Here is a 53,319-nt window from a genome sequence, read left to right as displayed (position 1 = left end):
ATTTATGCGGCAAAGCTGCTATCCCGGGGCCGCTCTGCGGCCCTATCGCGACACAAGGCCGCTCCCACAGGGGACCGCGCCAGATTCTGGATATTGTGTAAGCCTGGGGGCTTATTCGTGAGTCAGCTCCAGCACCCGGTCCACCAGCTTGTAGATCCCGCCAGCCGCTTCGCTGATCGACTTGGCTTCCATGTACGCCGGGGTAGTCACCAGCTTGCGCTGGGTATCTTCGACAATATCGTGCACATCGCACTGTTCATGGGTGCCACCCATCTTCACCACGGCCGCCGCGGTGCCCGCGTCAGTACCAATCGTGCAGACCACGCCCGGCCCGTAGATCTTCGCCGCCAGCGCTGGCGAGATGCAGATCAGGCCTACCGGCTTGCAGGCGTCGGCAAAGGCTTCGGCCAAGGCCAGCACGTCCGGGTGGACGCTGCAGTTGGCGCCTTCCACGGCAAAGTTGGACAGGTTCTTCGCCGCCCCGAAGCCACCCGGCACGATCAATGCGTCGAAGTCTTCGGCCTTGGCCTCGCGGATGTCCTTGACCTCGCCGCGGGCAATACGCGCCGATTCCACCAGCACATTGCGCGACTCGGGCATCTCCTCGCCGGTCAGGTGGTTGATGACATGCATCTGCGCAATGTTCGGCGCGAAGCACTGCACCTGCGCACCGCGCTGGTCGAGGCGCAGCAGGGTGATCACGCTTTCGTGGATTTCGGCGCCGTCATATACGCCACAGCCGGAAAGAATCACCGCTACTTTTTTTGTCATGCTTTTTACTCCAGTGTCGAGGCGCTAAATGTCCTCTAGTTTGGCAGATGTCGCCATAGGGATTCCTGCGAGTGCGTCCTAATCTTGGCAAGTAGCCCCTGAGATCGTGCCCATGGACCTGATACTGCTGGCTGTGCCGTTCTTCTTCGTGCTGATCGCCGTCGAGCTGGTGGCCGACCGTGTGCGTGGCCAGCGCAACTTCACCCTGGCCGACTCGATCAACAGCCTGAGCACCGGCGCGTTGTCGACCAGTACCGGGTTGCTGACCAAAGGCGTGGGGCTGGTCAGCTATGCGCTGGCCTTCGAGCACCTGGCGCTTGTGCGCCTGCCGGCACACGCGTGGTGGGTGTGGCTGTTGGCCTTTGTCCTGTACGACTTCTGCTATTACTGGCTGCACCGCCTCGGCCATGAGCGCAACGTGCTGTGGGCTGCGCATTCGGTGCATCACCAAAGCGAGGAGTACAACCTCACCACCGCGTTGCGCCAGACCAGTAGCGGCTTCATCTTCTCGTGGCTCTTCTACCTGCCACTGGCGTTGGTCGGCGTGCCACCACTGGTGTTCATCACCGTGGCCTCGCTCAACCTGCTGTACCAGTTCTGGGTGCATACCCGGCACATTCCCAAGCTCGGTTGGCTCGAGTGGGTGTTGATCACGCCATCCAACCATCGCGTCCACCATGCGCAAAACCCTGCTTACTTGGATCGCAATTACGGCGGCGTGTTCATTCTCTGGGACCGCCTGTTCGGCACCTTCAAGGAGGAAGACCCGGCTGTGCCGGTAGTGTTCGGGGTGACCACGCCGCTGGCCAGCTGGAACCCGCTGTGGGCCAACCTGCAGTTCTATGCCCAGCTCTGGCACGATGCCCGGCACACCGCCAGCCTGTGGGACAAGCTGCGTATCTGGTTCATGCCTACCGGCTGGCGCCCGGCCGATGTGGCTGCGCGCTACCCGCAGGCCAAGCAGGACTTGGCGCTGTTTCGCAAGTTCGAGGTTGCCCTGGGCCGCGCGCAGCAGGCCTACGTGGCGGCGCAATTCGTGGTTTACGTGGCCTTGGGCAGCTATTTGATGGACGTGGTCGAGCAGGTGCCGGCTGCCGCGCTGGTGCTCGGCTGGTCGCTGATGGCGTTTGGCTTGTTCGTGCTGGGCGCGCTGCTGGAGAACCGGCCCTGGGCGGTGCGCCTGGAGCTGGTGCGGCTGTTGTTGAATGCGCCGGCGCTGTACCTGGCCGGCGCCTTGGGCTTAGCGGTGGTCGCGCCGCTGGCGTGGTTCCTGTTCGTGGCTTACAGCCTGCTCAGCCTCTGGGGCCTGGGCCTCGCCCGCCGCCTTGCGCTCCGCACGCAGGGTGCGGAAGCGCCGGCGCAGCCACAGCAGGCCGCCCAGCGCCAACAGGCCGCCGAGCACCCATAGCTCGTAGCGCTTCACGTTGCCCAGCAGGCCTTCGAGGATGGCGCCGAAGTGATAGGCAGCCGCACCCAGGGCAATTGCCCAGATCGCTGCACCAATGCCGTTCAGCAGCAGGTAGCGGCGTGGCGGGTAGCCCGACAGGCCAATCGCCACCGGCATGACCGTGCGCAGGCCATAGACAAAGCGGAAACTCAGCACCCAGATGTCGGGGTGGCGGCGGATGTGATCCAGCGCCCGGTCACCCATCGCCTGCCAGCGCGGCTTGCGCGCCAAAATCCTGCGCCCGTGGCGACGGCCCATGAAGTACCACAACTGGTCGCCGGCGTAGCTGCCGAAGAACGCCACCAGGCACACCAGCTTGATGTCCATGTAACCGCGGAATGCAAGGAATCCCGCAAGCACCAGGATGGTCTCGCCTTCAAAGAAGGTGCCTAGAAAAAGGGCGAAGTAGCCGAAATCCTGCAGGAATTGTTGAAGCATTTTCTGAGGTGCTGGCGAAATGAACGCGCAGCCTACCCCTTCGCGCGCATTCGTGAAAGTGTCCAAATGTGTCTCGACGTGAACAATTCCTACACGGACAATGCCGGGAGCCACGCGCCATGGCTTGCACTGGCGTGTAACACAGGCGTCATAATGGGCGCTTATCTTGCCGCTCAATAGATGATAGGGCGTTAACGTCCTCAGGAACGCCAGATGAATAATGAAGTGCTAAGCCCTGTCGCGATCAAGGATGCTCAGGAGCTCCCCGAAGAGATGGTGCAAACCCCGCCAGACCTGCCGCCTCCGGCCCCGGAAGCTGTTGCGGAGCCTGCAGTGGAACTGGTGGCCGAGCCTGTAGCTCCGGCCCCGGCACCTGCCCCGGCCATCAACGTTCCAGGTCTCGACGACAGCAGCCTGTACATTCATCGCGAACTCTCGCAGCTGCAGTTCAACATCCGCGTGCTGGAACAGGCGCTGGACGAGAACTACCCGTTGCTCGAACGCCTCAAGTTCCTGTTGATCTTCTCCAGCAACCTCGACGAGTTCTTCGAAATCCGCGTCGCAGGCCTGAAGAAGCAGATCAATTTCGCCCGTGAACAGGCCGGTGCCGACGGTCTGCAGCCGCACCAGGCGCTGGCACGCATCAGCGAGCTGGTGCACTTCGAGGTGGAGCGCCAGTACGCGATCCTCAACGATGTGCTGCTGCCGGAGCTGGAAAAGCACCAGATCCGCTTCATCCGCCGCCGTTACTGGACGCCCAAGCTCAAGACCTGGGTACGCCGCTACTTCCGCGACGAAATTGCCCCGATCATCACCCCGATCGGCCTCGACCCGACTCACCCGTTCCCATTGCTGGTGAACAAGAGCCTCAACTTCATCGTCGAGCTTGAAGGTGTCGACGCCTTCGGCCGCGATTCGGGCCTTGCGATCATCCCGGCCCCGCGCCTGCTGCCGCGGGTCATCCGCGTGCCGGAAGAGGTAGGTGGCCCGGGCGCCAACTACGTGTTCCTGTCGTCGATGATCCACGCGCACGCCGACGACCTGTTCCAGGGCATGAAGGTAAAGGGCTGCTATCAGTTCCGCCTGACCCGCAACGCCGACCTGGCGCTGGACTCCGAAGAGGTCGACGACCTGGCCCGCGCCTTGCGTGGCGAGCTGTTCTCGCGCCGCTACGGCGACGCCGTGCGCCTGGAAGTGGCCGATACTTGCCCGAAACACCTGTCGGACTACCTGCTCAAGCAGTTCAGCCTCAGCGAAAGCGAGCTGTACCAGGTCAACGGCCCGGTCAACCTCACCCGCCTGTTCAGCATCACCGGCCTGGACAGCCACCCTGAGCTGCAGTACACGCCGTTCACCCCGGCGATCCCCAAGCTGCTGCAAAACGCCGACAACATCTTCAGTGTGATCAGTAAGCAGGACATCCTGCTGATGCACCCGTTCGAGTCCTTCACCCCGGTTGTAGACCTGCTGCGCCAAGCCGCCAAGGACCCGCACGTGCTCGCCGTGCGCCAGACCCTGTACCGCTCCGGGGCCAACTCGGAAATCGTCGACGCCCTGGTGGACGCGGCGCGTAACGGCAAGGAGGTCACTGCGGTGATCGAGTTGCGTGCGCGTTTCGACGAAGAGTCCAACCTGCAGATGGCCAGCCGCCTGCAAGCGGCGGGTGCGGTGGTGATCTACGGCGTGGTCGGTTTCAAGACCCACGCCAAGATGATGCTGATCTTGCGCCGCGAGCAGGGCGAGATCGTGCGTTATGCGCACCTGGGTACCGGTAACTACCACGCCGGCAACGCCCGCCTGTACACCGACTACAGCCTGCTGACCTCAGACGACGCCCTTACCGAGGACGTCGGCAAGCTGTTCAGCCAGCTGATCGGCATGGGCAAGACCCTGCGCATGAAGAAGCTGCTGCACGCGCCGTTCACCCTGAAAAAGGGCATGCTCGACATGATCGCGCGGGAAACCCAGTTTGCCCTCGAAGGCAAGCCGGCGCACATCATCGCCAAGTTCAACTCGCTGACCGACGCCAAGGTCATCAAGGCGCTGTACAAGGCCAGCCAGTCGGGCGTGAAGATCGACCTGGTGGTGCGTGGCATGTGCTGCCTGCGCCCAGGCATTCCGGGGGTTTCGCACAACATCCAGGTGCGCTCGATCATCGGCCGCTTCCTTGAGCACACGCGGGTGTTCTACTTCCTCAATGGCGGCGAAGAGCAGATCTACCTGTCCAGTGCCGACTGGATGGAGCGCAACCTCGACAAGCGCGTCGAAACTTGCTTCCCGGTGGAGGGCAAGAAGCTGTTGCTGCGGGTGAAGAAGGAGCTGGAAGGCTACCTGACCGACAACACCCACGCCTGGACCTTGCAGCCAGACGGGCGCTACGTGCGCAGCACCCCGACCGGCAACCAGAACCCGCGCAGTGCCCAGGCGACCCTGCTGGAGCGCCTGAGCAACCCGGTCCTCAACGTACGCTGAGGACGAAGCCGACCCGGGCCAGCCACTCCGCCTCGTTGGCGAAGTCGGCCTGGGTCAGCTGGTTCTGCTCCAGCCAGCCTTCAGGGAAGGCTACATCCAGGCTGTCATCGGCAGCTTTCAGTTCTACCTTCGGCATCTGCTGGTTGCCACGGATGTGGTGGAACAGGATGGCGAAGCGCAGCAACACGCACAGGCGCAGCAGCTTGATGCCTTCTTCACCCAGTTCGGCGAACTTGTCCTTGGGGATGTTGCGGCGGTGGCCGCGCACCAGCAAGGCCATCATCTGCTGGTCCTCGCGGGAGAAGCCCGACAGGTCGGAGTGCTCGATCAGGTAGGCGCCATGCTTGTGGTAGTGGTAGTGGGCGATATCCATGCCGATTTCGTGCACTTTCGCCGCCCAGCCCAGCAGATCGCGCCAGTTTCCATCTTTAAGCTGCCAGGTCTCGGCCACTTGGTCGAAGGCGTGCAGGGCCTTGCGCTCGACGCGCGCGGCCTGCCCCTGATCGACGTGGTAGCGCTCCATCAGCGAGTTCAGGGTACGTTCGCGCACGTCTTCGTGGTGGTGGCGGCCCAGCAGGTCGAACAGCACGCCTTCACGCAGGGCGCCGTCGCAGTGGTCCATGCGTTGCAGTTCCAGGGCGTCGAAGATCGCTTCGAGAATCGCCAGGCCCGCCGGGAAGATGGTACGGCGGTCCGGTTTGACCCCGTCGAAGTCGATCTTGTCGACCTCACCCAGCTTGAACAGCTTGCGCTTGACCCAGTTCAGGCCTTCGGCGTTGACCTCGCCATTGCCCAGGCCACCGGCCTTGATGGCGGCGCCGATGGCGCGGATGGTGCCGGACGAGCCGATGGCCTCGTCCCAGGTCAGGCGGTGCAGGGCATTCTCGATGCTCATCAGCTCCAGGCGTGCGGCGGTATAGGCCTGGGCGTAGCGGGCCGGGGTGATCTTGCCGTCGCGGAAATAGCGTTGGGTGAAGCTGACGCAGCCCATCTGCAGGCTTTCGCGCAGCAGCGGCTCGAAGCGCTGGCCGATGATGAACTCGGTACTGCCGCCGCCGATGTCGGCGACCAGGCGCTTGCCGGGGGTGTCGGCCAGGGTGTGCGACACGCCCAGGTAGATCAGGCGCGCTTCTTCACGGCCGGAGATGACCTCGACCGGGTGGCCGAGGATGGCTTCGGCGCGCTGGATGAATTCGTTGCGGTTGCGCGCTTCGCGCAATGCGTTGGTACCGACGATGCGCACGGAGCCTGCCGGCATGCCGTTGATCAGTTGAGAAAAGCGCTTGAGGCAATCCAGGCCTCGCTCCATTGCCTCTTCACTGAGTTTGCGTTCTTCGTCGATGCCAGCGGCCAGCTGAACCTTCTCCCCAAGCCGCTCGAGAATGCGGATTTCGGTATGGTGGGCCTTGGCCACGACCATGTGGAAACTGTTGGAGCCAAGGTCGATGGCGGCGATCAGGGACAGGTTCTTCGCGATGGTATGCGGCATGATCTGGAGGTTCTCGGTCGTTTACCTGGCAATCGTGCCACGATAGCAGGCTGTCGCCAACGCGTGGCACGCAAGCCATTGAGCTGGCCTTGATACAAGGCAATGTGCCATTCGATGCTATGACACTTGTGTGACAGTTTCGATTCGCGGCCTCTTGCACAACTATAGTTACACTCAATCGTCGGCGGCTTCCTGTAGAGGGCGGGGGCGGCTATGATGGGCAACGTTTTTTATTGCTTACGACCTTGGAGATTTCCATGAGCGACAAAATCAAACACGTCACCGACGCCAGCTTCGAAGCCGACGTACTGCAGGCTCAAGGCCCGGTGCTGGTCGACTACTGGGCTGAATGGTGTGGCCCATGCAAGATGATCGCTCCGGTCCTGGACGACATCGCTGCCACCTACGAGGGCAAACTGACCGTCGCCAAGCTGAACATCGACGAGAACCAGGAAACCCCGGCCAAGCACGGCGTGCGTGGCATCCCGACGCTGATGCTGTTCAAGAACGGCAACGTCGAAGCGACCAAGGTTGGCGCACTGTCGAAATCGCAGCTGGCCGCGTTCCTCGACGCCCACCTGTGATGTAAAAAGCCCCGCAAATGCGGGGCTTTTTTTTGCCCGAAGGGCCTGTGGGAGCGGGTTTGCCCGCGAATTCGATATTGAACCCACTGCAGCCTTCGCGGGTAAACCCGCTCCCACAGGGCACGATTTACCCGGCCAAAACCACTAGACGTCGAAAAAAGCAAGTGTTACATTCGGCCTCGCACTGCTTCTCCAGTGCCCTCTACACGCCGTCGCCGAAGCATCCCTAATTCGAATCAGTACGCGATCTTGTCGCCATCTAGCGGCGCGGCCTCATTAAGCCAGTAGCTTAATTCTCCCTTCTTACATGATTACGTCACTCCCCTTATGAACCTGACTGAACTCAAGCAAAAGCCGATTACCGATCTTTTGGAAATGGCCGAACAGATGGGCATCGAAAACATGGCCCGTTCGCGCAAACAGGACGTGATTTTCGCCCTGCTGAAGAAGCACGCGAAAAGCGGCGAAGAGATCTCGGGTGACGGCGTGCTGGAGATTCTCCAGGATGGTTTCGGTTTCCTGCGTTCGGCTGATGCGTCCTACCTGGCCGGCCCTGACGATATCTACGTCTCGCCTAGCCAGATCCGCCGCTTCAACCTGCGTACCGGCGACACCATCGTCGGCAAGATCCGCCCGCCGAAGGAAGGGGAGCGTTACTTCGCCCTGCTGAAGGTCGACACCATCAACTTCGACCGCCCGGAAAACGCGAAGAACAAGATCCTCTTCGAAAACCTGACGCCGCTGTTCCCGAACAAGCGCCTGAAGATGGAGGCCGGTAACGGCTCCACCGAAGACTTGACCGGCCGCGTCATCGACCTGTGCGCCCCGATCGGCAAAGGCCAGCGTGGCCTGATCGTCGCTCCGCCGAAAGCCGGTAAGACGATCATGCTGCAGAACATCGCGGCCAACATCACCCGCAACAACCCCGAGTGCCACCTGATCGTCCTGCTGATCGACGAGCGCCCGGAAGAAGTGACCGAAATGCAGCGCACCGTGCGCGGCGAAGTGGTTGCCTCCACCTTCGACGAGCCGCCAACCCGCCACGTGCAGGTTGCCGAGATGGTGATCGAGAAGGCCAAGCGCCTGGTCGAGCACAAGAAGGACGTGGTCATCCTGCTGGACTCCATCACCCGTCTGGCGCGTGCCTACAACACCGTCATCCCAAGCTCCGGCAAGGTGCTGACCGGTGGTGTCGACGCCCACGCCCTGGAGAAGCCGAAACGCTTCTTCGGTGCCGCGCGTAACATCGAGGAAGGCGGTTCGCTGACCATCATCGCCACCGCGCTGGTCGAAACCGGCTCGAAGATGGACGAAGTGATCTACGAAGAGTTCAAGGGCACCGGCAACATGGAGCTGCCGCTGGACCGCCGCATCGCCGAGAAGCGTGTGTTCCCGGCCATCAACATCAACCGTTCCGGTACCCGCCGCGAAGAGCTGCTGACCGCCGACGACGAACTGCAGCGCATGTGGATCCTGCGCAAGCTGCTGCACCCGATGGACGAAATCGCCGCCATCGAGTTCCTGGTCGACAAGCTCAAGCAGACCAAGACCAACGACGAGTTCTTCCTGTCGATGAAGCGCAAGTAAGCTTCGATCGATCAAGCAAAAAGCCGGGGAAACCCGGCTTTTTGCTGTTTGTCACAAAAGACTGTTCGCCAGCACCCTGAATGCAGGCCACCATGCTGCCTGCGGGTTGCCATGCCTCCCAAGGCACTTTGCCTCCCTCCAAGAGCCAGCTCGCATAGCCGGCTGGCTAAAAAGCCGACACGGAATTGTCTCTTTTAAGGTACATTATGGATGTACGCAGTTCATCACGTTCTATCCGCCAATGGCGTGGATCTCTACCAGGCATGGTTGGACACCATTCGCGACACAAGGGTTAAGGCACGAATCACTACAAGGCTCGACCGGGCAGCGCAGGGCCATTTTGGCCTAACCGAGCCAGTGGGTGATGGCGTGTTCGAGATGAAACTGGACTTCGGGCCAGGCTACCGCATCTATTACGCCACCGTTGGGCGGAGGATTATTTTCCTGCTCGGTGGTGGTTCGAAAGACCGGCAGCAGGCCGATATTGATCAAGCCAGATCACTTTGGCGCAGGCACAAGGTAAAGCTATGACCGGCACACGTCCCCATGAAGAAAGTGTTCTCGAAATGCTCCGCAACGACGAATCCTTCGCCATCGATTATCTCGCCGTGGCGCTTGAGGAGATCGATGAGCCTGGTGGCGCTGCAGGGTTTCTGACGGCGGTTCGGCGTGTGGCTGAAGCGCGCGGCGGCATGGGCAACCTTTCTCAGGCTACCGGGCTTGCTCGTCCCAACCTTTATCGGGCGTTGGCAGCGGACGGCGACCCAAAGTTGTCGACTGTGCTGAAGGTGCTGCAAGCGCTTGGCATCGGGCTGTCGAAGGTGGTTTCACATAATCGGTGAAGCGCAAGCAAGCCTCTACATCAGGTAATGATTGGGGCTGCTTCGCAGCCCATCGCCGGCAAGCCAGCTCCCACAGGTACTGCATAGCTTTCGAGGCTTGTGTCGAACCTGTGGGAGCTGGCTTGCCGGCGATGGAGCGCGAAGCGGCCCCAAGTCATATTTGGCCATTGGGCACCGAACGGCGCTACACTCTGCACCCCCGACCGATACGGCCAACACGAGGCTCCTGCATGCAGTATCGCGACTTGCGCGACTTCATCCGTGGCCTGGAACAGCGCGGCGAGCTCAAGCGCATCCAGGTTCCGATCTCCCCCGTTCTGGAAATGACCGAGGTCTGCGACCGCACCTTGCGTGCCAAAGGCCCGGCATTGCTGTTCGAAAAGCCCACCGGCTTTGACATCCCGGTGCTCGGCAACCTGTTCGGCACCCCGGAGCGCGTGGCCATGGGCATGGGCGCGGAGTCGGTCGATGAACTGCGCGAAATCGGCAAGCTGCTGGCCTTCCTCAAGGAACCCGAGCCGCCGAAGGGCCTGAAGGATGCCTGGTCGAAGCTGCCGATCTTCAAGAAAGTCGTGTCGATGGCGCCAAAAGTGGTCAAGGACGCGGTGTGCCAGGAAGTGGTGGTCGAGGGTGACGATGTCGACCTCGGCGCACTGCCGATCCAGCACTGCTGGCCGGGCGACGTGGCGCCGCTGATCACCTGGGGCCTTACCGTGACTCGCGGCCCGAACAAGGACCGCCAGAACCTGGGCATCTACCGCCAGCAGGTAATCGGCCGCAACAAGGTCATCATGCGTTGGCTCAGCCACCGTGGCGGTGCCCTCGACTACCGCGAGTGGTGCGAGAAGAACCCCGGCCAGCCGTTCCCGGTAGCCGTGGCCCTGGGCGCCGACCCAGCGACCATCCTGGGTGCCGTGACCCCGGTACCGGATACCCTCTCCGAATACGCCTTTGCCGGCCTGCTGCGTGGCAACCGTACCGAGCTGGTCAAGTGCCGTGGCAGCAACCTGCAGGTGCCTGCCACCGCCGAAATCATCCTGGAAGGCGTGATCCACCCGGGCGAAATGGCCCCGGAAGGCCCGTACGGCGACCACACCGGCTATTACAACGAAGTGGACAGCTTCCCGGTGTTCACCGTCGAGCGCATCACCCACCGGCAAAAGCCGATCTACCACAGCACCTACACCGGCCGCCCGCCAGATGAGCCGGCCATTCTCGGTGTGGCGCTGAACGAAGTGTTCGTGCCGATCCTGCAGAAGCAGTTCCCGGAAATCACCGACTTCTACCTGCCGCCAGAAGGCTGCTCGTACCGCATGGCAGTGGTAACCATGAAGAAGCAGTACCCAGGCCACGCCAAGCGTGTGATGCTGGGTGTGTGGTCGTTCCTGCGACAGTTCATGTACACCAAGTTCGTTATTGTTACCGACGACGATATCAACGCCCGCGACTGGAACGATGTGATCTGGGCCATTACCACGCGCATGGACCCCAAGCGTGATACGGTGATGATCGACAACACCCCGATCGACTACCTCGACTTCGCGTCGCCGGTATCAGGGCTGGGGTCGAAGATGGGCCTGGATGCCACGCACAAGTGGCCGGGCGAGACTACACGCGAATGGGGACGGGTCATCGTCAAGGACGAAGCCGTCACCCGCCGTATCGATGAGCTGTGGGATCAGTTGGGAATAGATTGATGCAGGTAACGTTGCAGCCGTCCGGGGCGGTGCTGGCGCTCGAACCCGGGGAGCGGATCCTGGATGGAGCGCGGCGGTTGGGCTATGACTGCCCGAACAGCTGCCGCAATGGCAATTGCCATGTTTGCGCCGCGTTGTTGGTCGAAGGCCGGGTACGCCAGGGTGGTGAAGTCCGCGACCATGGCGAGTTGTTTACCTGTATTGCCGAACCGCTGGAGGACTGCGTGTTGCTCTGGGATGGTGTGCTCGCCCTGGGCGAGCTGCCGGTGCGCAAGCTGGCGTGCAGTGTCAGTGAGTGCGTCGAGGTCGGTGGCGACGTCTGGCGCGTGCGTTTGCGCGCGCCTGCCGGCAAGCCGCTGCGCTACCACGCCGGGCAATACCTGATGATCGAGCGTGAGGGCGGCAAGCAGGCGGCCTTCTCGCTGGCCTCCGCGCCGCATGCCGGACGCGAGCTGGAGCTGCATGTACTGGCGCGTGAGCCCAGTGCGCTGCAACTGATCGCGCAACTGCAGCGAGACCGCCTGGCGCGTATCGAAATGCCGTTTGGCGACACCCACCTGGCCGAGCTGCCCGACGGGCCGCTGGTGCTGATTGCCGCTGGCACCGGCATGGGCCAGATGCACAGCCTGGTCGAGCACTGTCGGGCTCAGGGTTTCAAGTACCCGGTACACCTGTACTGGGGCGTGCGCCGGCCCGAAGATTTCTACCAGATCGAACACTGGGACGAATGGCAGCGCCTGCCCAACCTGTTCCTGCACCAGGTGGTCAGCGACCTGTGCGGCTGGGAAGGCCGTTTCGGCATGCTGCATGAGGCGGTCTGTGAAGACATCGCCGACCTGAATACCGTGCATGTATATGCCAGCGGCTCGCCGAACATGATCTATGCCACCCTCGACGCCCTGGTCGAAGCGGGTATGGATGCGCACCGCATGCGTGCCGATGTATTTGCCTACGCCCCACGCGGCTAATAACCGAAGTTTGCAAACACGGGTATAAGGCGGTAATTGTTACCGCCTTGGCTAATAACTTTCACAGTTGCCGAAACAGTATTTCCCAATCGTCGGGACCGCGCATGAAACTCTGGTGCGAGGGCTTGAGTATTCCTGCAATTCTGTCCTATGGTTACTGCAAGCGCCCTTGGCGCAGCGGCCTTGGGCCGCACTGTAATCGAATTTCGCTACATCCGTAGTTTACAGGGATAATGGCGGCAGCTTATGTCGGCACTTGAAAGTATGTCCTGGGAAGTTTCATATCCTCCGGCACTCGACTTCGGTCAGCAACATACCCGCGAACAGTTGTTCAACTCCATGAAGACGACCATGTCTCGCCATCAGGGCGGGCCGGTGTGGCTGTTCGCCTATGGTTCGTTGATCTGGCGCCCGGAGTGCAATTCGGTGGAACGCCAGCGCGCGCGGGTACATGGTTATCACCGCGGCTTGTACTTGTGGTCACACGAGCACCGCGGCACCCCGGAAACCCCCGGGCTGGTGTTTGGCCTGGACCGCGGTGGATCCTGCAGTGGCTTTGCCTATCGGCTGGATGAAAGCAACCTGGACGATTCGCTGATGGCCCTTTGGCAACGCGAGATGCCATACCCGGCGTACCGGCCGCACTGGCTCAGCTGCCGGTTGGGCGATGGCAGCAAGGTGCAAGCCTTGGGCTTTGTGCTGGAGCGGCATTTGCCGTGCTATGCCGGCAACCTGCCGGATACCTTGCTCAGCCAGATCCTGGCCAGTGCCAAAGGGCGCTATGGCACCACGCGCGACTATGTCGAGCAGACCTTGCATGCCCTGCGCAGCCACCAGATGCCTGATCGCAACCTGGAGGCGCGGTTCAGGCGTTGCCATAACCTGCGTGAGGTTTGAGTTTTTGGGGCCGCTTTGCGGCCCCCAAATCAACGGGCCAGCACCACCAACTTACCCACAGCCTTCCGCTGCCCCAGTTGCTCAATGGCAGCCCCGGCCTCGGCCAGTGGATAAGTCTGCGACACCAGTGGCTTCAACTTGCCTTCGGCATGCCAGGCAAACAGCTGCCGGAAGTTGGCCGCATTGTCTTCCGGCTGACGCTGGGCAAACGCCCCCCAGAACACCCCCAGCACTGCCGCGCCCTTGAGCAGCACCAGGTTAGCCGCAAGCTTCGGGATGCTCCCGCTGGCAAAACCTACCACCAGCAGCCGGCCATTCCAGGCCAGCCCGCGCACCGCCTGCTCGAACAGCTCGCCGCCCACCGGGTCGTAGATCACGTCCACGCCCTGGCCGCCGGTCAGGCGCTTGATCTCGTCGCGCAGGCTGGTCTGGCTGTAGTCGATCAGCTCATCCGCCCCGGCCGCCTTGGCCACGGCCAGTTTCTCGGCGCTGCTGGCGGCCGCGATCACCCGCGCGCCCATGGCCTTGCCGATCTCTACCGCCGCCAGGCCGACCCCGCCGGATGCGCCCAGCACCAGCAAGGTTTCGCCTGCCTTCAGCTGGCCGCGCTGGCGCAGGGCGTGCATCGAGGTGCCATAGGTCATGCCGAAGGCTGCCGCAGTGGTGAAGTCCATGCTCGCCGGGATCGGCAGCACGTTGTAGAACGGCACCGCCACCTGCTCGGCGAACGCACCCCAGCCGGTGAGCGCCATGACACGGTCGCCGACTTTGAACGTGCCGGCCTTTTCCCCGACTGCGGCCACCACGCCCGCCGCTTCGCCACCGGGGGAGAACGGCAACGGTGGCTGGAACTGGTATTTGCCTTCGATGATCAGGGTATCGGGGAAGTTGACCCCGGCGGCCTGTACATCCAGCAGGATCTCGTTTTTCTTCGGGACCGGGTTGGCCACTTCTTCCAGCACCAGGTCGCGCGCCGGGCCCAGGGTTTTACACAACACAGCTTTCATCGGGGCTATTCCTTTGCGGGTAGTGGCCGATAAGTGTAGGGGGGCCGCCTGCCCGGTCAACGAGCATGGCCCGCCCTGATGTGCAGGCATAAGTGGCGGCACAAGCCCGGGCTTGGGTTTGTGCGGCATGCTGGGTAAGCTGGCGCCAACTGTATTGAGGAGCGAATTCGTGAAAGCGTGGATCTTGATGGTGCTGGCACTGCTGCTGCCGGCTGCGGCCATGGCCGAAGAAGCCAAGGAAGGGGCGCCCAAGGTCGCCTACATCAGCCTGACCCCGCCCTTTGTCGGCAACTATGCCCTCGACGGCGGCCCGCGGCTGCGCGTGTACAAGGCCGACGTGGCCCTGCGTGTAACCGGTGACGAAGCGGCCAAGGCGGTGCAGCACCACGAACCGCTGATCCGCAACCAGCTGGTGGCGCTGTTCACCCAGCAGTCGGTGGACAGCATGAGCAACGTCGAAGCCAAGGAGCACCTGCGCCAGGAGGCGCTGAAGCAGGTGCAGCAGGTGATGGAAGCGGAAGAGGGCAAGCCGATTGTAGAAGACCTGCTGTTCAACAACCTGATCGTGCAGTAACCCGCTCGTTCGAGTTAACGTGCTTCGGGTTTAATCTTCTTTCAATGACTTGGCAGGGACCTGTGGGAGTTTCGGCTTTTGTTCAGGACGCCAGGCTGCGGCGAAACCGCGCCAACGCTACGCTGAAGAACACCAGGCCGATCATGGCCAGCGCCAGGATATCCGGCCACACCACAGTCCACCCGGCATCGCGGAACAGGATCGCGGCACCAAGGCTGACGAAATGCGTCGACGGCGATCCTTGCATCACCCATTGCAGCCACTGCGGCATGCTGTCCAGCGGTGTGCTGCCGCCAGACAGCAACAGCATCGGGATGATCACCGGGATCGCCAACAGGCCGAACTGCGGCGTCGAGCGCGCCAGGGTGGCAAGGAAGATGCCCAGTGCGGTACTGGCGAACAGGTACAGCGCAGTCACGGCCAGGAATAGCCCCATCGAGCCGGACAGCGGCACCCCCAGTGCGCCCTTGACCACCACCACCAGCGAAATCCAGGTGCAGATCACTACCACCAGCGCGTTGCTGGCGATTTTCGCCAGCATGATCTCCAGCGCGGTCAGCGGCAGCACCAGCAAATGGTCGAGGGTGCCGTGCTCGCGTTCGCGCAACAGCGCGGTGCCGGTGAGGATGATAGCCAGGATGGTGATGTTGTTGACGATCTGGATCACCGCCAGGAACCAGCCCCCCTCCAGGTTGGGGTTGAACAGGGCCTTGGGGTTGATTAGCACCGGGCTTTGCACGTTGCCGCGCTGGCTGTAGTCGACCAGCTCACGCTCGAAGATGCGGCCGATGTAGCCGGCGCCCATGAACGCTTGGCTCATGGCCGTGGCATCGACATTGATCTGCAGCTCTGGTGAGCGCCCGGCCAGCAGGTCACTCTGGAAGTTCACTGGTACGTTGATCACGAAGGTGTACTGGCCGCTGTCCATGGCCTGGTCCAGGTGCTCCGGGGCCAGTGGCACGGCGGGCTGGAACTCGGGCGGTTGCAGGGCTTCGCCGAGCTTGCGCGAGAGCAGGCTGTGGTCTTCGTCCACCACCGCGACACTGGCGTTGTGTACGCCGATCACCGAGCCGGCTGCCGGCATGTAGATGGCCACGCTGAAGGCGTATAGCAGGAACAGCAGCAGCACGCTGTCATGGCGCAGGCTGGTCAGCTCTTTCAGGCCCAGGCGCAGGGTGTGGTTCAGGCGCGACATGTCAGGCCTCCTGCTTTTTCAGCATGGCCAGGCTCAGGCCGGTGAACACGGCAAAGAAGCTCAGCAGGATCAGGCACTGCGGCCACAGCTCGCGCAGGCCCAGCGCCTTGGTGAAGGTGCCGACCGCGATGTCGAGGAAATAGCCCGCCGGGAACAGTTGGCCCATCACCGCCGCCGCGCCGTCCAGCGATGAGCGCGGCACTATCAGCCCGGAAAACTGGATGGTCGGCAGGCTGGTGATGATCATGGTGCCGAGGATCGCCGCAATCTGGGTGCGGGTGAACGCCGAAATCAGCAGGCCCAGGCTGGTGGTCGCCAGCAGGTACGTCACACCGCCACAGGCCAGGGCTAGCACGCTGCCCTTGAGCGGCACGGCGAACAGCCAGCGGTTCATCGCCACCAGCAGCGCCAGGTTGACCAGGCTCACGGCCAGGTAGGGCATCTGCTTGCCGAGCAGGAACTCCAGGCGGGTGAGGGGGGTGGCGTAGAAGTTGGTGATGGAGCCGAGCTCTTTCTCGCGGACGATGCCCAGTGCGGTGAGCATGGCCGGGATGAAGGCCAGGATCAGCGCCATCACCCCCGGGCCGATGGCATTCACGCTGACCACATCCTGGTTGTAGCGAAAACGCGTTTCCAGGCGCACCGGCTCCTGGCGGGGCTGTGGCTGGGGGCTGGCCTTGGCCAGTTGCTCGAGGTTGGCCTGGTGCACGGCTTCCACGTAGTTGCGGCTGGTTTCGGCGCGGAACGGCATGCCGCCGTCGAGCCAGGCCGCTACCACCGGTTGGCGCCCGGCATACAGATCGCGGCCGAAGCCGGGCGGAATCTCCAGCGCCAGTTTGATTTCCGAGCGCTGCAGGCGCTGGTGCATTTCGCGGGTATCGCGGATTGGCGCTTGCTCGGCGAAATAGCGCGAGCCGCGGAAGGCTTCGAGGTAGGCGCGGCTTTGCGGGCTCTGGTCCTGGTCGTGCACGGCGAAGGCGAGGTTTTCCACATCCAGCGAAATGCCGTAGCCGAAGATCACCATCATGAACAGCGCACCCAGCAGGGCGAAGGCCAGGCGCACCTTGTCGCGCAGCAGCTCCTTGCCCTCGCGGCTGGCCACTGCCAGCAAGCGGCGCAGGCTGAAACCTTGGCGCAGCGGTGGCGTGGGCGTGGCTGCCTGTTCCAGCACGGTGGTGTCGGTGGCTTGTGGCGCCAGTTCCTGGGCTTGTTCCAGGCAGCGCACGAACGCGTCTTCCAGGGTCTCGCCCTGGTACTGGCGCTGCAGGGCATCTGGCGTGTCACACGCCAGTACCCGGCCGGCATGCATCAGCGAAATGCGGTCGCAGCGCTGGGCTTCGTTCATGAAGTGGGTGGAGAGGAAAATGGTTACGCCCTGCTCGCGGGACAATTCCACCAACAGGCGCCAGAAGTCGTCGCGAGCGGCCGGGTCGACGCCAGAAGTCGGCTCGTCGAGGATCAGCACTTCCGGGCGGTGCAGCACCGCGACTGCCAGCGATAGGCGCTGGCGCAGGCCAAGGGGCAGGGCGCCGGAAGGTTGCTGGGCGATACCAGCAAGGTCGAAACGCTCGATCAGCTCATCGATGCGCTGGGCGCTCTCGGCCTTGGGCAGGTCGAACAGGCGGGCATGCAAGGCCAGGTTCTGTCGGGTGCTGAGCTCGCCATACAGCGAAAAGCTCTGCGACATGAAACCGACCCGCTTGCGCGTGGCCAGGTCGCTGGCGTCCACCGGGCGGCCCAGCAGGCTGGCGCTGCCTTCGCTGGCCGGCATCAGGCCGGTGAGCACTTTCATGGTGGTGGTCTTGCCGCAGCCATTGGAGCCGAGGAAACCGAATATCTCCCCACGGCCGATGGCAAAGCTGACCTTGTTCACCGCCGTGAAGTCGCCAAAGCGTAGGGTCAGGTCGTGGGCTTCTATGGCGACCGGGCCGTCCGTGGCCGGGCGCGGTGGGATGACCAGTGGCGGGTGTTGCGCCTTGCCCGCGCCCTGGTAGTGGGTGAAGGCGTCGTCCAGCTTGCCGCTGGGGGTGACGGCGGCCAGCTCGTGGCTGGGGCCAGCGGCCAGCAGGCGGCCGCCGTCAAGCATCAGGCAATGCTCGAACTGTTCGGCTTCCTCCATATAGGCGGTGGCCACCAGCAGGGTCAGTTGCGGGCGCTGGGCGCGAACCTGTTCGACCAGCTCCCAGAAGCGCCGCCGCGACAGTGGGTCGACGCCGGTGGTCGGCTCGTCGAGGATCAGCAGGTCCGGCTCGTGGATCAGCGCGCAGCACAGGCCCAGCTTCTGCTTCATGCCACCCGACAGCTTGCCCGCCGGGCGTTCGGCAAAGCGCAGCAGGTCGGTGGCCTGCAGCAGGTTGGTCATGCGCTGCTCGCACTCGCGCCGGCCTAGGCCGAACAGGGTGGCGAAAAAGCGGATGTTCTCGCTGATCGACAGTTCTGGGTACAGGTTGTTGCCCAGCCCCTGCGGCATGAACGCCACTTTCGGGTACAGCGCTGCACGATGACGGCGCTGGCGGATCGAACCGCCTAGTACCTGCAGTTCGCCCTGTTGCAGGCGCTTGACGCCGGCGATCAGCCCCAGCAGGGTCGACTTGCCCGCCCCGTCAGGGCCGATCAGCGCGCAGCGGGTGCCCGCAGGCAGGCTGAAGCCGAGGGTGTGCAAGGCCACCAGGTCGCCATAGCGGTGGCTAATGCCCTCGGCCAGCAGTGCCGGGGCGTTCATTGCAGGTTGGCCGGCCAGTCCACCTTAGCCGTTCGTACATAGCCGGCGCCTGGCATGCCTGGTTTGGCCTGCGGCACGGCGCCCGGGTCGCTCAGGCGCAGTTTGACCCGGAACACCAGCTTCTGCCGTTCGTCGCGGGTTTCCACCTGCTTCGGGGTGAATTGGGCCTTGGCCGCGACAAAGGCCACCTTGGCCGGCAGCGCCTGCTCGGGCAGGGCGTCGAGCACGATGCGCGCTTGGTCGCCTACGGTCAGCTGGCCGCTGGTGGACGCCGGCAGGTAGAGGTTCATGTATTGGTCGCTGGGGTCGATCAGCATCAGCACCCGGCCACCGGCGCCCAGCACTTCGCCGGGCTCGGCCAGGCGCAGCTGGATGACGCCGTCGATGGGCGCGCGCAGGCTGCTGTCATCGATTTCGCTGGTGAGCTGGGCCACTTGGGCCTCGGCGGCGCCGATGGCAGCCTTGATTGCCGCCAGCTGGGCGCGGGCGGCGACCACGGCGGCATTGGCGGTGTCGAAGCGCGCTTGCTGCTGGTCAAGCAGCTGCTGGCTGGCGTATTTGCGCTGGAAGATCTCGCGCACGCGCTTGAGTTCCTGGCTGGCCAGCAGCAGTTCGCTCTGGCGCAATTGCACGCTGGCCTGGGCGGCGGCGTAGTTTTCCCGGGCGCGCAGCACTTCGGCTTCGGCCTGGCTGCGCTGGGCTTCCATGGTGCGGGTGTCGATACGTGCCAGCAGTTGGCCGCGGGTGACCTTGTCGCCTTCGTCGACCACCACTTCGGCCAGGCGGCCGGGGATTTTGCTGGCGATCTGCACTTCGGTGGCTTCGAGGCGGCCGTTGCCCATGCTCAGGCCTTCGGGCAATTGGTCGTTGAGCGACTTCCAGTACCCCAGCCCACCAGCGGCAACGAGCAGGGCGATCAGCGCGGTGGCGAAGATTCTGGGGGCGTATCGGTTCATCGTTCTGCATCCTTGCGGTCGAGCATATTGAATCATGGCCTGCGGCCATACGTGGCGTGTTGATATCGGTCAAGTCCATGACAGGGGCTGCAAAGCAGCCCCAATGGCCTATGACCTTAGCTGCAGTTTCAACGCAATGCGACAATCACCGCCCATTGTTCGGGCGTCACCGGCATCACCGACAGGCGGCTGCCCTTTTGCACCAGCGGCAGTTCGGCCAGGCCGGCCTGCTGTTTCAGCCAACCCAGTTCCAGCACCCGTGGCAGGGTCTGCACATGGGCCACATCCACCGCGCTCCACGGGTTCTTGTCGGCCGTGGCCTTGGCATCGTAGTAGTGGCTTTGCGGGTCCAGCGCGGTAGGGTCCGGGTAGGCCGCGCGGGTGATTTTGGCAATGCCGGCGATACCCGGTTGCGGGCAGCTGGAGTGGTAGAAGAAGAATTCATCGCCAACACTCATGGCCCGCAGGAAATTGCGTGCCTGATAGTTGCGCACGCCGTCCCAGCGCGCTTCGCTCAGCCGGCCGAGGGCCTCGATGGAGAGCTCGTCGGGCTCGGATTTCATCAGCCAGTAGGCCATGGATGCTGCTCCTGAAAAGGTTTGAAATAACCTGTTGCACGAAACCGACAGCCGGTTGGCGTCAAGGTTTGCTTGCAGACGCAGGTTGTCGGAAAATGCGCCCCGTTTAAAGCGCGATGCGCCGGCGGTGCCCAGAAAATCGCCGAGCACTGAACAGTTTGCCTGGGGGGCAATCTTCGATGAATCAACGCAAAAAGCCGGATCTGCTGTGGATCCTGGTGTTCATTTTTGGCTTGGGTGTGGTTACTACCGGTTATGCGCAAGGGTTCCTGGAGCGCAAACAGGACAACGCCTATCAGATGCCGGTCGACGCCAGCCAGCCACAACGTTGATGCCCCCCGCTGGCGCCGCTCAACGCGGCGCCAGGTACCAGCCACGGTCCGAGACCGTGCCCTGCAGCGGTACATCCCAACTGGCCTGCGCCAGCCGCTCGACCTTCTGGCATTCATGCGCCAGGCCCAGCAGTAAAGGCTTCTTCCAGGTTTGCCGACGCGCCTGATAGGCCAGGCTGCGATCATAGAAGCCACCGCCCATCCCGAGGCGACCACCCACTTCGTCGAAACCCACCAGCGGCAGCAGGATCAGGTCCAGCGCCCAGACCGGCCGTTGGCGCTTGCGCTCGGTGACCGGCTCGGGAATACGGAAGCGGTTGGGCTTGAGCTTTTCGCCTTGTTCAAAGCGCTGGAACACCATGCTTGTGCGCGGCCAGGCGTGCAGCACCGGCAGGTAGGTGCGCTTGCCGCGGCGCTGGGCTTCGCGCAGCAGCAGGCAAGGGTCGATCTCGCCGTCGTTGGGCAGGTACAAGGCAATGTGTTTGGCGCGACGGAACAGCGGGTGCTGCGCCAGTTGGCGGTACAGGCCGAGGGTGGCCTGGCGTTGCTGGGCAGGGGTAAGGGCGCGGCGGGCATTGCGAAGCAGGCGGCGGAGTTGAGGTCGGGTGAGCGGCGCGGTGTCGGTCATGGCACGGGCGATCCCAGGTGTGCTGGCCGGCACTCATGGTCGGCCAATACGAATTGCCCGCCACAGGGGGCGGGCAAGAAAATTCAGGCTCCCCGACAAGACCGCTATCGGTGTAGCCCTTGAACCCGAAAGTTCAAGGTGGAGATTGCAGGGGGCGTTAAGGCTTTCCGTCGGGCGGACATGCACACCGGCCCCAGCGTGCAACCCCCGTGGTTGTGCGTATCGGCTCAGGGACATAACCGACTGGCGCATCCCCCAGGGAGTGGCGCCAGTATACCAATCTCAGCCGATTTTGGTATCCGTGTCGTCGGACAGTGCCTGATCGACCCGCTCCAGCAGGTCGCGTACCTGTTCGCGGGTGGTGCCGCCGGCCGGCGCGTCGTTGCGGTCTTCCTGGCGGTGCAGCATTTCGTGAGTGATGTTCAATGCCGCCATGACCGCGATGCGATCGGCCCCGATCACCTTGCCGCTGCTGCGGATCTCGCGCATCTTGCCGTCCAGGTAGCGCGCGGCGCTGACCAGGTTGTTGCGCTCTTCCGGCGGGCAGATGATCGAATATTCCTTGTCGAGGATCTGCACGGTGACGCTATTGCTTGAACTCATGAGTCTTGCTCCAGAGCCTTGAGGCGTAAAATCATCGACTCGACTTTGCGCTTGGCGATCTCGTTCTTTTCGATGAGGTGGGCGCGCTCTTCGCGCCAGGATTTTTCCTGAGCTACTAGGAGTGCATTTTGCCGTTTTAGTTGCTCGACACGTTCGATCAGCAACTCGAATCGGCTCATCAGTGCCTGCAGGTCGTTCTCTTGCGTGGGTTGCACTCGCTTCGCTCCGTCGTTGAGTCACCTGGCGATGATGCCTCTCCCTGGGCGGCAACGGCCAGTGCCGATGGTCTTGGCGCGCCTGCCGGTGCTAGGATACAAGGTCTCCATTCTAGTCATTGCGCCGTCTGGCGCCTAGCTGCCCATGCCCAATACCCAATCGCCCTACATCGCCTTCGCCATGCTGCTTTCGAGCAATGGCCATCCTGTCACCCCGGCCGAACTGCACGGCCTGCTGATCGGCCGCAGCTGCGCCGGTGCCGGCTTTGACGCCGACGGCTGGCTGGCCGACGCTGCCCAGCTACTGGAAACCGAGCCCGGTGACACCGTGCGCAACGCCCTGGTCGGCCTGCAGGAAATGGTCAAGGGCGAGCTCACCAGCGACGATATGGCCATCGTCCTGCTGCTGCCTTCCGACGATGCCGCACTGAGCGACCGCGCCACCGCGCTGGGCCAGTGGTGCCAGGGCTTCATCACCGGTTTCGGCCTGAACGCCGGCGGCAAGGACCTGTCCGACGAGGCCAAGGAAGTGCTGCAGGACCTGGTGGCCATTTCCCAGGTGCAGGAAGCCCTCGAAGAGTCCGAAGACGGCGAGAGCGACTACATGGAAGTCATGGAATACCTGCGCGTGGCGCCTCTGCTGCTGTTCTCCGAGCTGGCCAAGCCGGCTGCACCCGCGCCCAAGCCATCGCTGCACTGATCAACCGGGGGTAGTCTGCCCATGAGCCACATTCCCAAGGCCGAGTATGCCCGGCGGCGCAAGGCGCTGATGGCGCAGATGGTCCCCAACAGCATCGCCATCCTGCCCGCCGCAGCGGTTGCCATTCGCAATCGCGACGTCGAGCATGTGTACCGCCAGGACAGCGATTTCCAGTACCTCAGCGGCTTCCCTGAGCCGGAGGCGGTGATTGCGCTGATCCCGGGGCGCGAACATGGCGAGTACGTGCTGTTCTGCCGTGAGCGCAACCCCGAGCGCGAATTGTGGGACGGCCTGCGGGCTGGCCAGGAAGGTGCGGTGCGCGATTTTGGCGCCGACGATGCCTTCCCCATTACAGATATCGACGAGATCCTGCCGGGCCTGATCGAAGGCCGCGAGCGGGTGTACAGTGCCATGGGCAGCAACCCCGAGTTCGATCGCCGGTTGATGGACTGGATCAACGTGATCCGCTCCAAGGCACGCCTGGGTGCCCAGCCACCGAACGAGTTCGTTGCGCTGGATCATCTGTTGCACGACATGCGCCTGTATAAATCGGCAGCGGAAGTGAAGGTGATGCGCGCGGCGGCGGACATCTCGGCGCGGGCCCACGTTCGGGCCATGCAGGCCTGCCGGGCCGGGTTGCACGAATACAGCCTGGAAGCCGAGCTGGACTACGAGTTCCGCAAGGGCGGGGCGAAGATGCCTGCCTACGGCTCGATCGTCGCGGCCGGGCGCAATGGTTGCATCCTGCACTATCAGCAAAACGACGCCCCGCTCAAGGATGGCGACCTGGTGCTGATCGACGCCGGCTGCGAAATCGACTGCTATGCCAGCGACATCACCCGCACCTTCCCGGTCAGCGGGCGTTTTTCCCCCGAGCAGAAGGCCATCTACGAGCTGGTGCTCAAGGCCCAGGCGGCGGCGTTTGCCGTAATCGCCCCCGGCAAGCACTGGAACCACGCCCACGAGGCGACCGTGCGGGTTATCACCGAGGGCCTGGTGGAACTGGGCCTGCTGACCGGTGAGGTGCAGGCGCTGATCGACAATGAGGCCTATCGCGCTTTCTACATGCACCGCGCCGGGCACTGGCTGGGCATGGATGTGCACGACGTTGGCGAGTACAAGGTGGGTGGCGAGTGGCGGGTGCTTGAGCCCGGCATGGCGCTGACCGTGGAACCTGGAATCTACATAGGCGCCGACAATCAGGCCGTGGCCAAGAAGTGGCGCGGTATTGGTGTAAGGATCGAGGACGACGTGGTAGTGACCAGGCAAGGTTGTGAAATCCTGACTTCCGGCGTACCGCGCACGGTCGCCGAGATCGAGGCATTGATGCAGGCTGCCCGCAAGGACGCCGCATGAATCGGGTGAACCTGGCGATCATCGGTGGCGGCCTGGTGGGCGCGAGCCTGGCCCTGGCCCTGCAGGCCGGGGCCAAGGCGCGGGGCTGGAAGATCTTGCTGATCGAGCCGTTTGCTCCTGGCGACAGCTTCCAGCCCAGCTACGATGCGCGTTCATCGGCGTTGTCGTTCGGCACCCAGCAGATCTACCAGCAGTTGGGCCTGTGGCAAGCCATTGGCCGTCGCGCCGAGCCGATCCGGCAGATTCACGTGTCCGATCGCGGCCGTTTCGGCGCCACCCGCCTCGATGCCCTGGAAGAGGGCGTGCCGGCGCTGGGCTACGTGGTGGAAAATGCCTGGCTTGGCCAGTGCCTGTGGCAAGGGCTGGACAGCGAGGTGGTGAGCTGGCGCTGCCCGGCTGAAGTGGCTTCGATGCAGGCGATCGAAGGCGGCTACCGCCTGCGCCTGAACGACGATACCCAGCTGGAGTGCGACCTGGCGGTACTGGCCGACGGTGGCCGCTCCGGCCTGCGTGAGCAGTTGGGCATCCATGTGCGCCACACGCCCTACCAGCAGAGCGCATTGATCGCCAACATCACCCCGGGCGAGGCCCACGGCGGCCAGGCCTTCGAGCGCTTCACCGAAGAAGGCCCGATGGCCCTGCTGCCGCTGCCGGATAACCGCTGCGCTCTGGTCTGGACCCGCCAGGGCATGGATGCGCGGCGCTTGGCCGACATCGACGAGCGCAGCTTCCTGCGCGAGCTGCAGGGCGTGTTCGGCTACCGCCTGGGGGCGTTGCGCCAGGTCGGTGCGCGGCATCTCTACCCACTGTCATTGATCGAGGCCCAGGAACAGGTACGGCCGCACCTGGTGGTGTTGGGCAACGCCGCGCACAGCCTGCACCCCATCGCCGGCCAGGGCTTCAACCTGTCGCTGCGTGACGTGCAGGTACTGGCCGAGGCGCTGCTGGCTGGCCCGCAGCAGCCTGGCGACCTGGCCACGCTGCAGGCTTATCACCAGCGCCAGCGCCTGGACCAGGCCATGACCATCGGCTTCTCCGACCAGGTCACCCGCCTGTTCGGCAGTAACCAGCCATTGCTGGCCGCCGGGCGCAACCTTGGCCTGCTTGGGCTCGACCTGCTGCCGCCGGCAAAAAGCTGGTTCGCCCGCCAGGCCATGGGCCTGGGCACCCGCCCCGATCCGCGGGGCCAGGCATGAGCAACCCGCGTAAACTGGCGCGCCGGGCGCGCATGCTGCGCTGGATATTGAACCTTTACCCGCCGTACCTGGGCGCCGGTATCCGTGTACAGCACATCAGCCCGGACCTGCGCAGCGTCAAGGTGGCGATGAAACTGACGCGCTGGAACCGCAATTACGTCGGTACCCAGTTTGGTGGCAGCCTGTATGCGATGGTCGACCCGTTCTACATGCTGCTGCTGATCGAGCAGCTGGGGCGCGACTACATCGTCTGGGACAAGGCCGCCAGCATCGATTTCATCTCACCGGGCAAAGGCCCGGTGTATGCCGAACTCCACGTCGATGACGCACTGCTGGACGACATTCGCCAACAGACCGCCACCGGCAAGAAGTGCCTGCCGCGTTTGCAGGTCGATATCCGCGATGGCGCCGGCGAGCTGGTGGCGCGGGTCGATAAAACCCTATACGTGCGGCTCAAGCCGCAAGCGAGGCTGGCGTAAGGCATGGAAATGCGCGCAGATCTGTTGATTGTCGGTGCCGGTATGGTCGGCAGCGCCCTGGCCCTGGCGTTGCGCCACAGCGGCCTGCAAATCCTGTTGCTCGATGGTGGCCCGCTGTCGGTCAAGCCGTTCGATGCCCAGGCCCCGTTCGAGCCACGCGTCAGTGCGCTGTCGGCGGCCAGCCAACGTATCCTTGAGCGCCTTGGCGCTTGGGATGGCATTGCCCAACGGCGTGCCACGCCGTACTCGGACATGCATGTGTGGGATGGCAGCGGCACCGGCCAGATTCATTTCTCGGCCGCCAGCGTGCATGCCCAGGTGCTTGGCCATATCGTCGAGAACCGGGTGGTGCAGGACGGCCTGCTGGAGCGCCTGCACGACAGCGACATCGGCCTGCTGCCCAATGCGCGGCTGGAACAGTTGCGCCGCTCTGGCGATGAGTGGCTGCTGACCCTGGCTGATGGCCGGCAACTGCGGGCGCCGCTGGTGATCGCAGCCGATGGTGCCAACTCGGCAGTGCGGCGCCTGGCCGGTTGCGAGACCCGCGAGTGGGATTACCTGCACCATGCCATCGTCACCAGCGTGCGCTGCAGTGCCGGGCACCAGGCCACCGCCTGGCAGCGCTTCACCGATGAAGGCCCGTTGGCCTTCCTGCCATTGACCCGTGATGGCCAGCAGGACTGGTGCTCGATCGTGTGGTCGACCACGCCGGAACATGCCGAGCAACTGATGGCGCTGGATGAAGCGGCCTTCTTGAAAGCCCTGGAGCAGGCCTTCGAGGGGCGCTTGGGCAATGTGCTGCAGGCCGACCCTCGGGTGTGCGTGCCACTGCGTCAGCGCCACGCCAAGCGCTATGTGGATGAAGGCCTGGCGATGATCGGCGATGCCGCGCATACCATTCACCCATTGGCTGGGCAGGGCGTGAACCTGGGTTTCCTCGATGCGGCGGTGCTGGCCGAGGTGCTGGGCAATGCCTGCGAGCGTGGTGAGCGGCTGGCGGATGTGAAGGTGCTGAGCCGTTACGAGCGGCGGCGTATGCCGCACAACCTGGCGCTGATGGCGGCCATGGAAGGGTTCGAGCGGTTGTTCCAGGCCAATCCGCTGCCGTTGCGCTGGTTGCGTAACAGCGGGTTGAAGCTGGTGGAGCAGATGCCGGAGGCCAAGGCGTTGTTTGTGCGCCAGGCGTTGGGGCTTTCCGGGGATCTGCCGGAATTGGCCAGGGCTTGAGATCGTCGGGGCCGCCTTGCGGCCCTTTCGCGACACAAGGCTGCTCCCACAGGGGTGCGCAGCAGCCCCTCTGCAACATCCGGTAACGGCTAGGTAGATGAGCCAGAAAATGGGATTCACTACCATTCGCACCTCTCATACGATCCGAGGAGTGCTTTCCATGTTGCCACGCAAGCCCCTACTGGCCGCCCTGGCCCTGACCCTGTTCGGCGGCACCGCTCAGGCAGCGGATGAAGTGGTGGTGTACTCCTCGCGCATCGACGAGCTGATCAAGCCGGTGTTCGACGCCTATACCGCCAAGACCGGGGTCAAGGTCAAGTTCATCACCGACAAGGAAGCCCCGCTGATGCAGCGCATCAAGGCCGAGGGCGACAACGGCGTGGCCGACCTGCTGCTGACCGTCGATGCCGGCAACCTGTGGCAGGCCGAGCAGATGGGCATCCTGCAGCCGATCAAGTCCGACATCATCGACCATAACATTCCGCCGCAGTACCGCGCCTCGTCCCATGACTGGACTGGCCTGAGCCTGCGCGCGCGCACCATCATCTACTCCACCGAGCGGGTCAAGCCGGCAGAGCTGAGCACCTACGAAGCCCTGGCCGACAAGCAGTGGGAAGGCCGCCTGTGCCTGCGCACGGCGAAGAAGGTGTACAACCAGTCGCTGACCGCCACCCTGATCGAGACCCACGGCGAGGCCAAGACCGAGCAGATCGTCAAAGGCTGGGTCAACAACCTGTCCACCGACGTGTTCTCCGACGACAACGCGGTGATCCAGGCCATCGAGGCTGGCCAGTGCGATGTGGGTGTGGTCAACACTTACTACTACGGCCGCCTGCACAAGCAGAACCCGAACCTGCCGGTGAAGATTTTCTGGCCCAACCAGGGCGACCGTGGCGTGCACGTCAACCTGTCGGGCATTGGCCTGACCAAGCATGCGCCACACCCGGAAGCGGCGAAAAAGCTGGTGGAGTGGATGACCGGCGAAGAAGCACAGAAGCTGTTTGCCGACATCAACCAGGAATTCCCGGCCAACCCGAAGGTCAAGCCATCGGATGAAGTGGCCGCGTGGGGCAGCTTCAAGGCCGACACCATTCCAGTGGAAATTGCCGGCAAGCGCCAGGCCGAAGCCATTCGCTTGATGGATCGGGCTGGCTACAACTAAGCGTCAGGCTTTATCCTTTCGGAGGCCTGCAAGGGCCTCTTCGCGGGTAAACCCGCTCCTACAAGGGACAGCGCACTCCCTGTAGGAGCGGGTTCACCCGCGAACGACCGCGCAGCGGTCGCCATCGCAATCGAGAACCAAGCCTTGCCCCACACCCCCCAACGCCGCTGGTACCTCCCGGTTTCGCTCATCGCCGCCCTGGTGCTGCTGCCCCTGAGCGTGCTGCTGCTGTCGTGGCAAACCATCGACCTGCAGATCTGGTCGCACCTGCTCGACACCCAGATGAGCCGCCTGCTGGGCAATACCCTGACCCTGGTGGTCGGCGTGGGCATCGGCGTCACCGTGTTGGGCGTCAGCCTGGCCTGGCTCACCAGCCTCTGCGAGTTCCCCGGCCGGCGCTGGCTGGACTGGGCGCTGATGCTGCCGTTCGCCATCCCGGCCTATGTGCTGGCGTTCGTCTTTGTCGGCCTGCTGGACTTCGCCGGCCCGGTGCAAAGTGCGCTGCGCGAGGTGTTCGGGCCGATGCGCCTGCCCCGGGTGCGCTCCACCGGCGGGGTGATCATCGTGCTGGTGTTGGTGTTCTACCCCTACGTCTACCTGCTGGCGCGCACGGCGTTCCTGGCCCAGGGCAAGGGCCTGATGGAAGCCGCGCGGGTACTGGGCCTGTCGCCCTTGCAGGCGTTCTGGCGCGTGGCCCTGCCCATGGCGCGGCCAGCGATTGGTGCCGGTATTGCCCTGGCGCTGATGGAAACCCTGGCCGACTTCGGTGCTGTGGCGGTATTCAACTTCGACACGTTCACTACCGCTATCTACAAGACCTGGTACGGCTTCTTCAGCCTGTCCAGTGCGGCCCAACTGGCCAGCCTGCTGCTGCTGGCGGTGATGCTGGTGCTGTACGGCGAGCGCCGCGCCCGTGGGGCCAGCCGTAGCGGCAACGAGCGGCCACGCGCGCAGGCGCTGTACCACCTGCGTGGGCTCAAGGCGTTGCTGGCCAGTGGCTGGTGCCTGCTGGTGTTCGCCTGCGCCTTCGTCATCCCGCTGCTGCAGCTGCTGGCGTGGTTCTGGCAGCGTGGCCGGCATGACCTGGACGAGCGCTACGTCGGCCTGGTGCTGCACACCTTGTACCTGGGCGGCATGGCAGCGTTGGTCACGGTGTGCGTGGCGCTGCTGCTGGCTTTTGCCCGGCGGCAGGCGCCGACCGGTGGCATTCGCGCTGGGGTCGGCCTGGCCAACCTGGGCTATGCCTTGCCCGGTTCGGTGCTGGCGGTGTCGATCATGCTGGCCTTCAGTTACCTCGACAACCACCTGGTCATCCCGCTGTCCGGCTGGCTGGGTGGGGCCGGCAAACCGTTGCTGCTAGGCAGCTTGTCGGCGTTGCTGCTGGCCTACCTGGTGCGCTTCATCGCAGTGGCCTACGGGCCGCTGGAGAGCAGCTTGGAGCGCATCCGCCCATCACTGCCCGAGGCCTCGCGCAGCCTGGGCGTCTGTGGCGCGAGATTGTTTTTCAAGGTGTATCTGCCACTGCTGGTACCCGGCGCCCTCAGCGCTGCGCTGCTAGTTTTTGTCGACGTGCTCAAGGAAATGCCGGCCACCTTGCTGATGCGCCCGTTTGGCTGGGACACCCTTGCCGTGCGGGTTTTCGAGATGACCAGCGAAGGTGAGTGGGCGCGCGCCTCGTTGCCGGCGCTGACCCTGGTGCTGGTGGGGCTGCTGCCGGTCATCGGCCTGATCCGCCGTTCGGCACGTCGACCGGGTCACAGACACTGAGGATGCCAGCTTGCGACCTTGCGGCTACAATGCGCGGCATTCGCGCGGCGGGTGTTAAACAAGAAGAGCTGACGACCAACGTCATCGACCGCCGCCGCTTCGCCACGCCCGGAAGGAGAAACCCATGGGACAGCGCACGCTTTTGTATGACCTGCACCTGGCGCTAGGCGCCAAGACGGTCGATTTCGGTGGTTGGGACATGCCACTGCACTATGGCTCGCAGGTCGAGGAGCACCATCAGGTGCGCAGTGACTGCGGCGTCTTCGATGTTTCCCACATGACCGTGATCGATGTCGACGGCACTGATGCCACCGTTTGGCTGCAGCGTTTGTTGGCCAACGACGTGGCCCGCCTCGACGACACTGGCAAGGCGTTGTACAGCCCGCTGTTGCACGAGCAGGGCGGGGTAATCGACGACCTGATCGTCTACCGCACGGAAACCGGCTACCGCCTGGTGACCAACGCTGCCACCCGGGCCAAGGTGCTCGACTGGCTGCAACTGCAGCGCGGCGATTTTGCCGTGGACTTCCAGGTTCGTCCGGACCTGGCCATCCTTGCCATCCAGGGCCCGCATGCCCGCGAGAAGGTCGCGGCCTTGCTCAGCCCTGCGCGCGCTGCATTGATCCGTGAACTGCGCCCGTTCGAAGGGGTTGCCGAAGGCGACTGGTTCATTGCCCGCACCGGCTATACCGGTGAAGACGGCCTGGAAATCATCTTCCCGAGCGAGCAGGCCGTGGCCTTCTTCAACGACCTGGTCGGCGCCGGCATCGCCCCCAGTGGCCTTGGCGCCCGCGATACCCTGCGCCTGGAGGCCGGCATGAACCTGTACGGCCAGGACATCGACGAAGCCCACACCCCGCTTACCTCCAACCTGGGCTGGAGCATCGCCTGGGAGCCGGCTGAGCGCGACTTCATCGGCCGCGCTGGCCTGCTGGCGGAAATCGAACACGGTGTGCAGGAAAAACTGGTCGGCCTGGTGCTGGAAGAGCGCGGTGTGCTGCGTGCCCACCAGGTGGTGCGTGTAGCCGGCATTGGCGAAGGGGAGATCACCAGTGGTAGTTTCTCGCCTACGCTGAGCAAGTCCATTGCCCTGGCGCGCGTACCCATGGCCACCGGTGACCGGGCCGAGGTAGAAATTCGCGGCAAGTGGTACCCGGTGCGGGTGGTCAAACCGACCTTCGTGCGCCACGGCAAGATCCTGATCTGAACAATTTTTAACCGGCGGGCGTACCGCTGAGCCAATCGAGGAATTCAAGACATGAGCAATATCCCCGCCGACCTGCGTTTTGCCGAAAGCCACGAGTGGGCCCGCCTGGAAGCCGATGGCAGCGTGACCGTGGGCATCAGCGACCACGCCCAGCAAGCCCTGGGTGACGTGGTGTTCGTCGAGCTGGCCGAAATCGGCAAGGTGTTCGCCGCTGGCGACGCTGCCGGTGTGGTCGAGTCGGTCAAGGCCGCTTCGGACATCTACGCGCCGGTCGCTGGCGAAGTGATCGCGGTCAACGAAGAGCTGGCTGACAACCCGGAGCTGCTCAACGAAGAACCATACGAAGCGTGGATCTTCAAGCTCAAGCCAAGCAACCCGGCTGATCTGGAAAAGCTGCTGGATGCTGCGGGCTACCAGGCCGCGATCGGCGAGTAAGACCGCGTCGCCTGCTTCGCGGCTAAAGCCGCTCCAATAGGTATTGCACAGCGTCTGATACCTGTGCGGTCCCTGTGGGAGCGGCTTTAGCCGCGAAGAGGCCGGGCCTGCAAACAAGTTTCCCCGCAAGATCGGCAATCCCTTCCTAGACTTGTAAGTCTCCATGAGAGCTGGCCTAGGAAGAGAGCGTCGTCATGTCCCAGTCGCCATCCCTGCATCAACTGCAAGAGCTCAACCCTTTCCTGCGTCGCCACCTGGGCCCCGATGCCGCAGAGCAGCAGGCCATGCTCAACGCGCTGGGCGTCGCCAGCCGCAACGAGCTGATCGAGCAGACCGTACCGCCAGACATCCGCCTCAATCGCCCCCTCGACCTGCCCCCGGCGCTGGACGAGCAGGCCGCGCTGGCCAAACTCGCCGGCTACGCCGAGCAGAACCAGGTCTGGACCAGCCTGATCGGCATGGGCTACCACGGCACCATCACCCCCACGGTCATCCTGCGCAATGTGCTGGAAAACCCCGGCTGGTACACCGCCTATACGCCATACCAGCCCGAAATTGCCCAGGGCCGGCTGGAGGCGCTGCTGAACTTCCAGCAAATGGTCATCGACCTCACCGGGCTCGCGCTGGCCAATGCTTCGCTGCTCGACGAAGCCACCGCCGCCGCCGAGGCCATGGCCCTGGCCAAGCGGGTGGCGCGCAACAAGAGCAATGCCTTCTTCGCCGACGAGCACTGCCACCCGCAGACCCTATCGGTACTGAAGACCCGCGCCGAGGGCTTCGGCTTCCAGCTGATCGTCGACTCTGTGGATAACCTAGGCAAACACGCGGTGTTCGGCGCTTTGCTGCAGTACCCCGACACCCACGGCGAGGTGCGAGACCTGCGCCCGCTGGTCGATCACCTGCACAGCCAGCACGCCCTGGCCTGCGTAGCCGCCGACCTGCTCAGCCTGGTGGTACTCACGCCACCTGGGGAGCTGGGTGCCGATGTGGTACTGGGCTCGACCCAGCGCTTTGGCGTGCCGATGGGTTACGGCGGCCCTCACGCGGCCTATTTTGCCTGTCGCGACGACTACAAGCGGGCCATGCCCGGGCGCATCATCGGCGTATCGCGTGATGCCCGTGGCAACACCGCGCTGCGCATGGCCTTGCAGACCCGCGAGCAGCATATCCGCCGCGAGAAGGCCAACTCCAACATCTGCACGGCCCAGGTGCTGCTGGCCAACATTGCCAGCTTCTACGCGGTGTATCACGGCCCGGAAGGCCTGCAACGCATTGCCCAGCGCGTGCACCGGCTGACCTTCATCCTGGCCGCCGGCCTTGAAGCCAAAGGCATCCAGCGGCTCAACCAGCATTTCTTCGACACCCTTACCGTGGATGTCGGTGGCGCCCAGGCAGCCATTATCGAAAGTGCCGAAGCCGCGCAGATCAACTTGCGCATTCTTGGCCGTGGGCACCTGGGCGTGAGCCTGGACGAAACCTGCAACGAACAGACGGTGCTGCGCCTGCTCGACATCTTCCTGGGGGTGGACCACGGCCTGGATATCGCCACACTCGACCAGTTGGCCTTGCCCGAGGGCATCCCTGCCAACCTGGTGCGGCGCACGCCATTCCTCGGCCACCCGGTGTTCAACCTGCACCACAGCGAAACCGAAATGCTGCGCTACCTCAAGCAGCTGGAGAACAAGGACCTGGCGCTGAACCAGTCGATGATCCCGCTGGGCTCCTGCACCATGAAGCTCAACGCCACCAGCGAGATGATCCCCATTACCTGGCCGGGCTTTGCCCAGTTGCACCCGTTTGCCCCGGCGGCCCAGGCCACCGGCTACAAGGCGATGATCGACGAACTGGAAAGCTGGCTGTGCGCGATCACCGGCTTCGATGCCATCTGCATGCAACCCAACTCCGGTGCCCAGGGCGAGTATGCAGGCCTGATGGCAATTACCCGCTACCACCGCAGCCGCCACCAGCCGCAACGCACGCTGTGCCTGATCCCGTCGTCGGCCCACGGTACCAACCCGGCGTCGGCGCAAATGGCCGGCATGGAGGTAGTGATCGTCGACTGCGACAACGATGGCAACGTCGACCTGGCCGACCTCAAGGCCAAGGCCCATGCAGCCGGTGAGCGCTTGTCATGCCTGATGATCACCTACCCCTCGACCCACGGGGTGTACGAAGAGGGGATACGCGAAATTTGCGAAGTGGTGCACCAGCACGGTGGCCAGGTGTACATGGACGGCGCCAACCTCAATGCCCAGGTGGGCCTGGCGCGCCCGGCGGATATCGGCGCCGATGTCTCGCACATGAACTTGCACAAGACCTTCTGCATCCCCCACGGCGGTGGCGGCCCGGGCATGGGGCCGATCGGTATCCGTGCGCACCTCAAGCCGTTCGTCGCCAGCCACCCGGTGGTGCCGGTGCCCGGCCTGGACCCGAACAACAGCGCGGTCAGCGCCGCACCCTGGGGCAGTGCGAGCATCCTGCCGATCAGCTGGATGTACATCGCCATGATGGGCCCGCAGTTGGCCGATGCCAGCGAGGTGGCGATCCTGTCGGCCAACTACCTGGCCAGCCAGCTGGGCGGTGCCTTCCCGGTGCTCTACCGTGGGCGCAACCAGCGGGTGGCGCATGAGTGCATCCTCGACCTGCGGCCATTGAAGGCGCTGACTGGCATCAGCGAAGAGGACGTGGCCAAGCGCCTGATGGACTATGGCTTCCACGCGCCGACCATGTCGTTCCCGGTGCCGGGCACGCTGATGGTGGAGCCGACCGAGAGCGAGTCGAAGGCCGAGCTGGACCGCTTCGTCGAGGCGATGCTGGCGATCCGGGCGGAAATTGGCGAAGTGCAGGAAGGTAATTGGCCGGCGGAGAACAACCCGCTCAAGCATGCGCCGCATACCCTGGCCGATGTGCTGGCGGTGTGGGACAGGCCTTACAGCCTGGAGCAGGCGGTGGCGCCCAGTGCCCACGTGCGCCAGCACAAGTACTGGCCGGCGGTGAACCGGGTCGACAACGTGTATGGGGACCGGAACCTGTTCTGTGCTTGTGTGCCGGTAGAGGCTTATCGCTGAGATCGGGGCCGCTTTGCGGCCCTTTCCGACCGGTCCGGCGCCCCGGCAAGGCCGCTCCTACAAGGGTACGCGATCCCCTGTAGGAGCGGCCTTGTGTCGCGATAGGGGTGCAAAGCACCCCCAGGGATTTACTCGGCTACCGCATTCTTGGCCAGGATGGCATTGGCCAGTTCCATGTCGGAAGCCTGCATCCCCGGGTTCTCCGCGCGTGCCTGGCGCATTGCCGCTTCCAGGAACGGCCCGCGGATCGCGCCCTCGCTGGCGACGAAGCTGCTGGCGTCATCCTGCGCGGCCAGGACCAGCTTGTGATCACCCGAGGTCAAGTAGCTCGATGCCGTGGTAGCACCGGTAGTCATCACGTTACGCCAGAAGGTATCGGCCATGGCCGAGCCAATAGGCAGCGAAAGCAAGGCAGCGGCGGCGATGGCAGTTTTGAGACGCATGTTGAAACACCTCGAAGGGTGAGGGTTGAAGATGCGCGTTTGGATCTTTCCAGGCAGGGCAAGTTCCTTGAATACAAAGGACTTTTCGTCAGCTGCAGACGCGCAGCACTTCTTCCGCACGGGTCTGCCCACTGGCCACTTTGGCCTCGCCGCAACGGCGCAGGTCTACCAGGCCATCGGTCAGTGCCTGGCGCCGTAAATGGGCCAGGTCGGCATCCGGGCCTATCAATGCACGCAGGCTTTCGCTGGGCGTGAGCAGTTCGAACAAACCCGTGCGCCCATGAAAGCCGGTGCCGCGGCAGGTTCGGCAGGTGGCTGATGAACAGGCCTGGCAGTCCGGGCAGACGGTGCGCACCAGCCGCTGGGCCATGACCCCGACCAGCGTCGCCTTGATCAGGTAGTCGGCCACACCCAACTCCTGCAGGCGGGTGATCGCCGCGCAGGCGTCGTTGGTATGCAGGGTCGACAGCACCAGATGCCCGGTCAGCGCTGCCTGCACCGCCACCAGAGCGGTTTCGCGGTCGCGGATTTCGCCGATCATGATGATGTCCGGGTCCTGGCGCAGCATGGCCCGCACACCGTTGGCAAAGCCCAGGTCCAGGGCAGGCTGCACCTGCAACTGGTTGAAAGCCGGCTCCAGGCGTTCGATCGGGTCTTCGATGGTGCACAAGTTGACCTGCGGCGTGGCCAGCAGCTTGAGGCTGGCGTACAGCGTGCTGGTCTTGCCGGAGCCGGTGGGGCCGGTGACCAGGATGATGCCCTGGCGCTGGCGCAGCAGGCTTTGCCACTGGGCCAGTTGCTGCCCATCCAGGCCCAGGCGGTCGAAGCCCTCGTTCAGCTGTTGCGGGTCGAACAGGCGCAGTACCAGCTTTTCGCCAAACGGGGTAGGCAGGGTCGACAAACGCAGCTCCACCTCGCCACCGCCTGGCTGGCGGCTTTGCAGCCGGCCATCCTGCGGCCGGCGCTTTTCCGCGACGTCCATGCGGCCCAGGTGTTTCAGGCGGCTGATCAGCGCCAGGGTCACCCCGGCAGGGAAGGTATACACACTGTGCAGCAGGCCGTCGATGCGGTAGCGCAGCTGGCCCTGCTCGCGGCGTGGTTCCAGGTGGATATCGCTGGCGCGCTGCTCGATCGCGTACTGCAACAGCCAGTCGACGATATGCACGATGTGCGCGTCATCGGCGCTGGCCTCGGTTTGGCGCTTGCCCAGCTCCAGCAGCTGTTCAAGCTCGCCCAGGCTGGCCGACTGCTGGTATTGCGCACCTTTTACCGACTGCGCCAGGCGCTGGAACGATTGCCCTGACTGGCGAATCTGCAGCGGGCTGGCCAGCACGCGACGGATCGGCCGGCCCAGGCTGCGGGCCAGGTCTGCTTGCCAGTCATCCTGATAGGGCTGGGCGCTGGCGACGGTGACGCTGGAGGCGTCGGCGGCGACGATGAGGATGCCATGGCGCTGGGCGAAGGCCGGGGGCATCAGGCCGGTTACCTGGGGCAGGTCGAGTTGCATCGGGTCGATGCGCAGGTAGGGCTGGCCGACTTTGTTGGCCAGCCATTGGCACAGGCAGTCCAGGTCCAGAGGCTGGCCGGGGCGCTGGCGGTCTTCCAGGCCACAGGCGGCGATCTGCTCCAGCGGATGGCCGCAGGGGAGGGCTGTGGCGTGTTCAAGTACGTGCAGGGTGTCGTTGGCGTGCAGGTGCTGGTCGGCGAGCAGGGCCTGGAGCACGCGCTCGAGGTCGAGTGCCGGGTTGTCGGGGGTGTGCATGATTGGCGTCCGTGCCTGATGGGGAAGTCCTGATCAAGGCTAGCCGGGCGGGGCTGGGGCATCATGGGTGAAGGGTTTCGGGATTTTGCTGTGCCTGTGCCGGCCTCTTCGCGGGTAAACCCGCTCCCACAGGTACTGCACAGCATTCAGGGCCTGGGCAATACCTGTGGGAGCGGGTTTACCCGCGAAGAGGCCAGCACAGGCACAGCGGATGCTTCAGACTACCGCCAGCTCCACTCGCTGCAGGTTGCTCAAGCTCACCTCACCCACACACACCAGGTTACGCAGTTTCTGCGCAATCACCTCGGCCCGGTGCCAGCTCAGGCCACCGATACCCACCTCGATATCCAGCCAGTCATCCTGCTGGCTGACCTGCACGCTGTGCGGGGTCAGAAATTGCAGGGCAAACAGGTTGAGCACCCTGCACAGGCTGTCGGGCTCGGCCTCGGCCTGCAGGCGATAGTGCACGGTGCTATGGGCGTTGTTGGCGGCCCAGGCGTCGGTACGGGGCTGTGCGTTCATGCTGGTCTCCGCAAATGTGGGAGAAATTCTTGCACGTTGGCTGTGGTATTTTTTCGCTATGATTTGATCATTTCGCTTTAGTGTCGAATTGATCTATTCAAAAGTAGCTGCCACGGAGAATTAATAATGCAAAGCGCGCTGGACGCCTACGACCGCCGCATCCTCGAACTGCTGCAGGAGGATGCTTCGCTGTCCAGTGCGCAGATTGCCGAGCGTGTGGGGTTGTCACAATCGCCCTGCTGGCGGCGTATCCAGCGCTTGAAGGAGGAGGGGGTAATACGCGGGCAGGTGACCTTGCTGGACCGCAAGAAGGTTGGCCTGAACACGCAGATTTTTGCCGAGGTGAAACTGAATGCCCACGGGCGCTCCAACTTTACCGAGTTTACCGAGGCGATCCGCGGCTTCCCGGAGGTGCTGGAGTGTTATGTGCTGATGGGGTCGGTGGATTTCTTGCTGCGCATCGTCACCTCGGATATCGAGGCTTATGAGCGGTTCTTCTTCGAAAAGTTGTCGAACGTGCCGGGGATTCAGGAAGTGAACTCAATTGTGGCGCTTTCAGAGATCAAGTCCACAACCAGCCTGCCGCTTTCGCGGTGAGGCTGCTTCGGACCCGCTGACGCGATCCCCTGTAGGGGCGCCCCGGCAAGGCCGCTCCTACAGAGGCTGTGTCAGCCTTCAGAAGGGATCAGGCCTTGAGCAGGTGCTTCCAGCCGCGGCTCTGATCCACTGCCCGAGCCTGTTCGATACGCGCTTCCAGCACTTCATCGCTGATCGGCTGCTCAGCCAGCTCATGCAGCTTTTTCAGGTCGCCATACAGGCGGTCCATCTGCGGTGCTTCCAGTACCTGGCGAGCGTGGTGCAGCCAGGCCAGCAGCTGTTCGATACGCGGCAGCTGCTCGGCCAGGTCTTCCGGGCGCTGGGTATACAGCGGCAGCTTCAAGGCACGGCCTTCCTCGCCCAACAGGTGCGCCAGCCAGCTGGCCAGCTGCGCCTTGCCCTGGCGCTCGCCACGGCCTTTGCGTTCTGCGGTCCAGGCACGGGCCAGCAGCCAGCGCGAGGTTTCCAGCGAGAACTGGCCCCAGCGCACGTCTTCCAGCTCTTCGGCGAACTGCTCGGGTGCAGCGCGGCGGATGTCTTCGTCATCGTTGCCGGCCTGCACCAGTGGGCGCCAGTCTTCGAGCAGGGCGTCGAGGCTGCTGCGCAGGTCGCGGGTGGTGGCACGCGGCGCGGCCTGGCCCAGGCTGGCGGTAATGGCACGCAGCTCGCTCAGGCACTCGACCCAGTCCTGCAGCAGGCGCCAGTGGCCGTTGTGGCGGTATTGCTCAGCCAGGCGCTGGCTGCTGCCCAGCAGTTGCCAGGCCAGCGCGGCGTAGGCATCGTCCACGGCCATTTCGGCTTCCAGCTCGGTGTGCGGCAGGCCCAGCTCGTAGCTGTCCGGCTCCAGCAGGCGGTAGCCCCGCTCGGCCTTGCTGATATCGCATGGCATCAGCGGCAGGCTGGCGGCCAGCTCGGCGGCCAGTTCCAGCAGTGCCTGTGGCTCGCCTTCGCGCAGCTCCAGCTCTAGCTCGCAGATTTCTTCCTTGCGCTTGCCGGCAACCACGAAGCCTTGGTCCAGCGCGGCCTCGATCACTACCTTGCTTTTGCCTCGGCCCCAGGCGATCTCAGCGAATTCGCGGGTGAAGTCGGTGGTGAACAGCGGCTTGATGGTTTTTTTGTCGAGGTCGGCCAGCTGCTCGGGCCAGCAGGTGGCATCGAGCTTCTTCAGGTCGAGCTTGGCCTTGTCCAGGTTCCACTCGTGCTCGTTGCGCTCGGACAGGCCCGCCACGCTCTGGCCGCGGCACTTGAGGGTCTGGATGACCACATCGCCATCGCGGCGCAGGCGCAGGGCGACACGGGCGGCGGACAGCTCGCGCTCGGGGGTGTCGAAGTACTGGTTGGTCAGTTCGCGGGTCTGCCAGCCGGACTTGTTGCGCTTTTTCAGCAGAGGGTGCTCGCGCAGGGCGGCAAGGGTCTCGCGGCTGGCGCGGAGCTTGAGTTCGGTTTCTTTGTGCATCACAGGCTCGAAGGAGGGGGCGTGGTTGCCAAGGAGTTTACAGGAGTCGGCTGTGGTCTGTTGGGTCGTGGTGGTTTCTTCGCGGGCTTGCCCGCGAAGAAGCCCACACGGTTGCCCTGCAAACGATGGGCATTGCTATGATGGGCAACGCTTCCGAGGAGTACGCGCATGCCGTTGCCGACGCTGAAAGACCAGTTCGCCGCCTTGATTGCCGCGCCTTCGGTCAGTTGCACCCAGCCTGCGCTGGACCAGTCCAACCGTCAGGTCATCGACCTGCTGGCCGGCTGGCTGGGTGACCTGGGTTTCAAGTGCGACATCCAGCAAGTCAGCCCCGGCAAGTTCAACCTGCTGGCCAGCCGTGGCACTGGCCCGGGTGGCCTGGTGCTGGCCGGGCACAGCGATACCGTACCCTACGACGAACAACTGTGGGCCAGCGACCCGCTGAAGCTGACCGAGGCCGATGGCCGTTGGGTTGGCCTGGGCAGTTGCGACATGAAGGGCTTCTTTGCCCTGGTCATCGAAGCGGTCATCCCGCTGCTGGAGCACGATTTCAAGCAGCCACTGCTGATCCTCGCCACCTGTGACGAAGAAAGCTCGATGTCCGGCGCCCGCGCCCTGGCCGAGGCCGGCCAGCCTCTCGGCCGCGCGGCGGTGATCGGCGAACCTACCGGGCTGCGACCGATCCGCATGCACAAGGGCATCCTCATGGACCGCATCGACATCCTCGGGCGCAGTGGCCATTCGTCGGACCCAAGCCTGGGCCGCAGCGCCATGGAGGCCATGCACGCGGTAATGGGCGAGTTGATGGGCCTGCGCCAGCAATGGCAGCAAACCTACCGCAACCCGCAATTCACCGTGCCGACGCCGACCATGAACTTCGGCTGCATCCACGGCGGCGACAACCCCAACCGCATCTGTGGCCAGTGCGCCCTGGAATTCGACCTGCGGCCGCTGCCAGGCATGGACGTCGAGCAGTTGCGTGCGGCCATTCGCGAAAAGCTGGTGCCGGTGGCTGAGCGCCATGACGTGCGCATCGACTACGCACCGCTGTTCCCCGAGGTGCCGCCGTTCGAGCAGGCCGCCGATGCCGAGCTGGTACAAGTAGCGGAGCGCCTGACCGGCCATCGTGCCGAAGCGGTGGCGTTCGGCACCGAAGCGCCTTATCTTCAGCAGCTGGGCTGCCAGACCATCGTGCTGGGCCCTGGCGACATCGCCTGTGCCCACCAGCCCGGCGAATACCTTGAAATGTCACGAATCGAGCCTACCGTGCGTCTATTGCGTGACCTGATCCGGCACTATTGCCTGCACTAAACGTCAATCGAACTGATTCGTTCCTGCCTAGAGGAGACCGCGCGTGACCGCAAGCCTGTTCCGACGATGATCTTGAACGCCCCCTGTATCGCCGTTCTCCGTCCACTTATCCACAGGCCCTGTCATGCCCGACTACGTTAACTGGCTGCGTCATGCCTCCCCGTACATCAATGCCCATCGCGACTGCACCTTCGTGGTCATGCTCCCTGGCGATGGGGTGGAACACGCTAATTTCGGCAACATCGTCCACGACCTGGTGCTGCTGCACAGCCTTGGCGTGCGGTTGGTGCTGGTGCATGGCTCGCGTCCGCAGATCGAAAGCCGCCTGGCCGATCGCGGCCTGACCCCGCACTACCACCGTGGCATGCGCATTACCGATGCCGCCACCCTGGACTGCGTGATCGATGCCGTCGGCGCCCTGCGCCTGGCCATCGAGGCGCGCCTGTCGATGGACATCGCCGCCTCACCGATGCAGGGCTCGCGCCTGCGCGTGGCGTCTGGCAACCTGGTCACGGCGCGGCCGATCGGCGTGCTCGAAGGGGTGGACTACCACCACACCGGCGAAGTGCGCCGGGTCGACCGCAAAGGCATCAGCCGCCTGCTTGACGAGCGCTCCATCGTGCTGCTGTCGCCGCTGGGCTACTCGCCCACCGGGGAAATCTTCAACCTGGCTTGCGAAGATGTAGCCACCCGCGCCGCCATCGAGCTGGGTGCCGACAAGCTGCTGCTGTTCGGTGCCGAGCCTGGCCTGCTGGACGCCGACGGCAAGCTGGTGCGCGAGCTGCGCCCTCAGCAGGTTGCCCCGCACTTGCAGCGCCTGGGCAGCGATTACCAGGGCGAGTTGCTGGATGCCGCCGCCGAGGCCTGCAAAGGCGGCGTGGCGCGTAGCCATATCGTCAGCTATGCCGAGGACGGCGCGCTGCTGACCGAGCTGTTTACCCGTGGCGGTGGCGGTACGTTGGTGTCGCAGGAGCAGTTCGAGGTGGTGCGCGAGGCCACCATCGAGGACGTGGGTGGCTTGCTGGAGCTGATCAGCCCGCTGGAAGAGCAGGGCATCCTGGTACGCCGCTCGCGTGAGGTGCTGGAGCGGGAAATCGAGCAGTTCAGCGTGGTCGAGCGCGAGGGCATGATCATCGCCTGTGCGGCGCTGTACCCGATTGCCGATTCCGAGGCCGGGGAGCTGGCGTGCCTGGCGGTGAACCCGGAGTACCGCCATGGCGGGCGCGGGGACGAGTTGCTGGAGCGCATCGAGAGCCGGGCGCGGCAGATGGGGCTGAATACCTTGTTTGTGCTTACCACGCGTACTGCGCACTGGTTCCGCGAGCGTGGGTTTGCGCCGAGTGGGGTGGAGCGGCTGCCGGCGGCGCGGGCGTCGCTGTACAACTACCAGCGCAATTCGAAGATTTTCGAGAAGTCTCTGTAAGCCTGCACCGCAGCCTCTGTGGGAGCGGCCTTGTGTCGCGAAAGGGGTCCGAAGCGCCCCAGGATTTGTGCATCAAGCTGAGATTGCTGGGGCCGCTTAGCGGCCCTTTCCGACCGGTCCGGCGCCCCGGCAAGGCCGCTCCCACAGGGACCGCATCAGGCCTGACCAATGAAAAACGCCGCCCTAGTGGGCGGCGTTTTTGATTACACGGTATGCAGGTACCAGTTGTACTCGAGGTCGGAGATCGAATGCTCGAACTCCTCCAGCTCGCTCTCCTTGCACGCGACGAAGATGTCGATGTACTTAGGATCGATGTACTTGTTCAGGATTTCGCTGTCGTCCAGCTCGCGCAGGGCATCGCGCAGGTTGTTCGGCAGGCTCTGCTCCAGCTGCTCGTACGAGTTGCCTTCGATCGGCGCGCCGGGCTCGATCTTGTTGGTCAGGCCATGGTGCACGCCGGCCAGCACGGCAGCCATCATCAGGTACGGGTTGGCGTCGGCACCGGCCACGCGGTGCTCGATGCGCACGGCATCGGCCGAGCCGGTCGGCACGCGCAGGGCCACGGTGCGGTTGTCCAGGCCCCAGCTCGGCGCATTTGGTACGTAGAACTGCGCGCCAAAGCGGCGGTACGAGTTGACGTTCGGGCAGAGGAACGCCATGGACGCAGGCAGGGTCTCGAGCACACCGCCGACAGCGTGACGTAGCGCGGCGTTCTGCTCGGGATCCTCGCTGGTGAAGATGTTGTTGCCATCTTTGTCCAGCACGGAAATGTGTACATGCAGGCCGTTGCCTGCCTGGCCCGGGTAGGGCTTGGCCATGAAGGTGGTGTCCATTTCATGGTCGTAGGCGATGTTCTTGATCAAGCGCTTGAGCAGTACCGCGTAGTCGCAGGCCTTGAGCGGGTCGGCCACGTGGTGCAGGTTGACTTCGAACTGCGCCGGGGCGCTTTCCTTGACGATGGCGTCGGCCGGGATGCCTTGCTCTTTCGCGCCTTCCAGGATGTCCTGCAGGCAGTCGGCATATTCGTCGAGGTCGTCGATCAGGTACACCTGGGTCGACTGCGGGCGCTTGCCCGAAATTGGCGAGCGCGGTGGCTGCGGACGGCCATTCACGTTCTCCTGGTCGATCAGGTAGAACTCCAGTTCGAATGCGGCGCAGATAGTCAGGCCCATATCGGTGAACTTGCTCACCACCTGGCGCAGCACTTCACGCGGGTCGGCGAAGAACGGCTCGCCTTCCAGTTCGTGCATGGTCATCAGCAGCTGGGCGGTGGGGCGCTTTTGCCACGGCTCATTACAGAGCGTGTCGGGGATCGGGTAGCAGATGCGGTCAGCATCGCCGATGTCCAGGCCCAGCCCGGTGCTTTCGACGGTGGAACCGTTGATGTCCAGGGCGAAGAGGGAGGCAGGCAGGTTGATGCCTTTCTCGTAAACCTTGTGGAGGCTGGTGCGCTCGATGCGCTTGCCACGCACCACACCATTCATATCTGCAATCAGAAGGTCAACGTAGAGAACCTCAGGATGTTCCTTAAGGAACGCGTTCGCTTCGTTAAGCTGAACGGCACGCGGGGGTACCGACATGATGCAACACCTTTGTTGTTAAAAATATCAATCAAGGGGGGCTTGCAAGACCAGTCAATCGAAAAGCCATACTGATGTCAAGCCAACCCCATGATGCCCTGAAATGGCACATCTACGGCAGATTTGCTGCATATCGGGGCGTGCCATTATCCGCTATTTCCGCTGTGAAGGGCTATCTCAAGCGTACCGTGTTTTATTTTTTACGCGGGTGTTGTGTAAAAAAATGAACAAGGCTAAGCTCGGTCTCAACCCAGAACACAATAATACGAGGGTCACATGGTCCGCTTGCCGCGACCTGAAAGCACTGCCTGCGCAGTGCCATCGGGTACATCCGTCGTTTTTGCAAGCTTCGTCAATGGCGTGGCCGCCCTGGCCGCAATAATTGACGTTTGGCGCTCACAGACCCGCCCTCGTAGCGGCTTGCCGCCCTTCGCTTCGTCTTCCTGCCTTTCGAACTCATTATGGACACAGCTGTTTTCAGTGTATCCACTGTGGCTCTGCGCGGGGGTTTTTGCTTTAGCAATGTACTCCATCCAGAATCAGAGCGCGGACCACCTTACCTCCTGAGGTATTTATGAGTAACAACCTCGACCAGCTCACCGATTGGTTGAAAGAGCACAAGATCACCGAAGTCGAATGCATGATCAGTGACCTGACCGGCATCACGCGCGGCAAGATTTCGCCCACCAACAAATTCATCGCCGAAAAAGGCATGCGCCTGCCCGAGAGCGTGCTGCTGCAGACCGTGACCGGCGACTATGTCGACGACGACATCTATTACGAACTGCTCGACCCGGCGGACATTGACATGATCTGCCGCCCCGACGAGAACGCCGTGTTCCTCGTGCCGTGGGCCATCGAGCCGACTGCCCAGGTGATCCACGACACCTACGACAAGAAGGGCAACCCGGTCGAACTGTCGCCGCGCAACGTACTGAAGAAAGTCCTCAAGCTCTACGCCGACAAGGGCTGGCAGCCTATCGTCGCGCCGGAGATGGAGTTCTACCTGACCAAGCGCAGCGAAGACCCGGACTTCCCGCTGCAGCCGCCGGTAGGCCGTTCCGGCCGCCCGGAGACCGGCCGCCAGTCGTTCTCGATCGAAGCCGCCAACGAATTCGACCCGCTGTTCGAAGACGTCTACGACTGGTGCGAACTGCAGCAGCTGGACCTCGACACGCTGATCCACGAAGACGGCACGGCGCAGATGGAAATCAACTTCCGTCACGGTAACGCCTTGCACCTGGCCGACCAGATCCTGGTGTTCAAGCGAACCATGCGCGAGGCGGCTCTCAAGCACAACGTGGCCGCCACCTTCATGGCCAAGCCCATGACTGGCGAGCCAGGCAGTGCCATGCACCTGCACCAGAGCGTGGTCGACGTGGTCACCGGCAAGAACATCTTCAGCAACGACGATGGCAGCATGAGCGAGCTGTTCCTGCACCACATCGGCGGCCTGCAGAAGTTCATCCCCGAAGCGCTGCCGTTGTTCGCCCCCAACGTCAACTCGTTCCGCCGCTTCCTGCCGGATACCTCGGCGCCGGTGAACGTGGAGTGGGGCGAAGAAAACCGCACCGTCGGCCTGCGTGTGCCGGATGCCGGCCCGCAAAGCCGCCGGGTCGAGAACCGCCTGCCGGGCGCCGACGCCAACCCTTACCTGGCCATCGCCGCCAGCCTGCTGTGTGGCTACATCGGCATGGTCGAAGGCATCGAGGCCAGCGCGCCGGTGCAGGGCCGTGGCTACGAACGCCGCAACCTGCGCCTGCCGCTGACCATCGAAGACGCCCTGGAACGCATGGAAAACAGCCGTGCGCTGGTGCAGTACCTGGGCAAAAAATTCATTACTGGATATGTCGCCACCAAGCGTGCCGAGCACGAAAACTTCAAGCGCGTCATCAGTTCCTGGGAGCGTGAGTTCCTGCTGTTTGCTGTCTGATCAACCCTGGTGCCGCTGGAGCGCGGCTGTCGAATAACGGAGAAGCACATGAGCGTCAACAACCCGCAAACCCGTGAATGGCAAACCCTCAGCGGGGAGCATCACCTCGCACCCTTCAGCGACTACAAGCAGCTGAAGGAGAAGGGGCCGCGCATCATTACCAAGGCCCAGGGTGTGCATTTGTGGGACAGCGAGGGGCACAAGATCCTCGACGGCATGGCCGGCCTGTGGTGCGTGGCGGTCGGATATGGCCGTGAAGAACTGGTGCAGGCGGCAGAAAAGCAGATGCGCGAACTGCCGTACTACAACTTGTTCTTCCAGACCGCTCACCCACCGGCGCTGGAGCTTGCCAAGGCGATCACCGACGTGGCGCCCGAAGGTATGACCCATGTGTTCTTCACCGGCTCCGGCTCCGAAGGCAACGACACCGTGTTGCGCATGGTTCGCCACTACTGGGCGCTGAAGGGCAAGCCGCACAAGCAGACCATCATCGGCCGCATCAACGGCTACCACGGCTCCACCGTGGCCGGTGCCAGCCTGGGCGGCATGAGCGGCATGCACGAACAGGGCGGCCTGCCGATCCCGGGTATCGTGCACATCCCTCAGCCGTACTGGTTCGGTGAGGGCGGCGACATGACCCCGGATGAATTCGGGGTGTGGGCAGCCGAGCAGCTGGAGAAGAAAATCCTCGAAGTCGGCGAAGACAACGTCGCCGCCTTTATCGCCGAGCCGATCCAGGGTGCCGGCGGCGTGATCATCCCGCCAGAAACCTACTGGCCGAAGGTGAAGGAGATCCTCGCCAAGTACGACATCCTGTTCGTTGCCGACGAAGTGATCTGCGGTTTCGGCCGCACCGGCGAGTGGTTCGGCTCCGATTACTACGACCTCAAGCCCGACCTGATGACCATCGCCAAGGGCCTGACCTCCGGTTACATCCCCATGGGCGGTGTGATCGTGCGTGACAAAGTAGCCCAGGTGCTCAGCGAAGGCGGCGACTTCAACCACGGCTTCACCTACTCCGGCCACCCGGTGGCGGCTGCGGTGGGCCTGGAAAACCTGCGCATCCTGCGTGATGAGAAGGTTGTCGAGAAGGCACGCACGGAAGCGGCACCGTATTTGCAAAAGCGTTTGCGTGAGCTGCAGGACCACCCGCTGGTGGGCGAGGTGCGCGGCCTGGGCCTGCTCGGTGCGATCGAGCTGGTCAAGGACAAGGCGACCCGCAGCCGTTACGAAGGCAAGGGCGTAGGCATGATCTGCCGTACCTTCTGCTTCGACAACGGCCTGATCATGCGTGCGGTGGGTGACACCATGATCATCGCGCCGCCGCTGGTGATTAGCCATGCGGAGATCGACGAGCTGGTGGAAAAAGCGCGCAAATGCCTGGATTTGACGCTTGAAGCGATCCGTTGACAGTTTGCTAGGCTAGCGATGTGACATTAAGTCGTTACGAGGCCCTGCTTTCCTTGAAACAGTGCCTTGTAACTTGCCAGACTAGCGACTGTTTCAGTCGCCGCGCGCTCTGCACCGTAGGTTCTGGCTGCTGGACAGTTGCTAAATAAAAATTCTGGAGCATTACGCATGAATAAAATGGGCAAGACGTTGCTGGCCGCCGCCCTGATGGGTGCCATGGCCTCCGCTGTTCAGGCTGAAGACAAAGTGTTGAACGTCTATAACTGGTCGGACTACATCGCTCCGGACACCATCGCCAAGTTCGAAAAGCAGACCGGTATCAAGGTCAAGTACGACGTCTTCGATAGCAACGAAACCCTCGAAGCCAAGCTGCTGGCTGGTAAATCGGGCTACGATGTGGTGGTGCCGTCCAACAACTTCCTGGCCAAGCAGATCAAGGCCGGTGTGTACGAGGAGCTGGACCGTTCCAAGCTGCCAAACTGGAAGAACCTCGACCCGGACCTGCTCAAAGCCGTTGGCGATGCCAGCGACAAGGACAACAAGCACGCCTTCCCGTACATGTGGGGCTCGATCGGCATCGGCTACAACCCGGAGAAGATCAAAGCCGTGTTGGGCGTGGACAAGATCGACTCGTGGGACGCCGTGTTCAAGCCTGAGAACATCGCCAAGCTCAAGAGCTGCGGCGTAAGCTTCCTGGACGCCCCGACCGAAATGCTGCCGGCTGCGCTGCACTACCTGGGCCTGCCAAGCAACAGCACCAAGAAAGAAGACCTGAAGGCCGCCGAGGACCTGTTCCTCAAGATTCGTCCTTCGATCACCTACTTCCACTCGTCCAAGTACATCGGCGACATGGCCAACGGCAACATCTGCGTGGCCGTCGGTTACTCGGGTGACCTGGAACAGTCCAAGGCCCGCGCCCACGAAGCTGGCGACAAGGTCAAAGTGGACTACATCATTCCGAAAGAAGGTGCCGGTACCTTCTACGACATGGTCGCCATCCCTAAAGATGCCGAGCATAAAGACGCTGCCTACCAGTTCATGGACTTCCTGATGCAACCGGAAATCATGGCTGAAATCACCAACGCCGTACGCTTCCCGAACGGCAACCTGGCGGCCACTCAGTTCGTCGATAAAGACATCACCAGCGACCCGAGCATCTACCCGCCTGCCGAAGTGAAGAAGCAGCTGTACGCGATCGCTGCGCCTGATGCTTCTGTGCAGCGTGTGATCACCCGCAGCTGGACCAAGATCAAGTCGGGCAAGTAAGCCCGATGCGGCACCTCTGGGCCGGGGATTCCCGGCCCAGAGCCAGTGAAAGGCAATTGATGATTGCGGCATCGAAGCTGCGAAGGTAAGTTGCGCGCCGGTTTTGCGTGTGCGGCAGCATTGTCGCTACCCAGGCACTGATTGTGAGGACCACCCACTTGTCTATTTCTGTTTTACGCAAGGCCTTGATGGCTGGAGCGGGCCTGACGCTGGCATGCAGCGTCCAAGCGGCGCCAACGGTGCATTTTTACAACTGGTCCGACTACATCGGCCCGACCACACTCGCGGACTTCGAAAAAGCCACGAGCATCAAGCCTGTGCAGGACGTGTTCGACTCCAACGAAACCCTGGAAGGCAAGCTGCTGGCCGGCAATACCGGCTATGACGTGGTGGTGCCGTCCAACCATTTCCTTGGCAAGCAGATCAAGGCGGGCGCGTTCCAGAAGCTCGACAAGAACCTGCTGCCCAATTATGCCAACCTCGACCCGGCGCTGATGAAACGCCTGGAAAAGAACGACCCGGGCAACCAGTACGCCGTGCCTTACCTGTGGGGCACCAACGGCATCGGCTACAACGTCGACAAGGTCAAGGCCGCGCTGGGCGTGGACACCATCGACTCCTGGGCCGTGCTGTTCGAACCCGAGAACATGAAGAAGCTCTCCAAATGTGGTGTGGCCTTCCTCGACTCGGCGGACGAAATGCTCCCGGCGGTGCTTAACTACATGGGGCTGAACCCCAACAGTACCGACCCCAAGGATTACGCCAAGGCCGAGCAGAAGCTGCTGGCAGTACGCCCGTACGTGACCTACTTCCACTCGTCCAAGTACATCACCGACCTGGCCAACGGCGACATCTGCGTCGCGGCCGGCTTCTCCGGTGACATTTTCCAGGCCAAGGCCCGCGCCGAAGAGGCGAAGAAGGGCGTTAACCTGGCCTACGCCATTCCCAAGGAAGGCGGCAACCTCTGGTTCGATGTGCTGGCGATCCCCAAGGACGCCAAGAACGTGAAAGAGGCGCATGCCTTCATCAACTATTTGCTGAAACCTGAGGTTATCGCCCAGGTCAGCGATTACGTCGGTTACGCCAACCCGAACCCCAAGGCTGGCGACCTGATGGACCAGGCCGTGAGGACTGACGCTGCGGTTTACCCACCGCAGGAAGTGCTGGACAAGATGTTCGTGAACTCAGAGTTGCCACCCAAGGTGCAACGGCTGATGACCCGTAGCTGGACCAAGGTCAAGTCGGGCAAGTAAAAATCCAGACCCGCGACGGCACCTGCAGAACAGGCCACGCGGGCACAAAAATCTTGTTGGGAGTTTCACTCATGGCAGTTGCCTCCGGTGCCTATAAAAAAGCCCTCGAGGGTGGCCAGCAACCCAAGCAGGTGCTGGTCAAGATCGACCGGGTCACGAAAAAGTTCGACGAAACCATAGCCGTGGACGATGTGTCCCTGGAAATCCGCAAGGGCGAGATCTTCGCCCTGCTGGGTGGCTCCGGTTCCGGCAAGTCCACCTTGCTGCGCATGCTGGCCGGCTTCGAGCGCCCGACCGAAGGGCGGATCTTCCTCGATGGCGTCGACATCACCGACATGCCGCCCTACGAGCGGCCGATCAACATGATGTTCCAGTCCTACGCGCTGTTCCCGCACATGACCGTGGCGCAGAACATCGCCTTCGGCCTGCAGCAGGACAAGATGCCCAAGGCCGAGATCGACGCGCGTGTGGCCGAGATGCTCAAGCTGGTGCACATGACCCAATACGCCAAGCGCAAGCCGCACCAGCTGTCTGGTGGCCAGCGCCAGCGCGTGGCCCTGGCCCGCTCGCTGGCCAAGCGCCCCAAGCTGCTGCTGCTCGACGAGCCAATGGGCGCGCTGGACAAGAAACTGCGTTCGCAGATGCAGCTGGAGCTGGTAGAGATCATCGAGCGCGTGGGCGTGACCTGCGTGATGGTGACCCACGACCAGGAAGAGGCCATGACCATGGCCCAGCGCATCGCCATCATGCACCTGGGCTGGATCGCCCAGATCGGCTCGCCGGTGGACATCTACGAGACGCCTACCAGCCGCCTGGTGTGCGAGTTCATCGGTAACGTCAACCTGTTCGAAGGTGAAGTGGTCGACGACGCCGAAGGCCACGCGATCATTGCCAGCCCGGAGTTGGAGCGCAAGATCTACGTCGGCCATGGCATCACCACCTCGGTGGAAGACAAGCACATCACCTACGCCCTGCGCCCGGAGAAGATGCTGGTCACCTCCCAGCAACCGACCTGCGAGCACAACTGGTCGCGCGGCAAGGTCCACGACATCGCCTACCTGGGCGGCCACTCGGTGTTCTACGTCGAGCTGCCGAGCGGCAAGGTCGTGCAGTCGTTCGTCGCCAACGCCGAACGCCAGGGCACTCGCCCGACCTGGGGCGATGAAGTGTACGTGTGGTGGGAAGACGACAGCGGCGTGGTACTGCGGTCATGAAACTGCGCAAGCTCAAGCGAGCCTTCCAGCGCCTGACCCCGCAGGGGCGGCATGTGGTGATCGGCGTGCCGTTCATCTGGCTGTTCCTGTTCTTCATGCTGCCGTTCTTCATCGTGCTGAAGATCAGCTTTGCTGAAGCCGACGTGGCGATCCCGCCGTATACCGAGATCTACAGCTACGTCGAAGACAAGATCCAGCTGGTACTCAACCTGGCCAACTACGGCCTGCTGACCGAGGACGAGCTGTACCTCTCGGCCTACCTGGGTTCGTTGAAGATGGCCTTCTTCAGCACCCTCCTGTGCCTGCTGATCGGCTTCCCGATGGCCTACGCCATCGCCAACGCCAAGAAGGAGACGCAGACGGTCCTGCTGCTGCTGATCATGATGCCGACCTGGACCGCGATCCTGATTCGGGTCTACGCGTGGATGGGTATCCTCAGCAACAACGGTTTGCTTAACGGCTTCCTGCTGTGGACCGGGCTGATCGACCAGCCGCTGCAGATCCTCAACACCAACCTGGCGGTGTACATCGGCGTGGTTTATTCGTACCTGCCGTTCATGATCCTGCCGCTGTTCGCCAACCTGGTGAAGCATGACCCTTCGTTGCTGGAGGCGGCTTCGGACCTGGGTTCGAGCACCTTCAACAGCTTCTGGAAAATCACCGTGCCGCTGTCGAAGAACGGCATCATCGCCGGCTGCATGCTGGTGTTCATCCCGGTGGTGGGCGAGTTCGTGATCCCGGAACTGCTCGGCGGCCCGGAAACCCTGATGATCGGTAAAGTGCTGTGGCAGGAGTTCTTCAACAACCGTGACTGGCCGGTGGCATCCGCCCTGGCAGTGGTGATGCTGGCGATCCTGATCGTGCCGATCCTGCTGTTCAACCGTAGCCAGGCCAAAGAGATGGAGGGCCGCGCATGAAACGCTTCAGTTTCTCCAAGCTGATGCTGGTGCTCGGCTTGCTGTTCATCTACCTGCCAATGCTGATTTTGGTGATCTACTCGTTCAACGCCTCCAAGCTGGTGACGGTATGGGGCGGCTGGTCGGTGAAGTGGTACGTCGGCCTGCTCGACAACACCCAGCTGATGGGTTCGGTGATGCGCTCGCTGGAGATCGCCTGCTACACGGCGGTGGCTGCGGTGGCGCTGGGTACCCTGGCGGCGTTCGTGCTGACCCGGGTGACCCGCTTCAAGGGCCGCACGCTGTTCGGTGGCCTGGTCACCGCGCCGCTGGTAATGCCCGAGGTAATTACCGGTCTGTCGCTGCTGCTGCTGTTCGTGGCCATGGCCCAGATGATCGGCTGGCCGCAGGAACGTGGCATCGTCACCATCTGGATCGCCCACACCACGTTCTGCGCGGCGTATGTGGCGGTGGTGGTGTCGGCACGCCTGCGTGAGCTGGACCTGTCGATCGAGGAAGCGGCGATGGACCTGGGTGCCAAGCCGTGGAAGGTGTTCTTCCTGATCACCATCCCGATGATCGCGCCATCGCTGGCGGCGGGCGGCATGATGTCGTTCGCCCTGTCGCTGGATGACCTGGTACTGGCCAGCTTCGTGTCCGGCCCAGGCTCGACCACCTTGCCGATGGAAGTGTTCTCGGCGGTGCGTTTGGGCGTGAAGCCAGAGATCAACGCCGTGGCCAGTTTGATCCTGCTGTCGGTGTCGCTGGTGACCTTCTTCGTCTGGTTCTTCAGCCGCCGTGCCGAAGAGCTTCGCCGCAAGGCGATTCAGCAGGCGATCGAAGAGGGTGCTGCGGCCAACGCCTCGCAGCCACAGGTCAAGCGCCCGGCGCAGGTGGCTGCGTCGGCCTGACCCGGCCCTTTCGCGGGCACGCCCGCTCCCACAGGGACCGCACAGCTTTCCGGCTTGTGGTAATCCCTGTGGGAGCGGGCAAGCCCGCGAATGCCCCAACACCGATTCAAAGCCATACCGCATCCCAGTGTGGATAGTCCCTGACACTCCTGACCAATCCAGCCCTCAAGGGATTGGCAACAATGTACCGGGCTACATGCACCACACTCTCTTCCCGCCGCAGCGCATGGTCGTGGTATCCCGATTGCCATATCGGTTTGTGCCTGACACCTGCCTTGTGCAATGCAATGGCTGTGCGCGATTTGAATTTGCGCATCAGCGTTCCCAATGCCACTTCCTTCAGTTCGATCAGCCAATGCAGATGGTCAGGCATCACTACCCAGGCCAACGACCGGCAGTCCTCAATGTCATCTGAGACCCGCAAGTGTTTGATCACCAGGCGAGCATGGTCGAAGTCATGGAACAGTGGCTGTCGCAGGTGTGTTTTGGTGGTCAGCATGTAGAGCCTGCCTGGCTCGGAAAAGCGCCCACGGCGCAGAAGGTGGGACTCGGCTAACGGCATTGTGATCTTCCTTGAAGTTGAACCTCCCTTTGAAAGGTAGTGGCTGAAGCAGAGTTGCCGAGTGGCTGATGGTTTCTGGATATGGCTGAAGCGTGTGGTTGGCTGTGCCGGCCCTTTCGCGGGGTTGCCCCCGCCCCCACGGGCCGCCCCAGTGACAAAGCCCCCGCGGTACCAGGGGGGG

The 53,319-nt window shown here is 63.3% G+C and carries 47 protein-coding genes, 1 other RNA gene and 1 pseudogene; 31 read left to right on the top strand and 18 right to left on the bottom strand.

What is annotated here, in order from left to right; all coding sequences use genetic code 11:
- Positions 1-111: 111 nt before the first annotated feature.
- Entirely contained in the window at positions 112-771 is a 660-nt protein-coding gene (gene elbB / locus ABE456_RS17180; protein WP_346644977.1) for an isoprenoid biosynthesis glyoxalase ElbB, read from the bottom strand.
- Between the two features lie 112 nt (positions 772-883).
- Between elbB and ABE456_RS17175 the strand changes: the two are divergent.
- A pseudogene (locus ABE456_RS17175) lies at positions 884-1,510 on the top strand (sterol desaturase family protein); the annotation flags it as partial.
- A gap of 501 nt (positions 1,511-2,011) precedes the next feature.
- Here the strand turns inward: ABE456_RS17175 and ABE456_RS17170 are convergent.
- Positions 2,012-2,656, bottom strand: coding sequence for a DedA family protein (locus ABE456_RS17170; RefSeq protein WP_346644976.1), 645 nt, complete (start codon positions 2,654-2,656; stop codon positions 2,012-2,014).
- 213 nt (positions 2,657-2,869) lie between these two features.
- Here ABE456_RS17170 and ppk1 point away from each other — a divergent pair, with 213 nt between their 5' ends.
- A complete protein-coding gene (gene ppk1, locus ABE456_RS17165) occupies positions 2,870-5,128 on the top strand; it encodes a polyphosphate kinase 1 (protein ID WP_346644975.1) in 2,259 nt (752 codons plus the stop codon).
- Here ppk1 and ppx read toward each other — a convergent pair.
- Positions 5,115-6,617 carry an exopolyphosphatase gene (gene ppx / locus ABE456_RS17160; RefSeq protein WP_346644974.1) on the bottom strand — a complete coding sequence of 501 codons (1,503 nt, stop codon included), beginning with the start codon at positions 6,615-6,617 and terminating at the stop codon, positions 5,115-5,117. The genes ppk1 and ppx overlap by 14 nt on opposite strands.
- Before the next feature lie 257 nt (positions 6,618-6,874).
- Here ppx and trxA point away from each other — a divergent pair, with 257 nt between their 5' ends.
- The 7 genes from trxA to ABE456_RS17125 all read left to right on the top strand — a co-directional run bounded on the left by trxA (position 6,875) and on the right by ABE456_RS17125 (position 13,192).
- On the top strand, positions 6,875-7,201 hold the full coding sequence (gene trxA, locus ABE456_RS17155) for a thioredoxin TrxA (RefSeq protein ID WP_012274768.1): 327 nt from the start codon (positions 6,875-6,877) through the stop codon (positions 7,199-7,201).
- A gap of 327 nt (positions 7,202-7,528) precedes the next feature.
- Positions 7,529-8,788 carry a transcription termination factor Rho gene (gene rho / locus ABE456_RS17150; protein WP_003253661.1) on the top strand — a complete coding sequence of 420 codons (1,260 nt, stop codon included), beginning with the start codon at positions 7,529-7,531 and terminating at the stop codon, positions 8,786-8,788.
- Positions 8,789-8,998: 210 nt separating this feature from the next.
- A complete protein-coding gene (locus tag ABE456_RS17145) occupies positions 8,999-9,319 on the top strand; it encodes a type II toxin-antitoxin system RelE/ParE family toxin (RefSeq protein ID WP_346644973.1) in 321 nt (106 codons plus the stop codon).
- Entirely contained in the window at positions 9,316-9,630 is a 315-nt protein-coding gene (locus tag ABE456_RS17140) for an addiction module antidote protein (RefSeq protein ID WP_346644972.1), read from the top strand. Before ABE456_RS17145 ends, ABE456_RS17140 begins: the two co-directional genes overlap by 4 nt.
- A gap of 230 nt (positions 9,631-9,860) precedes the next feature.
- Positions 9,861-11,327 carry a 4-hydroxy-3-polyprenylbenzoate decarboxylase gene (ubiD, locus tag ABE456_RS17135; RefSeq protein ID WP_016489755.1) on the top strand — a complete coding sequence of 489 codons (1,467 nt, stop codon included), beginning with the start codon at positions 9,861-9,863 and terminating at the stop codon, positions 11,325-11,327.
- Positions 11,327-12,295 (top strand): CDP-6-deoxy-delta-3,4-glucoseen reductase, encoded by a 969-nt coding sequence (locus ABE456_RS17130; protein ID WP_346644971.1) that lies wholly within the window; start codon positions 11,327-11,329, stop codon positions 12,293-12,295. The genes ubiD and ABE456_RS17130 overlap by 1 nt, the downstream gene beginning before the upstream one ends.
- Before the next feature lie 246 nt (positions 12,296-12,541).
- A complete protein-coding gene (locus ABE456_RS17125) occupies positions 12,542-13,192 on the top strand; it encodes a gamma-glutamylcyclotransferase (RefSeq protein WP_346644970.1) in 651 nt (216 codons plus the stop codon).
- A gap of 29 nt (positions 13,193-13,221) precedes the next feature.
- Here ABE456_RS17125 and ABE456_RS17120 read toward each other — a convergent pair whose 3' ends face one another.
- Positions 13,222-14,199 (bottom strand): NADPH:quinone oxidoreductase family protein, encoded by a 978-nt coding sequence (locus ABE456_RS17120; RefSeq protein ID WP_346644969.1) that lies wholly within the window; start codon positions 14,197-14,199, stop codon positions 13,222-13,224.
- Positions 14,200-14,368: 169 nt separating this feature from the next.
- On the opposite strand from ABE456_RS17120, the gene ABE456_RS17115 reads away from it, so the two are divergent.
- The gene (locus ABE456_RS17115; RefSeq protein ID WP_346644968.1) at positions 14,369-14,773 is read left to right on the top strand and encodes a flagellar basal body-associated protein FliL; all 405 of its coding nucleotides are present in this window, start codon (positions 14,369-14,371) and stop codon (positions 14,771-14,773) included.
- Positions 14,774-14,855: 82 nt separating this feature from the next.
- On the opposite strand, the gene ABE456_RS17110 is transcribed toward ABE456_RS17115, so the two are convergent.
- The 4 genes from ABE456_RS17110 to ABE456_RS17095 form a co-directional block, all read right to left on the bottom strand.
- On the bottom strand, positions 14,856-15,968 hold the full coding sequence (locus ABE456_RS17110) for an ABC transporter permease (RefSeq protein ID WP_346644967.1): 1,113 nt from the start codon (positions 15,966-15,968) through the stop codon (positions 14,856-14,858).
- Between the two features lies 1 nt (position 15,969).
- Entirely contained in the window at positions 15,970-18,690 is a 2,721-nt protein-coding gene (gene rbbA, locus ABE456_RS17105) for a ribosome-associated ATPase/putative transporter RbbA (protein ID WP_346644966.1), read from the bottom strand.
- The gene (locus ABE456_RS17100; protein WP_346644965.1) at positions 18,687-19,646 is read right to left on the bottom strand and encodes an HlyD family efflux transporter periplasmic adaptor subunit; all 960 of its coding nucleotides are present in this window, start codon (positions 19,644-19,646) and stop codon (positions 18,687-18,689) included. Before ABE456_RS17100 ends, rbbA begins: the two co-directional genes overlap by 4 nt.
- 128 nt (positions 19,647-19,774) lie before the next feature.
- Positions 19,775-20,224, bottom strand: coding sequence for an EVE domain-containing protein (locus ABE456_RS17095; protein ID WP_346644964.1), 450 nt, complete (start codon positions 20,222-20,224; stop codon positions 19,775-19,777).
- Between the two features lie 179 nt (positions 20,225-20,403).
- Between ABE456_RS17095 and ABE456_RS17090 the strand changes: the two genes are divergently transcribed.
- On the top strand, positions 20,404-20,556 hold the full coding sequence (locus ABE456_RS17090; RefSeq protein WP_346644963.1) for a hypothetical protein: 153 nt from the start codon (positions 20,404-20,406) through the stop codon (positions 20,554-20,556).
- Between the two features lie 19 nt (positions 20,557-20,575).
- Here the strand turns inward: ABE456_RS17090 and ABE456_RS17085 are convergent, their stop codons facing one another.
- From ABE456_RS17085 to ABE456_RS17070, 4 genes are all read right to left on the bottom strand, one after another.
- Positions 20,576-21,184: a 5-formyltetrahydrofolate cyclo-ligase gene (locus ABE456_RS17085; protein WP_346644962.1), complete on the bottom strand. Its 609-nt coding sequence runs from the start codon at positions 21,182-21,184 to the stop codon at positions 20,576-20,578.
- Positions 21,185-21,269: 85 nt separating this feature from the next.
- A non-coding RNA gene (gene ssrS, locus ABE456_RS17080) (6S RNA) lies at positions 21,270-21,449 on the bottom strand.
- A gap of 17 nt (positions 21,450-21,466) precedes the next feature.
- On the bottom strand, positions 21,467-21,787 hold the full coding sequence (locus ABE456_RS17075) for a cell division protein ZapA (protein ID WP_346644961.1): 321 nt from the start codon (positions 21,785-21,787) through the stop codon (positions 21,467-21,469).
- Positions 21,784-21,966, bottom strand: a complete 183-nt coding sequence (locus ABE456_RS17070; RefSeq protein WP_029886233.1) for a TIGR02449 family protein — start codon at positions 21,964-21,966, stop codon at positions 21,784-21,786. Before ABE456_RS17070 ends, ABE456_RS17075 begins: the two co-directional genes overlap by 4 nt.
- A 181-nt stretch (positions 21,967-22,147) precedes the next feature.
- On the opposite strand from ABE456_RS17070, the gene ABE456_RS17065 reads away from it, so the two are divergent.
- The 10 genes from ABE456_RS17065 (at position 22,148) to gcvP (ending at position 34,599) form a co-directional block, all read left to right on the top strand.
- Complete coding sequence (locus tag ABE456_RS17065; protein ID WP_003259367.1) at positions 22,148-22,702, top strand: YecA family protein; 555 nt, start codon at positions 22,148-22,150, stop codon at positions 22,700-22,702.
- A 21-nt stretch (positions 22,703-22,723) separates the two neighbouring features.
- Positions 22,724-24,058: a Xaa-Pro aminopeptidase gene (gene pepP / locus ABE456_RS17060; protein ID WP_346644960.1), complete on the top strand. Its 1,335-nt coding sequence runs from the start codon at positions 22,724-22,726 to the stop codon at positions 24,056-24,058.
- Complete coding sequence (ubiH, locus tag ABE456_RS17055) at positions 24,055-25,254, top strand: 2-octaprenyl-6-methoxyphenyl hydroxylase (protein ID WP_346644959.1); 1,200 nt, start codon at positions 24,055-24,057, stop codon at positions 25,252-25,254. Before pepP ends, ubiH begins: the two co-directional genes overlap by 4 nt.
- Positions 25,251-25,733, top strand: coding sequence for a DUF4442 domain-containing protein (locus tag ABE456_RS17050; protein WP_346644958.1), 483 nt, complete (start codon positions 25,251-25,253; stop codon positions 25,731-25,733). The genes ubiH and ABE456_RS17050 overlap by 4 nt, the downstream gene beginning before the upstream one ends.
- A gap of 9 nt (positions 25,734-25,742) precedes the next feature.
- Entirely contained in the window at positions 25,743-26,960 is a 1,218-nt protein-coding gene (locus ABE456_RS17045) for a 2-octaprenyl-3-methyl-6-methoxy-1,4-benzoquinol hydroxylase (RefSeq protein WP_346644957.1), read from the top strand.
- Positions 26,961-27,120: 160 nt separating this feature from the next.
- A complete protein-coding gene (locus ABE456_RS17040; RefSeq protein WP_346644956.1) occupies positions 27,121-28,122 on the top strand; it encodes an extracellular solute-binding protein in 1,002 nt (333 codons plus the stop codon).
- Positions 28,123-28,266: 144 nt separating this feature from the next.
- The gene (locus ABE456_RS17035; RefSeq protein ID WP_346644955.1) at positions 28,267-29,889 is read left to right on the top strand and encodes an iron ABC transporter permease; all 1,623 of its coding nucleotides are present in this window, start codon (positions 28,267-28,269) and stop codon (positions 29,887-29,889) included.
- Between the two features lie 124 nt (positions 29,890-30,013).
- Positions 30,014-31,096, top strand: a complete 1,083-nt coding sequence (gene gcvT / locus ABE456_RS17030; RefSeq protein WP_346644954.1) for a glycine cleavage system aminomethyltransferase GcvT — start codon at positions 30,014-30,016, stop codon at positions 31,094-31,096.
- 51 nt (positions 31,097-31,147) lie between these two features.
- Positions 31,148-31,531 carry a glycine cleavage system protein GcvH gene (gene gcvH, locus ABE456_RS17025; RefSeq protein WP_346644953.1) on the top strand — a complete coding sequence of 128 codons (384 nt, stop codon included), beginning with the start codon at positions 31,148-31,150 and terminating at the stop codon, positions 31,529-31,531.
- A gap of 194 nt (positions 31,532-31,725) precedes the next feature.
- Entirely contained in the window at positions 31,726-34,599 is a 2,874-nt protein-coding gene (gcvP, locus tag ABE456_RS17020; RefSeq protein ID WP_346644952.1) for an aminomethyl-transferring glycine dehydrogenase, read from the top strand.
- A 128-nt stretch (positions 34,600-34,727) separates the two neighbouring features.
- Here gcvP and ABE456_RS17015 read toward each other — a convergent pair whose 3' ends face one another.
- The 3 genes from ABE456_RS17015 to ABE456_RS17005 form a co-directional block, all read right to left on the bottom strand.
- Complete coding sequence (locus ABE456_RS17015; RefSeq protein WP_346644951.1) at positions 34,728-35,042, bottom strand: DUF2388 domain-containing protein; 315 nt, start codon at positions 35,040-35,042, stop codon at positions 34,728-34,730.
- Positions 35,043-35,130: 88 nt separating this feature from the next.
- Entirely contained in the window at positions 35,131-36,804 is a 1,674-nt protein-coding gene (locus ABE456_RS17010) for a GspE/PulE family protein (RefSeq protein WP_346644950.1), read from the bottom strand.
- A gap of 216 nt (positions 36,805-37,020) precedes the next feature.
- Complete coding sequence (locus ABE456_RS17005) at positions 37,021-37,326, bottom strand: hypothetical protein (protein WP_346644949.1); 306 nt, start codon at positions 37,324-37,326, stop codon at positions 37,021-37,023.
- A 126-nt stretch (positions 37,327-37,452) separates the two neighbouring features.
- On the opposite strand from ABE456_RS17005, the gene ABE456_RS17000 reads away from it, so the two are divergent.
- Positions 37,453-37,923, top strand: a complete 471-nt coding sequence (locus ABE456_RS17000; RefSeq protein ID WP_346644948.1) for an Lrp/AsnC family transcriptional regulator — start codon at positions 37,453-37,455, stop codon at positions 37,921-37,923.
- Between the two features lie 88 nt (positions 37,924-38,011).
- Here the strand turns inward: ABE456_RS17000 and ABE456_RS16995 are convergent, their stop codons facing one another.
- The gene (locus tag ABE456_RS16995) at positions 38,012-39,379 is read right to left on the bottom strand and encodes a CYTH domain-containing protein (RefSeq protein ID WP_346644947.1); all 1,368 of its coding nucleotides are present in this window, start codon (positions 39,377-39,379) and stop codon (positions 38,012-38,014) included.
- Between the two features lie 168 nt (positions 39,380-39,547).
- Here ABE456_RS16995 and argE point away from each other — a divergent pair, with 168 nt between their 5' ends.
- Positions 39,548-40,690 (top strand): acetylornithine deacetylase, encoded by a 1,143-nt coding sequence (gene argE / locus ABE456_RS16990; RefSeq protein ID WP_346644946.1) that lies wholly within the window; start codon positions 39,548-39,550, stop codon positions 40,688-40,690.
- Between the two features lie 124 nt (positions 40,691-40,814).
- The gene (gene argA / locus ABE456_RS16985) at positions 40,815-42,113 is read left to right on the top strand and encodes an amino-acid N-acetyltransferase (protein WP_346644945.1); all 1,299 of its coding nucleotides are present in this window, start codon (positions 40,815-40,817) and stop codon (positions 42,111-42,113) included.
- Positions 42,114-42,316: 203 nt separating this feature from the next.
- Here argA and ABE456_RS16980 read toward each other — a convergent pair whose 3' ends face one another.
- Positions 42,317-43,693 carry a glutamine synthetase family protein gene (locus ABE456_RS16980; RefSeq protein ID WP_014592784.1) on the bottom strand — a complete coding sequence of 459 codons (1,377 nt, stop codon included), beginning with the start codon at positions 43,691-43,693 and terminating at the stop codon, positions 42,317-42,319.
- Positions 43,694-44,267: 574 nt separating this feature from the next.
- Between ABE456_RS16980 and ABE456_RS16975 the strand changes: the two genes are divergently transcribed.
- The 7 genes from ABE456_RS16975 (at position 44,268) to ABE456_RS16945 (ending at position 52,576) form a co-directional block, all read left to right on the top strand.
- A complete protein-coding gene (locus ABE456_RS16975; RefSeq protein WP_346644944.1) occupies positions 44,268-45,626 on the top strand; it encodes a glutamine synthetase family protein in 1,359 nt (452 codons plus the stop codon).
- Positions 45,627-45,674: 48 nt separating this feature from the next.
- Positions 45,675-47,036, top strand: a complete 1,362-nt coding sequence (locus ABE456_RS16970) for an aspartate aminotransferase family protein (protein WP_346644943.1) — start codon at positions 45,675-45,677, stop codon at positions 47,034-47,036.
- A gap of 168 nt (positions 47,037-47,204) precedes the next feature.
- Positions 47,205-48,302, top strand: a complete 1,098-nt coding sequence (locus ABE456_RS16965; protein WP_346644942.1) for a polyamine ABC transporter substrate-binding protein — start codon at positions 47,205-47,207, stop codon at positions 48,300-48,302.
- Positions 48,303-48,460: 158 nt separating this feature from the next.
- Positions 48,461-49,555 carry a polyamine ABC transporter substrate-binding protein gene (locus ABE456_RS16960; RefSeq protein ID WP_346644941.1) on the top strand — a complete coding sequence of 365 codons (1,095 nt, stop codon included), beginning with the start codon at positions 48,461-48,463 and terminating at the stop codon, positions 49,553-49,555.
- A 71-nt stretch (positions 49,556-49,626) separates the two neighbouring features.
- Positions 49,627-50,769 carry a polyamine ABC transporter ATP-binding protein gene (gene potA, locus ABE456_RS16955; RefSeq protein ID WP_346644940.1) on the top strand — a complete coding sequence of 381 codons (1,143 nt, stop codon included), beginning with the start codon at positions 49,627-49,629 and terminating at the stop codon, positions 50,767-50,769.
- Positions 50,766-51,686, top strand: a complete 921-nt coding sequence (locus ABE456_RS16950) for an ABC transporter permease subunit (RefSeq protein WP_016712587.1) — start codon at positions 50,766-50,768, stop codon at positions 51,684-51,686. The genes potA and ABE456_RS16950 overlap by 4 nt, the downstream gene beginning before the upstream one ends.
- Positions 51,683-52,576 (top strand): ABC transporter permease subunit, encoded by an 894-nt coding sequence (locus ABE456_RS16945; RefSeq protein WP_346644939.1) that lies wholly within the window; start codon positions 51,683-51,685, stop codon positions 52,574-52,576. Before ABE456_RS16950 ends, ABE456_RS16945 begins: the two co-directional genes overlap by 4 nt.
- A gap of 106 nt (positions 52,577-52,682) precedes the next feature.
- Here the strand turns inward: ABE456_RS16945 and ABE456_RS16940 are convergent, their stop codons facing one another.
- Positions 52,683-53,138, bottom strand: a complete 456-nt coding sequence (locus ABE456_RS16940; RefSeq protein WP_346644938.1) for a transposase — start codon at positions 53,136-53,138, stop codon at positions 52,683-52,685.
- Positions 53,139-53,319: the final 181 nt, after the last annotated feature.

Origin of the sequence: Pseudomonas sp. TWI929 (assembly GCF_039673335.1) — a bacterium.
Classification (GTDB): Bacteria; Pseudomonadota; Gammaproteobacteria; order Pseudomonadales; family Pseudomonadaceae; genus Aquipseudomonas.
The sequence above is the reverse complement of the archived record's forward strand: the minus strand, read 5'-3'. Positions and strand labels throughout refer to the sequence as shown.

What these genes read in the sequence shown, in the direction of transcription:
- elbB (WP_346644977.1), bottom strand. Translation starts at nt 771, where the DNA reads ATGACAAAAAAAGTAGCGGTGATTCTTTCCGGCTGTGGCGTATATGAC.
- ABE456_RS17170 (WP_346644976.1), bottom strand. Translation starts at nt 2,656, where the DNA reads ATGCTTCAACAATTCCTGCAGGATTTCGGCTACTTCGCCCTTTTTCTA.
- ppk1 (WP_346644975.1), top strand. Translation starts at nt 2,870, where the DNA reads ATGAATAATGAAGTGCTAAGCCCTGTCGCGATCAAGGATGCTCAGGAG.
- ppx (WP_346644974.1), bottom strand. Translation starts at nt 6,617, where the DNA reads ATGCCGCATACCATCGCGAAGAACCTGTCCCTGATCGCCGCCATCGAC.
- trxA (WP_012274768.1), top strand. Translation starts at nt 6,875, where the DNA reads ATGAGCGACAAAATCAAACACGTCACCGACGCCAGCTTCGAAGCCGAC.
- rho (WP_003253661.1), top strand. Translation starts at nt 7,529, where the DNA reads ATGAACCTGACTGAACTCAAGCAAAAGCCGATTACCGATCTTTTGGAA.
- ABE456_RS17145 (WP_346644973.1), top strand. Translation starts at nt 8,999, where the DNA reads ATGTACGCAGTTCATCACGTTCTATCCGCCAATGGCGTGGATCTCTAC.
- ABE456_RS17140 (WP_346644972.1), top strand. Translation starts at nt 9,316, where the DNA reads ATGACCGGCACACGTCCCCATGAAGAAAGTGTTCTCGAAATGCTCCGC.
- ubiD (WP_016489755.1), top strand. Translation starts at nt 9,861, where the DNA reads ATGCAGTATCGCGACTTGCGCGACTTCATCCGTGGCCTGGAACAGCGC.
- ABE456_RS17130 (WP_346644971.1), top strand. Translation starts at nt 11,327, where the DNA reads ATGCAGGTAACGTTGCAGCCGTCCGGGGCGGTGCTGGCGCTCGAACCC.
- ABE456_RS17125 (WP_346644970.1), top strand. Translation starts at nt 12,542, where the DNA reads ATGTCGGCACTTGAAAGTATGTCCTGGGAAGTTTCATATCCTCCGGCA.
- ABE456_RS17120 (WP_346644969.1), bottom strand. Translation starts at nt 14,199, where the DNA reads ATGAAAGCTGTGTTGTGTAAAACCCTGGGCCCGGCGCGCGACCTGGTG.
- ABE456_RS17110 (WP_346644967.1), bottom strand. Translation starts at nt 15,968, where the DNA reads ATGTCGCGCCTGAACCACACCCTGCGCCTGGGCCTGAAAGAGCTGACC.
- rbbA (WP_346644966.1), bottom strand. Translation starts at nt 18,690, where the DNA reads ATGAACGCCCCGGCACTGCTGGCCGAGGGCATTAGCCACCGCTATGGC.
- ABE456_RS17100 (WP_346644965.1), bottom strand. Translation starts at nt 19,646, where the DNA reads ATGAACCGATACGCCCCCAGAATCTTCGCCACCGCGCTGATCGCCCTG.
- ABE456_RS17095 (WP_346644964.1), bottom strand. Translation starts at nt 20,224, where the DNA reads ATGGCCTACTGGCTGATGAAATCCGAGCCCGACGAGCTCTCCATCGAG.
- ABE456_RS17090 (WP_346644963.1), top strand. Translation starts at nt 20,404, where the DNA reads ATGAATCAACGCAAAAAGCCGGATCTGCTGTGGATCCTGGTGTTCATT.
- ABE456_RS17085 (WP_346644962.1), bottom strand. Translation starts at nt 21,184, where the DNA reads ATGACCGACACCGCGCCGCTCACCCGACCTCAACTCCGCCGCCTGCTT.
- ABE456_RS17075 (WP_346644961.1), bottom strand. Translation starts at nt 21,787, where the DNA reads ATGAGTTCAAGCAATAGCGTCACCGTGCAGATCCTCGACAAGGAATAT.
- ABE456_RS17070 (WP_029886233.1), bottom strand. Translation starts at nt 21,966, where the DNA reads ATGAGCCGATTCGAGTTGCTGATCGAACGTGTCGAGCAACTAAAACGG.
- ABE456_RS17065 (WP_003259367.1), top strand. Translation starts at nt 22,148, where the DNA reads ATGCCCAATACCCAATCGCCCTACATCGCCTTCGCCATGCTGCTTTCG.
- pepP (WP_346644960.1), top strand. Translation starts at nt 22,724, where the DNA reads ATGAGCCACATTCCCAAGGCCGAGTATGCCCGGCGGCGCAAGGCGCTG.
- ubiH (WP_346644959.1), top strand. Translation starts at nt 24,055, where the DNA reads ATGAATCGGGTGAACCTGGCGATCATCGGTGGCGGCCTGGTGGGCGCG.
- ABE456_RS17050 (WP_346644958.1), top strand. Translation starts at nt 25,251, where the DNA reads ATGAGCAACCCGCGTAAACTGGCGCGCCGGGCGCGCATGCTGCGCTGG.
- ABE456_RS17045 (WP_346644957.1), top strand. Translation starts at nt 25,743, where the DNA reads ATGCGCGCAGATCTGTTGATTGTCGGTGCCGGTATGGTCGGCAGCGCC.
- ABE456_RS17040 (WP_346644956.1), top strand. Translation starts at nt 27,121, where the DNA reads ATGTTGCCACGCAAGCCCCTACTGGCCGCCCTGGCCCTGACCCTGTTC.
- gcvT (WP_346644954.1), top strand. Translation starts at nt 30,014, where the DNA reads ATGGGACAGCGCACGCTTTTGTATGACCTGCACCTGGCGCTAGGCGCC.
- gcvH (WP_346644953.1), top strand. Translation starts at nt 31,148, where the DNA reads ATGAGCAATATCCCCGCCGACCTGCGTTTTGCCGAAAGCCACGAGTGG.
- gcvP (WP_346644952.1), top strand. Translation starts at nt 31,726, where the DNA reads ATGTCCCAGTCGCCATCCCTGCATCAACTGCAAGAGCTCAACCCTTTC.
- ABE456_RS17015 (WP_346644951.1), bottom strand. Translation starts at nt 35,042, where the DNA reads ATGCGTCTCAAAACTGCCATCGCCGCCGCTGCCTTGCTTTCGCTGCCT.
- ABE456_RS17010 (WP_346644950.1), bottom strand. Translation starts at nt 36,804, where the DNA reads ATGCACACCCCCGACAACCCGGCACTCGACCTCGAGCGCGTGCTCCAG.
- ABE456_RS17005 (WP_346644949.1), bottom strand. Translation starts at nt 37,326, where the DNA reads ATGAACGCACAGCCCCGTACCGACGCCTGGGCCGCCAACAACGCCCAT.
- ABE456_RS17000 (WP_346644948.1), top strand. Translation starts at nt 37,453, where the DNA reads ATGCAAAGCGCGCTGGACGCCTACGACCGCCGCATCCTCGAACTGCTG.
- ABE456_RS16995 (WP_346644947.1), bottom strand. Translation starts at nt 39,379, where the DNA reads ATGCACAAAGAAACCGAACTCAAGCTCCGCGCCAGCCGCGAGACCCTT.
- argE (WP_346644946.1), top strand. Translation starts at nt 39,548, where the DNA reads ATGCCGTTGCCGACGCTGAAAGACCAGTTCGCCGCCTTGATTGCCGCG.
- argA (WP_346644945.1), top strand. Translation starts at nt 40,815, where the DNA reads ATGCCCGACTACGTTAACTGGCTGCGTCATGCCTCCCCGTACATCAAT.
- ABE456_RS16980 (WP_014592784.1), bottom strand. Translation starts at nt 43,693, where the DNA reads ATGTCGGTACCCCCGCGTGCCGTTCAGCTTAACGAAGCGAACGCGTTC.
- ABE456_RS16975 (WP_346644944.1), top strand. Translation starts at nt 44,268, where the DNA reads ATGAGTAACAACCTCGACCAGCTCACCGATTGGTTGAAAGAGCACAAG.
- ABE456_RS16970 (WP_346644943.1), top strand. Translation starts at nt 45,675, where the DNA reads ATGAGCGTCAACAACCCGCAAACCCGTGAATGGCAAACCCTCAGCGGG.
- ABE456_RS16965 (WP_346644942.1), top strand. Translation starts at nt 47,205, where the DNA reads ATGAATAAAATGGGCAAGACGTTGCTGGCCGCCGCCCTGATGGGTGCC.
- potA (WP_346644940.1), top strand. Translation starts at nt 49,627, where the DNA reads ATGGCAGTTGCCTCCGGTGCCTATAAAAAAGCCCTCGAGGGTGGCCAG.
- ABE456_RS16950 (WP_016712587.1), top strand. Translation starts at nt 50,766, where the DNA reads ATGAAACTGCGCAAGCTCAAGCGAGCCTTCCAGCGCCTGACCCCGCAG.
- ABE456_RS16945 (WP_346644939.1), top strand. Translation starts at nt 51,683, where the DNA reads ATGAAACGCTTCAGTTTCTCCAAGCTGATGCTGGTGCTCGGCTTGCTG.
- ABE456_RS16940 (WP_346644938.1), bottom strand. Translation starts at nt 53,138, where the DNA reads ATGCCGTTAGCCGAGTCCCACCTTCTGCGCCGTGGGCGCTTTTCCGAG.